The 55,745-nt window shown below is 64.2% G+C and carries 53 protein-coding genes (2 of these 53 only partly in view); 21 read left to right on the top strand and 32 right to left on the bottom strand.

The genetic code is table 11. The features are described from left to right. The 3 genes from FJW10_RS15225 to FJW10_RS15215 all read right to left on the bottom strand — a co-directional run. Positions 1-305 carry the start of a glucose 1-dehydrogenase gene (locus FJW10_RS15225; protein ID WP_140900718.1) on the bottom strand. 478 nt of this gene lie to the left of the window's left edge, so only the first 305 of its 783 coding nucleotides appear in the window; the start codon lies at positions 303-305; its stop codon lies beyond the left edge, outside the window. 101 nt (positions 306-406) lie between these two features. Then, positions 407-2,047 carry an ABC transporter substrate-binding protein gene (locus tag FJW10_RS15220; RefSeq protein ID WP_140900717.1) on the bottom strand — a complete coding sequence of 547 codons (1,641 nt, stop codon included), beginning with the start codon at positions 2,045-2,047 and terminating at the stop codon, positions 407-409. A gap of 27 nt (positions 2,048-2,074) precedes the next feature. Then, a complete protein-coding gene (locus FJW10_RS15215; RefSeq protein WP_140900716.1) occupies positions 2,075-3,115 on the bottom strand; it encodes a 2OG-Fe(II) oxygenase family protein in 1,041 nt (346 codons plus the stop codon). A 448-nt stretch (positions 3,116-3,563) separates the two neighbouring features. Between FJW10_RS15215 and FJW10_RS15210 the strand changes: the two genes are divergently transcribed. Beyond that, positions 3,564-4,982, top strand: coding sequence for an FAD-binding oxidoreductase (locus FJW10_RS15210; protein ID WP_140900715.1), 1,419 nt, complete (start codon positions 3,564-3,566; stop codon positions 4,980-4,982). A gap of 551 nt (positions 4,983-5,533) precedes the next feature. Here FJW10_RS15210 and FJW10_RS15200 read toward each other — a convergent pair. Continuing rightward, complete coding sequence (locus FJW10_RS15200; protein WP_140900714.1) at positions 5,534-6,145, bottom strand: TIGR00730 family Rossman fold protein; 612 nt, start codon at positions 6,143-6,145, stop codon at positions 5,534-5,536. Positions 6,146-6,265: 120 nt separating this feature from the next. On the opposite strand from FJW10_RS15200, the gene FJW10_RS15195 reads away from it, so the two are divergent. The 4 genes from FJW10_RS15195 to FJW10_RS15180 all read left to right on the top strand — a co-directional run bounded on the left by FJW10_RS15195 (position 6,266) and on the right by FJW10_RS15180 (position 10,677). After that, entirely contained in the window at positions 6,266-7,843 is a 1,578-nt protein-coding gene (locus FJW10_RS15195; RefSeq protein ID WP_140900713.1) for a LysM peptidoglycan-binding domain-containing protein, read from the top strand. Between the two features lie 146 nt (positions 7,844-7,989). Then, positions 7,990-8,325, top strand: a complete 336-nt coding sequence (locus FJW10_RS15190) for a metalloregulator ArsR/SmtB family transcription factor (protein WP_140900712.1) — start codon at positions 7,990-7,992, stop codon at positions 8,323-8,325. Continuing rightward, entirely contained in the window at positions 8,325-10,208 is a 1,884-nt protein-coding gene (locus tag FJW10_RS15185) for an ABC transporter ATP-binding protein/permease (RefSeq protein WP_140900711.1), read from the top strand. The genes FJW10_RS15190 and FJW10_RS15185 overlap by 1 nt, the downstream gene beginning before the upstream one ends. A gap of 127 nt (positions 10,209-10,335) precedes the next feature. Beyond that, entirely contained in the window at positions 10,336-10,677 is a 342-nt protein-coding gene (locus FJW10_RS15180; RefSeq protein ID WP_140831204.1) for an antibiotic biosynthesis monooxygenase, read from the top strand. Here the strand turns inward: FJW10_RS15180 and FJW10_RS15175 are convergent. After that, positions 10,653-11,546 carry an SMP-30/gluconolactonase/LRE family protein gene (locus tag FJW10_RS15175; RefSeq protein ID WP_140900710.1) on the bottom strand — a complete coding sequence of 298 codons (894 nt, stop codon included), beginning with the start codon at positions 11,544-11,546 and terminating at the stop codon, positions 10,653-10,655. The two genes, FJW10_RS15180 and FJW10_RS15175, sit on opposite strands and share 25 nt — an antisense overlap. Positions 11,547-11,697: 151 nt before the next feature. Between FJW10_RS15175 and FJW10_RS15170 the strand changes: the two genes are divergently transcribed. The 3 genes from FJW10_RS15170 (at position 11,698) to FJW10_RS15160 (ending at position 14,635) form a co-directional block, all read left to right on the top strand. After that, positions 11,698-13,014, top strand: coding sequence for a DUF4375 domain-containing protein (locus tag FJW10_RS15170; protein WP_140900709.1), 1,317 nt, complete (start codon positions 11,698-11,700; stop codon positions 13,012-13,014). 64 nt (positions 13,015-13,078) lie between these two features. Beyond that, entirely contained in the window at positions 13,079-13,816 is a 738-nt protein-coding gene (locus FJW10_RS15165; RefSeq protein ID WP_281405128.1) for a phosphatidylserine decarboxylase, read from the top strand. A 75-nt stretch (positions 13,817-13,891) separates the two neighbouring features. After that, the gene (locus tag FJW10_RS15160; protein ID WP_246672372.1) at positions 13,892-14,635 is read left to right on the top strand and encodes a phosphatidylcholine/phosphatidylserine synthase; all 744 of its coding nucleotides are present in this window, start codon (positions 13,892-13,894) and stop codon (positions 14,633-14,635) included. Between the two features lie 28 nt (positions 14,636-14,663). On the opposite strand, the gene FJW10_RS15155 is transcribed toward FJW10_RS15160, so the two are convergent. Further along, positions 14,664-16,886 carry an AMP-binding protein gene (locus FJW10_RS15155; protein WP_140900707.1) on the bottom strand — a complete coding sequence of 741 codons (2,223 nt, stop codon included), beginning with the start codon at positions 16,884-16,886 and terminating at the stop codon, positions 14,664-14,666. 169 nt (positions 16,887-17,055) lie between these two features. Here FJW10_RS15155 and FJW10_RS15150 point away from each other — a divergent pair, with 169 nt between their 5' ends. Together FJW10_RS15150 and FJW10_RS15145 are read left to right on the top strand one after the other, a co-directional pair. Beyond that, positions 17,056-17,541 (top strand): antitoxin Xre/MbcA/ParS toxin-binding domain-containing protein, encoded by a 486-nt coding sequence (locus tag FJW10_RS15150; protein WP_140783713.1) that lies wholly within the window; start codon positions 17,056-17,058, stop codon positions 17,539-17,541. Then, entirely contained in the window at positions 17,495-18,040 is a 546-nt protein-coding gene (locus tag FJW10_RS15145; protein ID WP_246674272.1) for an RES domain-containing protein, read from the top strand. Before FJW10_RS15150 ends, FJW10_RS15145 begins: the two co-directional genes overlap by 47 nt. A 34-nt stretch (positions 18,041-18,074) precedes the next feature. On the opposite strand, the gene FJW10_RS15140 is transcribed toward FJW10_RS15145, so the two are convergent. Next, on the bottom strand, positions 18,075-18,482 hold the full coding sequence (locus FJW10_RS15140; protein WP_140900705.1) for a 4-oxalocrotonate tautomerase family protein: 408 nt from the start codon (positions 18,480-18,482) through the stop codon (positions 18,075-18,077). Positions 18,483-18,594: 112 nt separating this feature from the next. Between FJW10_RS15140 and FJW10_RS15135 the strand changes: the two genes are divergently transcribed. Next, entirely contained in the window at positions 18,595-19,446 is an 852-nt protein-coding gene (locus tag FJW10_RS15135) for a LysR substrate-binding domain-containing protein (protein ID WP_140900704.1), read from the top strand. 178 nt (positions 19,447-19,624) lie between these two features. On the opposite strand, the gene FJW10_RS15130 is transcribed toward FJW10_RS15135, so the two are convergent. From FJW10_RS15130 to FJW10_RS15120, 3 genes are all read right to left on the bottom strand, one after another. After that, positions 19,625-20,545, bottom strand: a complete 921-nt coding sequence (locus tag FJW10_RS15130) for a DMT family transporter (protein WP_246674271.1) — start codon at positions 20,543-20,545, stop codon at positions 19,625-19,627. A gap of 40 nt (positions 20,546-20,585) precedes the next feature. Beyond that, positions 20,586-21,479: a DMT family transporter gene (locus FJW10_RS15125; RefSeq protein ID WP_140900703.1), complete on the bottom strand. Its 894-nt coding sequence runs from the start codon at positions 21,477-21,479 to the stop codon at positions 20,586-20,588. A gap of 141 nt (positions 21,480-21,620) precedes the next feature. Further along, positions 21,621-23,123, bottom strand: a complete 1,503-nt coding sequence (locus FJW10_RS15120) for a peptidase S10 (protein WP_140900702.1) — start codon at positions 23,121-23,123, stop codon at positions 21,621-21,623. Between the two features lie 280 nt (positions 23,124-23,403). Between FJW10_RS15120 and FJW10_RS15115 the strand changes: the two genes are divergently transcribed. Beyond that, positions 23,404-24,045: a LuxR family transcriptional regulator gene (locus FJW10_RS15115; RefSeq protein ID WP_246674270.1), complete on the top strand. Its 642-nt coding sequence runs from the start codon at positions 23,404-23,406 to the stop codon at positions 24,043-24,045. A gap of 15 nt (positions 24,046-24,060) precedes the next feature. Here the strand turns inward: FJW10_RS15115 and FJW10_RS15110 are convergent, their stop codons facing one another. Together FJW10_RS15110 and aguA are read right to left on the bottom strand one after the other, a co-directional pair. Then, positions 24,061-25,161 carry a polyamine ABC transporter substrate-binding protein gene (locus tag FJW10_RS15110; protein WP_140900700.1) on the bottom strand — a complete coding sequence of 367 codons (1,101 nt, stop codon included), beginning with the start codon at positions 25,159-25,161 and terminating at the stop codon, positions 24,061-24,063. Between the two features lie 90 nt (positions 25,162-25,251). Then, positions 25,252-26,358, bottom strand: a complete 1,107-nt coding sequence (gene aguA / locus FJW10_RS15105; RefSeq protein ID WP_140900699.1) for an agmatine deiminase — start codon at positions 26,356-26,358, stop codon at positions 25,252-25,254. Between the two features lie 300 nt (positions 26,359-26,658). Between aguA and FJW10_RS15100 the strand changes: the two genes are divergently transcribed. Further along, on the top strand, positions 26,659-27,165 hold the full coding sequence (locus FJW10_RS15100; RefSeq protein WP_140831232.1) for an OsmC family protein: 507 nt from the start codon (positions 26,659-26,661) through the stop codon (positions 27,163-27,165). A gap of 300 nt (positions 27,166-27,465) precedes the next feature. Here the strand turns inward: FJW10_RS15100 and FJW10_RS15095 are convergent, their stop codons facing one another. From FJW10_RS15095 to rpsF, 14 genes are all read right to left on the bottom strand, one after another. Beyond that, positions 27,466-27,690, bottom strand: coding sequence for a hypothetical protein (locus FJW10_RS15095; RefSeq protein WP_041008353.1), 225 nt, complete (start codon positions 27,688-27,690; stop codon positions 27,466-27,468). A 135-nt stretch (positions 27,691-27,825) separates the two neighbouring features. Then, on the bottom strand, positions 27,826-28,467 hold the full coding sequence (locus tag FJW10_RS15090; RefSeq protein WP_140900698.1) for a hypothetical protein: 642 nt from the start codon (positions 28,465-28,467) through the stop codon (positions 27,826-27,828). A 77-nt stretch (positions 28,468-28,544) separates the two neighbouring features. Next, positions 28,545-29,288 (bottom strand): SDR family NAD(P)-dependent oxidoreductase, encoded by a 744-nt coding sequence (locus FJW10_RS15085; RefSeq protein WP_140900697.1) that lies wholly within the window; start codon positions 29,286-29,288, stop codon positions 28,545-28,547. Between the two features lie 27 nt (positions 29,289-29,315). Further along, positions 29,316-30,797 carry an amidophosphoribosyltransferase gene (purF, locus tag FJW10_RS15080; protein WP_140900696.1) on the bottom strand — a complete coding sequence of 494 codons (1,482 nt, stop codon included), beginning with the start codon at positions 30,795-30,797 and terminating at the stop codon, positions 29,316-29,318. Positions 30,798-30,898: 101 nt separating this feature from the next. Beyond that, on the bottom strand, positions 30,899-31,576 hold the full coding sequence (locus FJW10_RS15075) for a CvpA family protein (protein ID WP_140831240.1): 678 nt from the start codon (positions 31,574-31,576) through the stop codon (positions 30,899-30,901). A gap of 42 nt (positions 31,577-31,618) precedes the next feature. Beyond that, complete coding sequence (gene radA / locus FJW10_RS15070) at positions 31,619-33,022, bottom strand: DNA repair protein RadA (protein WP_140900695.1); 1,404 nt, start codon at positions 33,020-33,022, stop codon at positions 31,619-31,621. A gap of 80 nt (positions 33,023-33,102) precedes the next feature. Then, positions 33,103-33,621 (bottom strand): hypothetical protein, encoded by a 519-nt coding sequence (locus FJW10_RS15065; protein ID WP_140900694.1) that lies wholly within the window; start codon positions 33,619-33,621, stop codon positions 33,103-33,105. Beyond that, a complete protein-coding gene (locus FJW10_RS15060; RefSeq protein WP_140831246.1) occupies positions 33,618-35,108 on the bottom strand; it encodes a replicative DNA helicase in 1,491 nt (496 codons plus the stop codon). Before FJW10_RS15060 ends, FJW10_RS15065 begins: the two co-directional genes overlap by 4 nt. Before the next feature lie 292 nt (positions 35,109-35,400). Continuing rightward, positions 35,401-36,366, bottom strand: coding sequence for a small ribosomal subunit Rsm22 family protein (locus tag FJW10_RS15055; protein ID WP_140900693.1), 966 nt, complete (start codon positions 36,364-36,366; stop codon positions 35,401-35,403). Position 36,367: 1 nt separating this feature from the next. After that, a complete protein-coding gene (locus FJW10_RS15050) occupies positions 36,368-36,691 on the bottom strand; it encodes a YnfA family protein (RefSeq protein WP_140831250.1) in 324 nt (107 codons plus the stop codon). 67 nt (positions 36,692-36,758) lie between these two features. Further along, entirely contained in the window at positions 36,759-38,045 is a 1,287-nt protein-coding gene (locus tag FJW10_RS15045) for a cyclopropane-fatty-acyl-phospholipid synthase family protein (RefSeq protein WP_140900692.1), read from the bottom strand. 244 nt (positions 38,046-38,289) lie between these two features. Then, a complete protein-coding gene (rplI, locus tag FJW10_RS15040; protein ID WP_140651782.1) occupies positions 38,290-38,874 on the bottom strand; it encodes a 50S ribosomal protein L9 in 585 nt (194 codons plus the stop codon). 210 nt (positions 38,875-39,084) lie between these two features. Further along, a complete protein-coding gene (gene rpsR / locus FJW10_RS15035) occupies positions 39,085-39,333 on the bottom strand; it encodes a 30S ribosomal protein S18 (protein ID WP_006203718.1) in 249 nt (82 codons plus the stop codon). Beyond that, complete coding sequence (rpsF, locus tag FJW10_RS15030) at positions 39,333-39,824, bottom strand: 30S ribosomal protein S6 (RefSeq protein WP_140900691.1); 492 nt, start codon at positions 39,822-39,824, stop codon at positions 39,333-39,335. The genes rpsR and rpsF overlap by 1 nt, the downstream gene beginning before the upstream one ends. Positions 39,825-40,859: 1,035 nt before the next feature. Here rpsF and FJW10_RS15025 point away from each other — a divergent pair. Next, the gene (locus tag FJW10_RS15025) at positions 40,860-42,488 is read left to right on the top strand and encodes a pilus assembly protein (RefSeq protein WP_140900690.1); all 1,629 of its coding nucleotides are present in this window, start codon (positions 40,860-40,862) and stop codon (positions 42,486-42,488) included. 153 nt (positions 42,489-42,641) lie between these two features. Here the strand turns inward: FJW10_RS15025 and FJW10_RS15020 are convergent, their stop codons facing one another. The 5 genes from FJW10_RS15020 to FJW10_RS15000 are packed head-to-tail and all read right to left on the bottom strand — an operon-like array spanning position 42,642 to position 47,408. Further along, positions 42,642-43,763, bottom strand: coding sequence for an ABC transporter permease (locus tag FJW10_RS15020; RefSeq protein ID WP_140900689.1), 1,122 nt, complete (start codon positions 43,761-43,763; stop codon positions 42,642-42,644). Positions 43,764-43,766: 3 nt separating this feature from the next. Beyond that, a complete protein-coding gene (locus FJW10_RS15015) occupies positions 43,767-44,480 on the bottom strand; it encodes an ABC transporter ATP-binding protein (RefSeq protein ID WP_140900775.1) in 714 nt (237 codons plus the stop codon). A 16-nt stretch (positions 44,481-44,496) separates the two neighbouring features. After that, complete coding sequence (locus FJW10_RS15010) at positions 44,497-45,072, bottom strand: ABC transporter substrate-binding protein (protein WP_181177541.1); 576 nt, start codon at positions 45,070-45,072, stop codon at positions 44,497-44,499. A gap of 48 nt (positions 45,073-45,120) precedes the next feature. Further along, positions 45,121-46,338, bottom strand: a complete 1,218-nt coding sequence (locus FJW10_RS15005; RefSeq protein WP_140900687.1) for a sulfotransferase — start codon at positions 46,336-46,338, stop codon at positions 45,121-45,123. Further along, the gene (locus FJW10_RS15000) at positions 46,338-47,408 is read right to left on the bottom strand and encodes a type III polyketide synthase (RefSeq protein WP_140900686.1); all 1,071 of its coding nucleotides are present in this window, start codon (positions 47,406-47,408) and stop codon (positions 46,338-46,340) included. The genes FJW10_RS15005 and FJW10_RS15000 overlap by 1 nt, the downstream gene beginning before the upstream one ends. Before the next feature lie 289 nt (positions 47,409-47,697). On the opposite strand from FJW10_RS15000, the gene FJW10_RS14995 reads away from it, so the two are divergent. Further along, positions 47,698-48,402 (top strand): class I SAM-dependent methyltransferase, encoded by a 705-nt coding sequence (locus FJW10_RS14995; RefSeq protein WP_140900685.1) that lies wholly within the window; start codon positions 47,698-47,700, stop codon positions 48,400-48,402. After that, positions 48,399-49,571, top strand: a complete 1,173-nt coding sequence (locus FJW10_RS14990) for an NAD(P)/FAD-dependent oxidoreductase (protein WP_140900684.1) — start codon at positions 48,399-48,401, stop codon at positions 49,569-49,571. Before FJW10_RS14995 ends, FJW10_RS14990 begins: the two co-directional genes overlap by 4 nt. Before the next feature lie 100 nt (positions 49,572-49,671). Here the strand turns inward: FJW10_RS14990 and FJW10_RS14985 are convergent, their stop codons facing one another. Continuing rightward, the gene (locus FJW10_RS14985) at positions 49,672-51,600 is read right to left on the bottom strand and encodes an LTA synthase family protein (protein WP_140900683.1); all 1,929 of its coding nucleotides are present in this window, start codon (positions 51,598-51,600) and stop codon (positions 49,672-49,674) included. Positions 51,601-51,877: 277 nt separating this feature from the next. Between FJW10_RS14985 and fabD the strand changes: the two genes are divergently transcribed. From fabD to mltG, 5 genes are all read left to right on the top strand, one after another. After that, a complete protein-coding gene (fabD, locus tag FJW10_RS14980; RefSeq protein ID WP_140900682.1) occupies positions 51,878-52,819 on the top strand; it encodes an ACP S-malonyltransferase in 942 nt (313 codons plus the stop codon). 228 nt (positions 52,820-53,047) lie between these two features. Further along, complete coding sequence (gene fabG, locus FJW10_RS14975; protein WP_140900681.1) at positions 53,048-53,785, top strand: 3-oxoacyl-[acyl-carrier-protein] reductase; 738 nt, start codon at positions 53,048-53,050, stop codon at positions 53,783-53,785. Positions 53,786-53,983: 198 nt separating this feature from the next. Then, a complete protein-coding gene (locus tag FJW10_RS14970) occupies positions 53,984-54,220 on the top strand; it encodes an acyl carrier protein (protein ID WP_006203723.1) in 237 nt (78 codons plus the stop codon). 34 nt (positions 54,221-54,254) lie between these two features. Next, positions 54,255-55,517 carry a beta-ketoacyl-ACP synthase II gene (fabF, locus tag FJW10_RS14965; RefSeq protein WP_140831269.1) on the top strand — a complete coding sequence of 421 codons (1,263 nt, stop codon included), beginning with the start codon at positions 54,255-54,257 and terminating at the stop codon, positions 55,515-55,517. Between the two features lie 168 nt (positions 55,518-55,685). Then, positions 55,686-55,745, top strand: partial view of an endolytic transglycosylase MltG gene (gene mltG, locus FJW10_RS14960; RefSeq protein ID WP_140900680.1) — the start only. Its footprint extends 1,206 nt past the window's final position; the window shows 60 of its 1,266 coding nt (coding positions 1-60); its start codon is at positions 55,686-55,688; its stop codon lies off the right edge, out of view.

Genomic DNA, 55,745 nt, shown 5'->3' with positions numbered 1-55,745 from the left:
ATGCCGGCATTGTTGACCAGGATGTCGATCGGCCCGGTGCCGGCTTCGCTCGCCGCAATCGCCGCATCGACCGACTGCGTGTCGGTGACGTCGATCAATGACTCCGCGACCGTGTAGCCGCTGCCGCGCAGGCGGTCGCCGGCGGCCTTGAGCTCAGCGGCCTTGCGGCCGCCTATGGTGACGCGCGCGCCGGCGGCGGCCAGCGCCTCCGCGAAGGCGAGGCCCAGCCCACGGCTGGCGCCGGTGATGAAGGCATGCCTGCCTTCGAGGCCGAAGAGACGGCCGAGATAATCAGTCGAACGCAATTTGCACCTTCATCGATGTGTCGACGGGCATTGTCAGCCTGCCCAACAGCTCAAGCAAGCGCAAGGCGTCGGCCAGCACGGTCACGCCTTTGCGGCCTGCCTTAAGCGGCGAGCCACACGTCGGTGAAGTCCAATTCGTATGTCGGATGTGCGTGGCGGTTCATCACCTGCTTGGCCGAATGGCAATAAAGCTTCATCCAATAGGGCTGGATGATCACGCCGGACCGCTGCAGGATCGTCTCGACGTCCTTCATCACCGCCTTGCGCTTCTCGACATCGGCGGTCTTCAGCGCCTCGTCGAGCTTGGCGTCGAATTCCTTCGAGGCGAAGCCGCTCTCGTTCCATGCCTCGCCCGTGCGGTAGGCGAGGGCCAGCACCTGCACGCCCAGCGGCCGCATCGCCCAGTTGGTGGTCGAATAGGCGAATTTCGCCCAGCCGTTCCAGTAGGTCGAGGCCGGCAGCACCGTGCGCTTCACCTTGAAGCCGGCTTCGCGCAACTGCGAAGCGATCGCGTCGGCGGTGTTCTTGCGGTAGTCGTCGTCGATCGAGAACAGCTCGTGCTCGTAGCCCATCTGGCCGGCCTCGGTCATCAGGCGCCTGGCCTCGTCGAGATCGCGCTTGATCGGCGGCAGCTCGGCATATTCGGGATGGATGCGGCAGACATGGTGGTTCTCGCCCACTTCGCCGGCGCCGGCGAGGCCGAGCTTCAGCACCACCGAATTGTCGACGGCAAGCTGCAGCGCGCGCCGCACGCGTTCATCGCTATAGGGCGCGGTCGTCGCATTGGCGCGGGCGACCACCGTCGAGGCCGAAAGGATCTCGCTCTTGGTCAGGCCCATGCCGTCGAACACCGAGATGAAGTCGCCATTGCTGTCGAGATTGGTATGCACCTCGCCGGCCTCGAAGGCGCTGACCAGCGCGTTGGGATCGACGCCGTAATCGATCATCTCGATGCCGTCGAGCAGCGCTTCGCCGCCCCACCATTTGCCGTTCGCGCGGCGCTTGAACACCGCGCGCTGGCCGACATCGAGCGAGACCAGTTCGAAGGCGCCGGTGCCGATCGGATGCTTGGCGAGATCGCCGCCGCTGGCGTCGAAATCGCGATGCACGAGCAGCGCCGGATAATCGGCGAGATTGGGGATCACCGTCACGTCCGGCGCCGAGAGGTTGAGCACGACCGTATGGTCGTCGACCTTCTCGATGGCGTCGGCGCGCAGCCTGCCGCTGTCGCCCTCGGTGAGGCCGGCAAAGCGCCGCGCCATCGAATTGCCCGCGGCCACGGTATCGCACCAGCGGGTGAAGTTGAAGATCACGTCGTCGGCGCTGAAGGCATCGCCATTGTTCCAGGTCGCGTCCTTGCGCAGATAGAGCGTGTAGCGGGTGGCGTCGTCATTCACCTCCCAGCGCTCGGCAAGCATCGGCTTGAAGGTGAAGCTTTCCGTGTAGCGCACCAGTGGCTCGAGGAACTGCCGGCCGATATTGCCGAGATCGGAGGAATCGAACGTGCGCGGATCCTTCAGCCCCGGCACCAGCATCGCCACTTTCAGCACGCCGCCGCGCTTCGGCTCGTCGGCTCGTGCCTCGGTCGGAGCGGCGAGGCCCGCCATCGCATAGGCCGCTGTGGTGGAGGCGCCGAGCGCGCTGGCCACCGCCAGGAACTCGCGACGATCGACCCTGCCTTGTCTCACCGCAGCCTCCCATCCGCCGAGGATGGATGGCAATTTGCGCGTTTCGGTACTCATTGTTTGGTCCCCTGTTGGTTGGTGCGCTCAGGCGGCCGCCGCCCGCCTTGGCTTCCGCAAAGTCTTGACGCCGGCCATCTCGACGAAGTTGGTCGCCGACTCCCACAGATAGTCGCCATAGAGGAATGGCGCGAAATCGCTGGCGCCCTTGATCGGCAGCGGCGCGATCTCGGCGTCGACGCGCGGCTCGTAGAAGAAGGGGATGGAGTAGCGCGCCGTCTTCGGCGCGATCACCCGGTGGCGCGTCGCCTGCACCACACCGCCCGTCCAGCGCTCCAGCAACTGCCCGAAATTCACCGCCAGCGTGCCGTCTGCGGGCGGCACGTCGATCCACTCGCCGGCATGGTTCCTGGCCTGCAGGCCTTCGACGCCGTCCTGCGCCAGCAGCGTGACGAAGCCGGAATCGGCATGCTCGCGGCCGATGACCAGCCGCCGCTCGCCCTTGTGCATGACCGAATATTCAGGCTTCGACAGGTCGACCGCGCCATCCTCGGTGCGCAGCGGATAACGGATCAGCCTGAGCGTCGAGATGCCGCCCTGGAAATGGCCGTCGAAAATGTCGTCCTCGAGCCTGAGGCTGCGCGCGATCGAGGCCATCAGCGCCGCGCCGACCTTTTCCATCGAGCGGTAGTAATGCGCTGCCGCCGCCTTCCATCCTGGAACATCGTTCTCAGCCGGCAGCGGCGTGAGTTCGAGCAGCGGATCGTCGGCCGCGAATTCGGCGTCGGCATGCGCGATGTCCGGCCCCATGTCGATGCCTTCCTTGTAGGACACCGCGGTCGGCTGCAGCGGGAACCAGCCGCGATAATAGTTCGATTTCGATGGATCGAAATTCCAGCGCAGCAGCTTCTGCTTTTCCGCGTCCGGCAAGTCGAAGATCTTCAGCAACTCGCCGCGCCGCTCGCGCGTCAAAAGCTCCGCGCCCGGAAAGCCGCGCGCGGTCATGAAGCCGATGCCGGAGGCAGCAGCGAAGATCTGGCGGTCTGCCTCGTCGCGGGCAGGCGACGGCGGGCCGAACAGCGGCGCGATGTCGATAGCGGGGATGCCCCCGGTGGTGTCGTCGCTCATCTCATGATCCTTGCGATGCTTGGGACCGGGCGTGCCGCAGTCGAATTCGCCGACAGGCGCGAGCACGCCATGAGGCGCGGCCCTTGCTCATTGTCTGGAAGGATTTCTGGATTGCCTGGCATCGCGATCCGTTTCGTTCCGACGCCTTGCCGGTCGGAGAAAAGCGGCTCGAACCCGGTGCCATGGTGGGAAGAAACGTCCAACAGGCAGGCAGCTTTGTCAAGCGTGGGCTGGCGGTTGACAGACCGTCCGGCCTGAACGACAGTCGCGCCACCCCATGGCACAGGGCTTTCAAGGGAACGAGCCGCAATTCGACAGGTCGCAGCGCGACCAGCGGAGAAGCGAGATGCTCGACGAAAGCCGTATCGATCCAACCAACTGTGATTTTCGCGGACGCCCATTGGCACGTGTTCGCTTCGCTGCGAACCAACGTTAGGCGAGGGCGTTCATGTCCATCTCAGGCAAGAACGGCATCGACTGGAAGGCCTTTGCCCGAGCGCTGGGCGGCATCGAGACGTTCGACACGCCCTCGATCGTGAAGAAGCGCTCGCGCGATTTCTTCTGGTACAGCCCGATCCTTAGCCGTGAATTGTCGTCCTGTTTCGGCGATCTCGTCGCCGCGCCGATTACGCTGGACGAACTGGCTTGCTGCCTGGCGGTCGCGGTGGAGTGGCGGGTGCCCATCGTCATCCGTGGCGGCGGCACCGGCAATTACGGCCAGGCGGTGCCGATGGACGGCGGGCTGATCGTCGACATGACCGGCATCTCGCGCGTACTGGAAATCGGTTCCGACACGGTGCGCGCCGAGGCCGGCGCCCGCATCGGCGATATCAACGCCGCGCTCGGGCGCCAAGGTCGCGAACTGCCGATCGTGCCCTCGACCGAAGCGGTCGCCACCATCGGCGGTTTCATCGCCGGCGGCTCGGGCGGCATCGGTTCGATCCGCCACGGCATGCTGCGCGATGGCAAGAACATCCAGGCGATCGCAGTGCTGTCGATGGAGAGGCAACCGGAACGCCACGTCTTCACCGGCCCTGAAATCCTCGCCATCCATCACGCCTGGGGACTGAACGGCGTCATCACCGAGGTGACGCTCGGCACCGTCGCGTCGCCGCGCCGGCGCAACATCATCGCCTCGTTCGACACTTACCGGCACGCCTTCGAGGCCGGCATCGCGCTCGGCAACGCGCGCTCGCTGAGCCTCAAGCTGCTGACAACGATAGACGGCCGCATCGCCGCTTCGATCACCAAGCTCGGGGAGCTCGCAAGGCGCCGGCGCGACCTCGCCATCGTCATCGTCGCCGAGCCGGATGCGGCGGCGGTTCGCGATGTGCTGCGCGACCATGGGGGCACGGTCGAGATCGACCTCGACGCCGATGGCATCGCGGCCTCAGGCCTGCCGGCGCTCTCCGAATTTTCCTACAACCACACCACGCTGCAGATGCTGAAGCAGGACCGCACCGTTACCAACCTGCAGATCACGTTCCCGGCACCGCTCGACAGCGGCCTGATAGAGCCGCTGCAGGAAATCCTCGGCGACGAGGTGCTGATGCATCACGAATTCGCGCTGCTCGACGATCGGCTGGTCGCCTTCGACCTGCCGATCGTGCGCTACACCGACGACGCGCGCCTGACGGAAATCACAGCCATCTACGAAGCGCATGGACTGGGCACTTCAAACCCGCATGTGCCCTATGTCGAAGGCGGCAGCATGAAGCCGGATTTCAAACATCTGGCGTGGAAGAAGCGGCTCGACCCGGACGGTCTGCTCAACTCGGCGAAATCGCGTTTCTGGAACGAGGTGAAGCATTTGTCGGCCGAAGAGATCGAGGCCTTGCCTCGCCGCCGGATGAAGGATCGCAAATAAGCACATAAACTGGTTTTGGCGCCTGCGCGACTTGTGCCGCGCAGGCAGGGTACGCCGCTAGTGCAAGTAACCGAGCAGCCAAAGAACAAGGATGATGGGCAAAGGAATCCCGATAAGCCAAAGCAATCCGCCTCGCAGCATGACGATCTCCAAAATGTTGCTATGTGAGGCAACGCTAATGCGTGATCTTGGTTCCCCGCCCGCGTTCGTACGCTCGCGGCTGGCAGATATTCGCACCTTCGCGAGAATCGTCTCGGCGAATCCGGAGTTGGTCGTGAAGCCGCTGCGCCGCAGCAGCGCGCCGCCGTTAGCCGTTCGAGGGCGCGGTGCATTCCGGACTGGTCGCCGCGATGCTGCGGGATTTTCGCAGAGAACGGCCGGATTTCCATCTGCAATTGCGCAGCCGGCGGACAGCGGCGCGGTTCGAGGATCTGGGCCTCGCCTGGCGCAGGAATGATCGGCGAGCGGTTCTAACAGACCTGAGGAAGCAGATGAGCAGGGAAAATGAGCCACGCGACGCTGCTTCAGGTCAGGCCGGCCTCACCTGAAGCCTACATCTTGTCTATCACCGACCGAACGCCTTCCGTCGGCGCGTCGACCGACGATCCGGCCACCATGATGGCGGCGACGATCGCCTCCGGGTCGTCGACGACTAGCGGCTTCACCCTATGCGCGGTGTGGATGAAGCCTTCCTCGGACATATGCTCGATCAGCGCCAGCATCGGGTCCCAGAAACCCTTGACGTTGGCAAAGACGATCGGCTTGCGGTGATGGCCGAGTTGCGCCCAGGTCATGATCTCGACGATTTCCTCGACCGTGCCGATGCCGCCGGGCAGCGCCACAAAGGCGTCGGATTTCTCGAACATGCTGTGCTTGCGCTCGTGCATGTTATCGGTGATCAAGAGTTCGTCGAGCTTGTCGAGCGCGGTCTCGGTCGCTTCCTTGTTGATCAGGAAGCGCGGGATGATGCCGGTGACCTTGCCGCCGGCCTTGAGCGCGCCATCGGCGACGGCGCCCATGATACCTTTGGTGCCGCCGCCATAGATCAGGCGCAACCCGGATTTGGCAAGCGAGCGGCCGAGCGTGTGGCCGGCCTTGATATAGGCCTCGTCGCGGCCCGGAGACGAGCCGCAATAGACACAGACGGATCGAATCGTGTTCATGGCGATGATTGGTGATGGGGACGGTTGGCGCGGTCAAGCCCGCGGGCGGGCTTTTTCTTGTGAGCATGGAGAAAACACGCTAGACCGGGCGTTAGGTGGCTAAGGGGGCAATAAAGAGTTATGGCTGTCAATCCATTGAAGGCGTTTCTGTTCGCGGCAGGCGGCTCGGTAGCCGTGGCCGGGACCGCCTACGTATCGGGCGCGCTCGATCCGTATCTGAACCAGAAGCCGGCGCAGATCGCAGCGCTGCCGCAGACCGATGCGAAACCGGCTGAATCCTCGAGCACGAGCACAGAGGCGCGCGTCCCCCAGGCTCCGGCGAACACAATGGCGCCAGCCAATACCATGGCGCCCGCCAATAAGATGGCCTCGGCCAACAATGCCACCGCCCCCGCCGCCGCGGCCGGTCCGACACTTCCGACATTCGATGTCGTGCGCGTCGAGGGCAATGGCGCGATCGTCGTCGCCGGCAGCGCCGCGCCCAACGCCAAGGTCGAGATTTTGAATGGGGGCACGGTACTCGGCTCGACCGATTCCGGTCCCGACGGGGCCTTCGCCATCGTGCTCGACGATCCGCTGAAGCCGGGCGACTATACGATCATGCTGCGCCAGACGGTTGGCGGCACGACCGTCGCCTCGGCCCAGACCGCTGTCGTCTCGGTGCCGCAGAGCCCGACCGGCCAGGTGCTGGCCATGGTCGAGGAGCCGGGCAAGGCCTCGCAGTTGATCACCGTTCCTGAGGCCGAGACCAAGCCGGCCGCGACCGACCAGGCCGCACCGGCGGCCCAAGCTCCGGCGACGACCGCTCCGGCTACGACTGCGCCGATCGCGTCCAGCACGGCGCCGGCCGCGACCGCGCCTGCCGCCACCGACCAGGCGTCTGCTCCGGCGGCCGCGCCGGCCGCGGCTGCTGCTTCGGAACCCAAGATCGCCGTCGAAGCGGTCGAGATCGACGGCAGCAAGATCTTCGTCGCCGGCACCGCCGATCCCGGCCGCAAGGTGCGTGCCTATGCCGACGCCATCCTGCTCGGCGATGCAAAAACCTCGCCCGACGGCCATTTCCTGATCGAGGCGACACGCGACATTCCGGTCGGCAACTACACCATCCATGTCGATGGCCTGGACGATGATGGCGTCAAGGTCGTCGCCCGCGCCGCCGTGCCGTTCGAGCGCGAGCCCGGCGAGTCGATCGCCGCCGTCGCCCCGACCGAAACAAAGACCGGCGAGGCCAAGCCGGTCGAGACCAGGCTTGCGCAGGTCCAGGGCGCGGGGTCCCAGTCGGCGGAGGCCAAGCCCACGATGCCTGCGGCAGGCACGGAGACCAAGCTCGCCGAGACGTCGGCAACGGCCACGGCGGAAGCCAACAAGCCCGCTGCGCCTGCCGAGGCGCCTGCAAAGGTTGCTGAAGCGACGCCCTCGACGGACGTGCCCGAGACGGTCGCGCCGAAGCTCGAGCATGCCGGCGGCGCCGTCATCATCCGCCGCAACGACACGCTCTGGCGAATCTCGCGCCGCGTCTACGGCCATGGCGTGCGCTACTCGACCATCTATCTCGCCAACAAGGACCAGATCCGCGATCCCGATCGCATCTGGCCCGGCCAGGTGTTCAAGGTGCCGTCCAAGTCGAAGGAAGGCGAGGACGCCGACATGAAGGCGATCGGCGAGCAGGCGACAGCGGCGCCGGCGAAGACGGAGTAGGGCGGCAGCGTAGACGCCATCGTCGCGTTCCCTTCACATACCCCTCTCTGTCCGGCAGGGCAGAGGGGGCTGTCCCGCCAGAACCTCAAATCTACCCATCCGCCTAGCTTGCCCTCTCACTATCCATCGTCTATCGCCGATGGACGATGGCCGAATCCTCCGAAATCCGCTGCAGCGACAGCCACGCCATGGCGCTCCGCCTGGCAGCGCTCTCGCATCCGGCGCGCATCGAGATCCTGAAGCGCCTTTCGGCCAGCCACTGCTGCTCGTGCCGTGAGGTGGTCGACCATCTCGACCTCGCGCAGTCGACCGTCTCGCAGCATCTTAAGATCCTGGTCGAGGCCGGGCTCGTCAGGCTCGAGGCCGACCGCCAGCGCTCGCGCTATGCCGTCGACCACGCCGCGCTTGAAGGCGTCTCGGCCTCGCTCACCCGACTCGTCAACTTCTGCTGCCCCAGCGGTTTACCCAAAAGGCAAGACTAGTGGCCGAAAAGACCGTATCCGCCGAAGCCGGCACCCTCACCACGCTGCGTAATCTGTGGCCCTATATGTGGCCGGCCGAGCGCGCCGATCTCAGAGCCCGCGTCACTTGGGCGACGCTGCTTCTGATCGTCGCCAAGCTGACGCTGGTCGCCGGCCCCTATTTCTTCAAATGGGCGACCGACGCGCTGGCCCACGCCTCGAAGACGCCACCGCCGCTGCCGTCCTTTTTGCTGGCGCCGGTGGCGCTGGTCATTGCGTACAACGTCCTGCGCCTGATCCAGCTCGGCTTCAACCAGCTGCGCGACGCGCTCTTTGCCCGGGTCGGCCAGTATGCGGTGCGCCAGCTCGCCTTCCGCACCTTCGTCCACATGCACCAGCTGTCGCTGCGCTTCCATCTCGAGCGCCGCACCGGCGGCCTGTCGCGCATCATCGAGCGCGGCACCAAGGGCATCGAGACGATCGTGCGCTTCATCATGCTGAACACGGCGCCGACGATCCTCGAATTCGCGCTGACCGCCGGCATCTTCGCCTTCACCTATGGCTGGAAATATGTGGCCGTGGTGGCGCTTACCGTCAGCCTCTATGTCTGGTTCACCGTCAAGGCCAGCGACTGGCGCATCTCGATCCGCCGCGACATGAACGACAGCGACACCGACGCCAACACCAAGGCGATCGACTCGCTCTTGAACTTCGAGACGGTCAAATATTTCACCAATGAGCGCATGGAGGCCGAGCGTTTCGACCGCTCGATGGCGCGCTACGAGATCGCCGCGACGAAAACCTGGACCTCGCTCGGCTGGCTGAACTTCGGCCAGGGCCTCATCTTCGGTCTGGGCACCGTCATCGTCATGTGCATGTCGGCGCTGGAGGTGCAGGCCGGCAGGCAGACGGTCGGCGATTTCGTCTTCATCAACGCCATGCTGATCCAGCTTTCGGTGCCGCTCAACTTCATCGGCTTCATCTACCGCGAGATCCGGCAAGGGTTGACCGACATCGAGCACATGTTCGACCTGCTCGACGTGCCGCAGGAGATCGTCGACAAACCGGACGCGAAGCCTTTGAAGGTCGGGCCCGGCAAAGTTGAGTTCCGCGACGTGCATTTCTCCTATGATCCCAACCGCAAGATCCTGAAGGGCGTCTCCTTCGACGTGCCGGCCGGCAAGACGGTGGCGATCGTCGGCCCATCCGGGGCCGGCAAGTCGACCATTTCCAGGCTTTTGTTCCGTTTCTACGACGTGCAGGGCGGCCAGGTGCTGATCGACGGCCAGGACATCCGCGACGTCACGCAGGAGAGCCTGCGCGCGGTGCTCGGCATGGTGCCGCAGGACACGGTGCTCTTCAACGACACCATCGCCTACAACATCCGCTACGGTCGTGTCGGCGCCAGCGAGGAGGACGTGCGCAAGGCGGCCGAGCTCGCCCAGATCGGACCGTTCATCGACAAGCTGCCCGAAGGCTACCGCGCGATGGTCGGCGAGCGTGGGCTTAAACTGTCGGGCGGCGAGAAGCAGCGCGTCGCGATCGCCCGCACCATCCTCAAGGCGCCGCCGATCCTGATGCTGGACGAGGCGACCTCGGCGCTGGACAGTCACACCGAGCAGGAAATCCAGGCAGCGTTGGACCAGGTCAGCAAGGGCCGCACCACCATCGTCATCGCGCATCGGCTGTCGACGGTGGTCTCGGCCGACGAGATCATCGTGCTCAAGGACGGCCAGATCGCCGAGCGCGGCACGCATGTGGCGCTGCTGGCCAGGCACGGCCTCTACGCCTCCATGTGGGACCGCCAGCGGGAAGCGACCGAAGCCGAGGAGCGCCTGCGCATCGCCCGCGAGAGCGACGAGCTTGGGGTGGTCGTGCGCAGGAGGACTTCGGAGGTGAGCTGAGGTCTTTTCCTTCTCCCGCAAGGAGAAGGAAAGGGCCAAATCCCCTTGACCTCAACTTACCTTGAGCTTGCAAACCCGTCTCCGAGCCCCTGCGAAGCAACTCGTCCAAGAACGGAGACAGATCGAAATGAGCACCAGAAATCACCGCACCGGCAGCGTGTTCCGCGTCGACAAATTCGTCGTGCCGGCGGAGGCACGCGAGGAAATCCTCAGCAAGGCCAGGATGACGCATGAACTGCTGCGCCAGCAGGATGGCTTCGTGCAGGATTTCCTGCTCGAACAGTTCTCCGGTCCCGGCGAGTTCAACTTCGTCACCGTGGTCGAATGGGAAAGTCAGGCCGCCGTCGACAAGGTGGTGCCGATCGTCAAGGCCGCACATGAGCGCATCGCCTTCAGCGCGCAGGAAACCATCGCGCGCCTCGGCGTCAAGGCCGACATCGCCAACTACCAGCGCGTGCCGGAAATGTAGGACGGCCATCCGGCTCCAGGCACGGGGACAGCGGCGCTCAGCACCTGACCGGTGCGGGTGTCGCTCACCATATTTTCGAACCCACGCCATTCGGCGGCGGCGATGAACAATGTCCTGCCGTCGACGCCGCCCAGCATGCAGGCAAAGCAGCCGCGATCGACCTCGACCCTGTCGATTTTCTCGCCGCCTTCGCGCACCCTGACACAGTGCCGGTTCGGGACGTCGGCGTACCAGACGCAGCCTTCGGCATCGATGCAGATCCCGTCGGGATAGTCGTTGCCGAGATCGGCCCAGACGCGCCGCCTGGAAAAGCTCCCGTCTTCGCCAATATCGAAGGCGGTCAGCCGCCTGGCGTGGGACTCGGCGATGATCAGTGTCCGATTGTCCGGCGTCACCGCCATGCCGTTGGCGAAGGCGATGTCCTCGGCGACCTGTCGCACGCCGCCGTCCGCTGCGACCAGCACGATCGTGCCCGACCCGAAATGCTCGCCCGGCGCCGGTGCCGGCCCGCCGCCATTGACATAGATGTTGCCGCGCCCATCGACGACGATCTCGTTCCATGGGTTCTTCGACAGATGCCTCAGATCGGCATGGGTGGCGAGCGTCCCGCCTGCTTCCTGCCTGAGCAGCAGGCCTTCCCGGCCCGAGACGATAAGCAGCCGGCCATCCGGCAACCAGTCGATCGAATAGGGCAGGACAGCCGGGACGGTAAGCATCACCTCGCCTCGGCCGTTTTCGTCCACCGCGATGATCTCGCCGGTGCCCCAGTTGCAGAGCCAGAGCCGGCCATCATGCCAGCGCGGTGACTCGCCGAAGGCAAGGCTTGTTGTGATGATATTGGCTTTCCTGACGCTGCTCGATGACGACATTGGCTGGCTTCTTGGGCGCGTTGTTCAGCCTAGGACGGATGAGCGTATGGTGCGCCGACATAGTCCTTCAATAATCCGAGCGCGACTATCGCGCGGCCGTCAGCGCCAACAAACCTGATCATATCCTGGTGCCTTTCAAATCCATGGCCTGATGATATTGTCGCGTCACAACAATCCCTTCTCCATTATTGGTTTCATGAAAGCATTTTCGATGTTCGGATTTTTCTCACGCAAATCCAACAGGGCCTCTGAGCAGAAATCGCTAGCTTCCGAACATAAGGGAGGCAGCCCGCTCGTGCCTCTGATTATCGTGTCTCGTTCGAAGGTCGAGAAGGCAAGTGAGAAGTCTTTTGATCTAGTCTTCGCGGTCATGCAATTCGCCGTGACAATCGTTTCCAAGGGACTCTATCGCTACCCCGAGATCAACCCTAAGGCGATGCAGGTCTTTCATGCGGACTGGTATTCCTCGGAGGTAAAGAACGGCGGCCATAGTCAATTCATCCACAATGCGGGCAGCGAAATCGACACCACGATTGCCAACGCTAGAGCCGGGCTCAGCGCGTGTGGTGCAAAAGGACAACTGGCAACTTTGGAAAAGATGTCAGCTTGGGTTGCGAAGCATCCCGACAAAGCAGCGGCGCAAACAGGCTTCGACGGTGGCCGCGACGATTTCCTGGATACGCTCGATGACGCATTCTACGAAGCGGATGAAGCCGCGGCGATTGAGGATTTGCTCGCGCGCTGGATCACGTCTTGGCCCGATCTGCAGATTGTCGATGATGACGATTACGATAATGCGATCGACAAACTCGTTATGGCCAACCCACAACGTGAACGTAGGCTTCTTCATGAGTCGGTCAGCAAACTGGTGAGCCAGATGTTGAGCCAGCGCCACGTAGGCGCCGGGCTCGCCTGCGCCCAGGCGTCGCCATCGGAGATCAAGCTGGCGCTGGGGATGGCAAGGATCCTGGATGTCGAAGGCGAAAAGCAAATGGTCTTCCATCTGCGTACCAGTGCAGAAGAGCTCCGGTTGTGCGCCCCGACAAAGACACACGTCACGGTTTACGAATATATTCCCCCCGACGATCCTCCGGTAATCCGCCCAGGTGAGAACCCATTGGGAGCTAATGCACCGAGGGTCGGGAAACGGCTTGGACGAGCGGAACAGTCGGAGATTGAGACGGTCATCCAACTGTCTGAACAAAATCATGTTCCCGTCGCCGTCGACCTTCTGCTGCGCAAGGCCGGGTTCGATCCGCTGGGTGCCATCGTCTCAGCCAACTCGGCGGTGGAAACGGCGGAAGGGCCAGTGGTGAATTGGGTGGTGCTCGCGTCTGACCGGACCTTCCTCGTCCTGTCTTCGCCGAATAGCAGTGTGCTGTTAAGTGGCGAGAATTACGAAAAGCTCGCCGAGGCTGCCATGTTCGAGCTTGGCGAGCACTTCCATCGCTCCGCCGCCGCTGGATAGATGTCTGTTCGCGTTGCCCATCCTATCCCCCATTGTTGCGTTGCGGGGAGGGGGGCTTTCCGCTATTGAGGCGCAACCTGAAACAGGGACCGCCCCAAGCCCTATGACGCTTCTCGACTCGGTCAAGAATACGTTCGTTCCGATCCATCGCGAAGGCTACCCCTTTATCGCCGCCTTCGCCGCGGCAACGCTGTTTCTCGGCTATTTCTCCTCGATCCTGTTCTGGATCGGGCTGATCCTCACCGCCTGGTGCGTCTATTTCTACCGCGATCCCGAGCGGGTCACGCCGGTCGACGACCGGCTGGTGGTGAGCCCGGCCGATGGCGTGATCTCGGCGGTCGGCTCCGCCGTGCCGCCGAGCGAGCTTGGTCTCGGCTCCGGCGAAATGACCCGGATCTCGGTGTTCATGAACGTGTTTTCCTGTCACATCAACCGCGCCCCGGTGCGCGGTCGGATCACGCGCATCGAGCACAAGCCCGGCAAATTCCTCAATGCCGAACTCGACAAGGCAAGCGCCGAGAACGAGCGCAACGGCCTGGTCATCGACAGCCCGAACGGAACGATCGCCGCCGTGCAGATCGCCGGCCTTGTGGCGCGCCGCATCGTCTGCTGGGCCGAAGCCGGCGGCTCGATCGCGATCGGCGAGCGTTTCGGCCTGATCCGCTTCGGCTCGCGCGTCGACGTCTTCCTGCCGTCGGGCGCCGTGCCGCGCGTCGCGGTCGGCCAGACGGCGGTCGGCGGCGAGACCGTGCTTGCCGAATTCGGCGGCACCGCGGTCACGCCCTTGGTCAGGATTTCCTGAGCGTTGGGCGCGCCGTTCAAAAAATTCGAAGCCCATGCCAGCGGCGGTCCACGCATCCGCGAGATCCCGATGCGCATGGTGCTGCCCAACCTGGTCACCGTGCTCGCCATCTGCGCCGGCCTTTCCGGCATCCGCTTCGCCTTCGAGAACCGCTTCGAGATCGCGGTGGTCATGGTGCTGCTCGCCGCCTTCCTCGACGGCATCGACGGGCGGCTGGCGCGCATGCTGAAGGCGACTTCGAAATTCGGCGCGCAGATGGATTCGCTGGCCGACATCGTCAATTTCGGCGTGGCGCCGGCCCTGGTGCTCTATGCTTTCCTGCTCGATCGCGCCGGCTCGCCAGGGTGGATCGCGGCACTTCTCTTCACCATCGCCTGCGGCATGCGGCTTGCCCGCTTCAACGTGCTGGCCGACGATACCGACCAGCCCGCATGGCAGACCGAATATTTCGTCGGCGTGCCGGCCCCGGCGGGTGCTGTGCTGGTCATGCTGCCGCTCTATCTCTATTTCCTGCGGCTCGGGCTGGAGCCCACCCGACCGGCGGCCTTCGTCGCCTCGGGCTTCACCGTATTGGTGGCATTCCTGCTGGTCAGCCGCCTGCCGGTCTATTCGGGCAAGAGCGTCAAGATACCGGGCGACCGGGTGCTGCCGGTCATCCTCGGCGTCGTGCTCTACATCCTCTTGTTGATGGCCTATCCCTGGTACACGCTGACGGCTTCCGTCGCCGGCTATCTGCTTTTCCTGCCACTCTCGGTGCGCGCCTATTCGAAGCGGGCCATGCGCGAAGGCGAGAAGGTGCCGCCGTCGGATATCGGGTAGCAGGTAGTCTCCCTCTCAAACGGGGAGATCAGGCGGCCGCGCTCAGCCCCAGCCGGTCGATCGCCAGCTTGCGCGCCGAAATGTAATCCGTCTTGCCCGAGCCCAGCACCGGGATCTCGTCGACCTTGATGATGTCGTTCGGCACCATCAACTCGGCCGCGCCTGCCTTCTTGCCGAACTGACGCAGTTCCTCGGCGCTGGCGTCGTCGGCGGTGGTGACCAGCACGATGCGCTCGCCGCGCCTCTTGTCGGGCACGGCGACCGCCGCGTGACGCTCTTCCGGCCATAGCGACTGCACCAGCATCTCGACGGCGCCCAGCGACACCATCTCGCCGGCGATCTTGGCGAAGCGTTTTGCCCGCCCGCGGATGGTGATGAAGCCCTCGCGGTCAACCGAGACGATGTCGCCTGTGTCGTGCCAGCCTTCCAGCCGCTGCAATTCGCCGGGACGATCGGCGGTCATGTAGCCCATCATCATGTTCGGTCCGTCGAGCCACAGCCGGCCGCCCTCGGCGATGCCCTCGACCGGCTCCAGCTTTACGCGGATGGCCGGCAGCGGCCGCCCGACCGTGCCGTCGCGGCCGTGAATGGCTGTGTTCACCGCCACCACAGGTGCGGCTTCGGTCAGCCCGAAACCTTCGACGATCGAGGCCTGGAAACGGTCGCGATAGGTGCGCCGCGTCTCCGGCTTCACCGCTTCGGCGCCGGCCACGACGAAGCGCAGGCTGGAGAAGTCGCCGTCCTTGGCGGTTCGGGCATAGTTGGCCAGAAAAGTGTCGGTGCCGAACATCACGGTCGGCTTCACCTTGCGGGCGATCTCGGGGATGATCTTGTAGTGCAGCGGCGAGGGGTAGAGGAACAGCTTTATGCCCAGCACCAGCGGCAGGATGGTGCCGCCGGTCAGTCCGAAGGAATGGAACACCGGCAGCACGTTGAGCAGGATGTCGGCCGGCGAGACGGAGACGCGTGCCTCGGCCTGCATGACATTGGCAAGCAGGTTGCGGTTCGACAGCACCACTGCCTTCGGCGTGCCTTCCGAGCCGGAGGTGAACAGGATGACCGCTGGTTTGCCCGCCTGCTGCCGCTGCAAAGGCAGGCGCCACAAAAGCGCGGCCGCGACCTTGTCCAGGGTCGTCACGCCGGCGCGCACATCCTCCAGCCACAGCATCTTGGCCCCGCCCGCTTCGACCGCGGCGACGATGTCGTCGATGCTGGCCTTTTCGATGAAGGCGCGGGACGAGACCACGGTGCGGATCACCCCGGTGCGGACCGCCGCGGTCACGCTCGCCGGGCCGGCGGTGTAGTTGATCATCGCCGCGACGCGGCCCGCTGAGATCAGGCCGACGAAGGTGAGCACCACGCCATTGGCGTTGGGTAGGAGCACGCCGACCGCTTCGCCGGGCGCTGTCACCGCCTCGAAATGGCGGCCGAGGACGCGCGCGCCGATGAACAGATTGCGATAGCTGAGCGAGCCGGAAATCACGTCCTCGATGATTGGATGCGAAGGGCCGACGCGATCGGCGGCATCGCGCATGGCAAGGAACAGCCCGCGGTCGAGATTGGTGCCGTAGAGCCGCGCTTCGGCGAGCCGGTCGAACAGCGCGTTGGTGTTGGAGGCCATGTCCGGGTTGCGCGCCACCAACTCGGCGATGGTCATCGGCTCCAGCACGCTCACCGAAAGCCGCGGGAACCAGTGGCGCGGCGCTTTCTCCTTCGGCGTCAGCGACACCGGCAGGTCGCGCGTGCCGGCGACGAAGACCGGCACGATGCGGGCGTCGGCCTGCATGGCGATGCGGGTGATGGCGCGAAATAGCCGGAAGGATTTGACGTCCGGCTCGACATCGTCGGGCAGGTAGACGGCGAGCCGCCCCTTACCCTTCAGCACGCGCACCAGTCGCCGGCTGACGAAGACATGCTCGGCGTTGAAGGCGATGGTGCGGGCAAGCTCGCGCCACGGCTCCAGCCATGGTGAGCGCGCCGAGGCCTCGTCCAGGATATGCAGCGTGTCGTCGGGAAGCAGCGACAGCATCAGCGCCGGCTCGATGCGCGACTGGTGCGAGACCACATAGATCACCGGCGTCTTGGCGCTGCGGGCAATGCGGATGCGGTTGTCGGCGATGCGGTAGGCGAGCTTGAACGGCACGTAGAGCAGCGCCTGGGTGAAGCGCAGGTCGAGCCGGAACCGTTCGATCACCGCGATCAGCAGCCAGGCAAAGACAAGGCCCGCCAGCAGCGCCAGGGTCAGGATCATGCCGCTCTCTCCCAGTCTCCTCCATCGCGGCTCTTGAGCGGCCGCTTCGATGGCAGAGGGTAGCGGAAGTGGGGGCAAGGTCAATGTGGGCTGAAGCAGTGCCTCGATCTCCACTTGAAAGGCTCTGACACATGTCGTAAATAAAATGACACGTGACGGAGAGGTAAAGATGGCCAGTTTCCCGACGGGGTTTGCCGAAGCACCACACATGGAGCCGGAATTCGAACGGCTGATCGACCTGTTCGGCGGGCCGAAGGTTCTTGGATCCTCGGTATCCAGCCCGCTCGAGGCGCATGAAATGATCCTGCATGGAATTCCAAGCCAGGCTCTGGAAAGCCTCGTCAGGCAACTGACCGTCATCGAAGCAGATGCCTTCGAGGCGGCATTCGGCATGAGCGAGCGGACATTTCAGCGGCACAAATCGGATCACTCCCGGACGCTCAATCGGGAGCAAGGCTCAAGGACCTGGAATTTCGCCAGGGTTCTCACCAAGGCCACGTCTGTTTTCGGAAACCAGGAAGCGGCCGAGAAATGGATGATTGAGCCCGCCATGGGGTTGGACAACAGGCGACCGATCGATCTCTTGGCCACAGCGGCGGGTACCATACTTGTCCAGGAATTTCTCGAACGGCTCGACTACGGTGTCTACGCGTGACGCCTTTGGTTCTCTCGGAACGGGCGATGTCCTCGGCTGGAGACTTGATCACAAACGCTTCCAGGCAAGCTGGGACAGCGGCGAGGGAGCCTTCAAACTCGGGGGAAGGTGGAACAGCAAAGGCGTCAGGGCCGTATATGCGTCCGTTGACCCTTCGACCGCCATTCTCGAGGTGGCGGTCCACAAGGGATTTCGCACGCTCGATACAGTCCGCCACGTGCTGACGGCGTTCGAGATCGCCGATCCTTCGAAAATTCATGTGGTGGAAATCGGCGATATTCCAAACGCAAACTGGCTTCGGCCAGGCATTCCAAGCGCAGGGCAGCAACAGTTTGGCGACGGTCTCTTAGCGGAGCACCCCTTATTTCTGATTCCGAGCGCCGTGTCTCAGTATAGCTGGAACCTGGTGTTCGATCCCGGCCGCGCGAGCGGCCTCTACAAGCCGCGCCTGCAGGAGGATTTCGCGCTGGATACCAGGCTTCATCCTCCCGCGAGATAGCGTACCGTCCAGACAGGCGGCGGAGCGAAACACCCTATACTGCCTTCAGCCTCCCGCTGATGAACCGGAACTCCTGGCTCTTGCCGCCATAGCCATAGGCCGCCGCCGGCACTTCGTGCACGAAGGCGTAGCTTTCCTCATGCACGCCGCCAAGCAAGCGGCTGAAGGCTTCGAAAATGGCCTTGAGATAGGCCTCCAATTCGAGCTTGGTGTTGGTGCCGTCGACGATCTTGATGTCGAGCCAGAACGTGTTGGTGCCGTGCTTCGCCAGCGACTTGCCGCCAGCGAACCAGTGCTGCGGCTCGACGTAGTTGACGGCCACGGCGGTGATGGTCGGATCCTTGCGCAGTAGCGACGCCGTGATTTCGGTCGCCTCCTTGGCGATTGCCGCGGACAGCTTGGCGTCGGGCTTGCCGGTGACGCTGATGTTGATGATCGGCATTTTTCTCTCCTTCGGGTTTGGCGCCTCGCGCCTCCGATAGGAGGACCATGTCACCGTCATACCATCAAAAAAATCGAATTGTTTTTGATAATTACTTCGATAACATCGAAGTATGGAAACGCTCGATCCCGATCTTCTGAAGACCTTCCTCGCCTTCGTCGATGGCGGCTCGCTGGCCAGGGCCGCGTCCACTGTCGGGCGCACGCCGTCGGCGGTGACCGCGCAGATGCAGCGGCTCGAAGAGATCGTCGGCGAGCCGCTGCTCACCCCTCAGGGCAGGGGACGCGGGCTGACCCCGGCCGGCGAGGACCTCGTCGGCCATGCGCGGCGCATCCTTGCCGTACACACCGAGGCCTGGCTGGCGCTGAAGGGCGCGCGCGCCGGCGGCCGCATCGCCATCGGCACGACGCAGGATTTCGCCGATCAGGGCCTGCCGGACCTGCTCAGGGCCTTCGCCGTCAGCCATCCGCGCGTCAGGATCGAGCTGCGCGTCGGCCGCTCGCTGGAACTCGGATCGGCGCTGCAGGCGGGCCAGTTGGACCTCGCGATCACGATGCGCCATGCCCCGTCGCCGGATGAAACGGCCGTGATCAGCGAGCCGATGCTGTGGCTCTGCTCGGAAAAAGGCCTAGCAGCGCGGCCCGAAGCGGTGCCGCTGGCGCTGCTCGATCCCTATTGCGGCTTTCGCGAAGCCGCGCTCAATGCGCTCGACGCGGCCGGCCGCCGCTATCGCATCGCCGCCGGCAGCGCCAGCCTTGCCGGCCTGCGCAGCGCGGTCAATGCCGGCATCGCGCTGACGCCGCGCACCCGGCGTTTCGCCCATTCCGGCATCGTCGAGGCATCCGCCGATCTCGACCTCCCGCCGCTGCCGATGGCCGATTTCGCCATCCGGCTCGGCCGCGAGGCTCATCGCCCGGCGCGGGATTTGGCGCAGCTTCTCGGCGACGGCCTGGCCTTGTCCTGAATGGAAACCGTGCCGCCTTGTCCCGGGAGTTCCCGAAGCAATTCCCAAAGAAAAAGCCGACCTTTTTGCGGGTCGGCTTCTAGTCGGACGGGTCGAGGGGTTTGGGGGGACTTGGGGGGTGACCCGTCGAGCTAACAATGCCTGAGTCGGATGATGGTTCCGTGACTGCGAAAATAATTTACGAGCGCGCCGATTTCGCCTTCATCCAATCGCGTCCGGCATGCGCGAAAACCGCGCAAAGCACGATGGCGCCGCCGATGATGCTGGCCATCGGTGGGGCTTCGCCGAGAAACAGCAGGGCAAACAGGATGGCGAACGGCACCTCGGCCGAGCCCAGCAGCCCGGCTTCCGCCGACGGGATGAGCCGCGACCCTTCCGTCCACAGGATCGAAGCCAGCGCGAAAGAGCAGCCGAAGGCGGCGAGCAGCACCACGTCGCGGGCCGACACGGCCAGCGGATCGGTAACGAACCAGCCGAGCACGAAAAGCAGGAAGGCCGAGACAGCGCCCGCCCAGACGACCGGCGAATCGCGAAAAGCGCGCACCATGATCATGTAGAGCGCGCTGCCGGCGGTCATCAGCAGCGCCAGGGCGTCGCCGAACAGGTGCCCGTTGCCGAGGCCGGCGCCCACCATGATGGCGACGCCGCACAGCGACACCGCCGCCGCAACCATCGTCTGCAGCCGGAATTTCTCCCGCACCAACAGGAAAGCGAGCAGCGCCGCGATGAAGGGCGAGGTCGCGTAGATGACGGCGACATTGGCGACATAGGTGAATTTGAAGGCCGAGATGAAGGCGATGCTGGCGGCGGCGCCTTCGACCGCAAGCAGCCAGCCGCGCCAGCCGAGTTTCAGGCTTTCGCGCCCGCCCGAGCGGCGCCGGCGCCGGCGCCACAGCACGTAGAAGCTGATCAGGATCGAGCCGAAAAAACCGCGCCAGCAGGTGATGGTGAGCGGATCGGCCTGGATCGACTTGGTCAGCACGCCGGTGAGCGCGAAGGCGATCGCCGAGGCCGACACCAGGACGATGCCGAGCGTGCGCTCGGCGGCCACGTCGGCGACGGGCGCAAGCTTTTCCGGCATGTCGAGCGTGTCTGTCATGGCGCCAGCTTACCCCGTTGCTCCTGACAGCCTTCTGTCATCAGGCCTGCTCCCGTCTGCGGAAACGCTCGTTGCCGACGATGAGCAGGCCGGCGCCGATGATCAGCGCCGCGCCCGTGAACACTTCCGTGCGCGGCAGGTCGCCCCAGATGGCGTAACCCAGCGCGAAGGCCCAGACCAGCGATGTGTACTCGAACGGCGCCACGATCGACACCGGTGCCCGCTTCATGCCCTCGAACAGCATGTATTGCGCTACGCCGCCGAGCGCGCCGACGCTGACGAGCAAAAGGAACTGCGTTCCGTCGGGCATATGCCACCAGATCAGCGCCGGCACGGCTGAAAAGAGCAGGAAATAGAAATTGTTGAGCACGAGCTGGATCATGGTGCGCTCCTGCATGGCGGTCTTGCGCAACAGCACAACGGCGATCCCCCAAAGGACGGCCGCCGCCAGCACCAGGAGCACAGGCAGCGAGAGGCCGAGCCGGGTTGGATCGCAGGCGATGAAGACGCCGACGAAACCGATGAACACCGCCAGCCAGCGCAGCAGCGGCACCGTCTCGCCCAGGATCAGCACCGAAAGCACGGTGACGATGATGGGTGCTGCGTAATAGATGGTGGTGAGCTCGGCGAGCTGCAGCGAGCGCGCGGCGTTGTAATAGCAAAGCCAGGCGGCCAGCGTGAAGGCGCTGCGCACCAGCATCGGCCTGACGATCGGCGAATCCATCGTGTCGGCGAACAGTCGCCTGCCACCAATGGCGCCGCAAGCGAGGAGCACCGTGATCGAGCGGACGAACATGATCTGCCAGACCGTCATGCCGACGACCAGGAGCTTGATCGAGGCGTCCTGCGTCGAAAACAGGAAATAGGCGGCGGCCGTGAACAGGATGCCGGCCAGCACCCTTTCGCGGCTTTCGAGGACGACGACATCGGCCATGCGGTTTCAGCGTGATTGCGTGAGGCGGTTCCGCCCCAGTCGGGACCGTTGCTCCAGCTATACGGGCGAAAGCTTGCACGGCGCTGCTCCACCGCAGCACTTGCGTTGGCGCAGGTCGTTCGCCGAGGGCCGGTCGGGGGACTACTGCGTCGCCTGATAGAGCTCCGATGCCGCGTCCTTCAGCGCGCGTCGCCCGTCCGGCCGCAGATACATCATGTGGCCGCCCTCGACGACGTCGAGGCGGATCGGCTTGGCGTCGGCGAGCGAGGGAAGCTGGTTCACCAGGTAGCGCGAGGCGAGATAGGGTGTGACGAGGTCGGTGTAGCCGTTGACGATGACGACGCCGAGGGCAGGGTTGAGCGAGCGGGCGCGTTGCAGGTCGTTCATCACGCCGGCATAGCCCTGGCCCGATGTGCCGTAATCCCAGTTCCGGCTGATCTCGCCGTTGAGCAGCCGGTAGCTGACATCGGTGCGGTAGTTGAGCTCGTCGCGGGCATAGGCGACGAAGGCGGAGGTCAACACCGGAACGCTGCGGTCGAGCACCGGGTCGGGGCCGGCGTCACGCGCGCTTTGCGGTGCGATGTCCGCGGTGCCGATGGTGGCGTCGTAGGGGCTGAGCACCTTGCCGGTGGCGCGCTGGAATTCCTTGGCGAAAAGCCCGGTGGGGATGCGGGCGAAATTGCGTTGGACGAGATCGAGCGGCAGGCCGGTGATCTCCGAAACGCGACCGCTGGCGAGCTTGCCGCCTTGCTCCAGCCCGCTGTTCAGCGCCGCCAGGTAATCGCCGAGCGCGTAGCGCTCGACCTCGGCCAGCCTGTCGCGCAACGCATCGCCGTTGACGCCGTCGCCCTTCAGGCGTGTCGCCGCCAGCGAAGGCAATTCCAGCGCCCAATGCAACTGGTCGAACTGGTCTGGGCGCACCAGCATGAATTCCAGCGCTGGCGAGATCAGCACGATGCCGCTGGGGCTCAGGCCGACATCCTCCTGCAGCGTGCGGGCGAGCAGCGCCGCGCGAAAACCGCCATAGCTCTCGCCGGCCAGGAACAGCGGCGATCCGGTGCGGCCGTACTGCGCCAGATAGAGGCGGATGAAGGCGCCGACCGAGCTGGCGTCCGCGTCGACGTTCCAGAATTCCTTCGGCTCATGTCCCGGCGCCTCGCGGCTGTAGCCGGTGCCGACCGGGTCGACGAAGACGAGATCGCTCATGTCGAGCCAGCTGTCGGGATTGTCGATGAGCTTTTGCGGCGGCCGCAGGAATTCGCCGTCGGCGGCGGTCTCGACGATGCGCGGCCCGATCGCGCCGAGATGCAGGTAAGCCGACGCAGCACCCGGTCCGCCGTTGAAGACGAAGGTGATCGGCCGCTCCTTCGCTGGGGCCGGCGACTGCTGCGTGTAGGCGACATAGAAAATCTCGGCCGTGACGTCGCCCTTGCCGGACAAGAGCGACAGCGTGCCGGCCTTGGCCTGGTAATCCAGCTTGCGCCCGGCGAGCGTGATCGAATGCTCGGTCACTTGCGGCGGCGGCAGGAGAGAAAGCACGCCACCGGCCGGCGCGGGTCGTTCCGGCGTTTCGGCGAGGGCCGATGGCGCGAAGGCGGCGAACGCCAGCAGGATGAAGGGGACGAGTCTCAGCTTGGACCTCATGATGCCTCCGCAAAGGGGTTTCGCAATAGGTATGGCCTGGGCCTGTGAAGTCAAAGCAACTACTCGCTCTCGCGATCCGTCACGGTGCCTGAGGCAGCCATACCGGTCCGCCTTGCCGCCATTCGCCAGGTTGAACTTGCGGCGGCATGCGCTACGCTAGGCGCGAATGCTGGCGAATTTTTCCCTCGACCGATTTGCAAGCTGGAGCGGCGGCGTCGCCGCCGCGGCCGGCGCCGCGACGCCCGAGGAATTGTCGGCTCGCTTCACCGCGGCGGCGAGCGTGCTGCTCGGCTCCGATCGCGTCTATGTCGGCTTCTATCGCCGTGACATCACCTCCCTGACGATCGATGACGCCGGCCCTGATCGCTGGAATCGCGACTACGACGCACGCGTCTACCGGCTGGATCCCTTCTTCCAGCGGTTCGCCAGCAGCCGGCAGGATTTCCTGTTGCCGTTATCGGCTCTCCGCAGCGGCGATTTTCAGCGCTCGCCCTATTATCGCGAATTCTATGGCCCCTCGGACAGCTTCGACGAGATAACCGGCGTGTTCAATCTCGACAGGCTGACCGCTGGTTATGTCACCTTTCTGCGACGCAACGGCGCGCCGCCCTTTGGCGAGCAGGACCTGGCGCTCGCCTGCGCCGCGGGCGGCGCAACGAAGCTGGTTCTGGAAAGATTGTTTCACTTGTGCCGCCTCCGGGACAAGGGCGGGGCAGTCGAGGCCGCGCGGTCCCTGCTCAGCGCGCGCGAGAGCGAGATCGCGCGGCACCTGATCGACGGCGGCAATGCCAAGACCATCGCGCGGAGCCTTTCCATTTCGCCGGGCACAGCCCGCAACCACATCAAGCAGGTCTACCGCAAGCTCGGTGTGCATTCCCAGGTGGAGTTGCTGGCAGCCGTTCGCGAAGCCGCGCCCAACTGATGTTGCGCGCCGGCCCTACTGCCCCGTCACCACGCGCGTCCACATACGATTTTGAGACCGCAGCAGCTTCGCGTCGCTGTTGTTGACCACGAACAGCTTGGCCTTCACGTCGTCGGGAGGAAAGACGCCGGGGTCGCTGGCGATCGCCTTGTCCATCAGCGGCAGGGAATCCGGTATCGCGTTGGCATAGGAGACATAGCTGGAGTTGGCAGCGGCGATATCGGGCCGCAAGTTGAAGTTGATCCAGGCCATGGCGTTGTCGGGGTGCGGCGCATCCTTCGGCACCGCCATCGTATCGAAGTTGATGAGCGTGCCTTCCTTCGGAATGGAATAGGCGATCTCCAGCTTCTTGGCGGATTCGGCGGCACGCGTCCTTGCCTGAAGTATGTCGCCCGACCAGCCAAGCACGACACAGATGTCGCCGTTCGCCAGGTCGTTTATGTATTTCGAGGAGTGGAAATAGCGGATGTAGGGCCGCACCTTGGCCATCAGTTCCTCGACCTTGGCGAGGTCGTCGGGACTAGTCGACCGCGGGTCGACATGAAGATAGTTCAGCGCCATCGGGATGACTTCAGCCGGCGCGTCGATCATCGCCACGCCGCAATCGGAGAGCTTCTTGACGACGTCGACGTCGAAGACCATGGCGAAGGAATTCACCGGCGCGTCCGGCAGCCGCTGCTTGACCGCGGCGACGTTGTAGCCGATGCCGTCGGTGACGGCCATATAGGGCACGGCATGCTTGTTTTGCGGGTCCGCGCCGGCGATGAGCGAAAGAGCCTGCGGATCGATCTTCGCGTGGTTTGCAAGCTTGGACGTGTCGAGCTCCAGGAAGGCCCCCGCCTTCACCTGGTTCTTCAGGAACGGATAGGCCGAAGGATAGACCACGTCATATCCGGAGCCGCCAGTGAGCAGCTTTGTCTCGAGCACCTCGTTGCCGTCATAGACATCGTAGCGAACCTTGATGCCCGTCTCCTTCTCGAACTTCTCGGCGGTGTCCGGCGCGATGTAGTCCGACCAGTTGTAGACGTTGACGACTTTTTCCTCGTCCGCCGAAGCCGTGCTGGCGATGCCGCAGGCGAGCCCGGCAAGCAGCGTTGACAGGATCAGGGTGCGCATGAAACTCCTCCTTTTTCGCCTGGGCTGGCACCGATGGATCGCTCAGCCTCAGTTCCGTTTCGAGGCCGGTTAGCCGGCGTTCGCCTTCGCTCAGCGTCGTTGTGGGGCATAGACCGGCAAGGTGATGCAGGCGATATTGCCGCCACCCAGCAAAATCTCGCGGGAGTTCTCGATGCCGACTATTCTGTGGTCGGGGAACAGCTCGGCCAGCTTTGCCTTTGCCTTCACGTCGAGGCCGGAGCCGAACTCTGGCACGACCACGACGCCGTTGCCCGGATAGTAGTTGATGTAGCTCGCCGCGATCCGGTTGCCGGCCGGTCGCGCCCAGGTCGAATCGAGCCGGTCCAAGCTCTCGCTTTCTTCCGGCGTCATCTCGATCGGCATGGGATGAGGCAGACGATGCACCTCGAGGGCATGGCCACGCGCGTCGCGGGCCGAGCGCAGCACTTCCTCGGCTTCCCGCACGATCTCATATTGCGGATCGTCGCGATCGTCGGTCCAGCTCAACGCGACCACGCCGGGGCGCACGAAGCAGCAGACATCGTCGACATGGCCGTCCGTCTCGTCGAACGCAAAGCCGCGGGGCAGCCAGATGATGGTGTCGACGCCGAGATAGTCGCCCAGTTGCCGTTCCACCTCGGCCTTGCCGAGATGGGCGTTGCGATTTCGATTGAGCAGGCATTGCTCCGTCGTGATGAGCGTGCCCTGTCCGTCGCATTGCAGGCCTCCGCCCTCGGCGATCAGCGGCGCGCGATAACGATCCATCCTCTCGATTTCGAGCACCTTTTGCGCCGCCAGGTCGTCCAGGTCCCATGGCGCGTAGAGCCCGCCATCGAAACCGCCATAGGCGTTGAAGGTCCAATCGACGCCGCGCACGGAGCCTTGATCGTTGACGACGAAATTCGGGCCGCTGTCGCGCAGCCAGGAATCGTTGGTGGACATCTCCACCACGCGCACATGCTCCGGCAACCGGGTCCTGGCGTTCTGCCACTGCCGGCTGGATGCCGCCACCGTCACCGGCTCGCTTTGCGCGATCGCCGCAGCGACATTGGCGAACAGCTTCTGCGCCGGCTTGGCGCCGAGGCGCCAGGTGTCCGGCCGCTCCGGCCAGATCAGCCAACACCCCGATTTGGGCTCGAACTCGCCGGGCGCGCGAAATCCGTCCTGTTTCGGCTTCGTCGAAAGGGTACGTGGCATGTGGGGGCACCGGAAAATGGCGGACGACACTCGCCCGGATCAGACTTTTTCGGGGCGTCGTCCGTCAATGTCCCATTTGGGATACCCGGATGCCGGCTGGAGCAAGTCCGGCAGAGGGATTGGGGTGTTTTCGCGGATGGCCACGGACCAAGGAAGCAGGGCCGCTCGCCGTTCCCTTCAACGGCGAAGACCTGGGCCGAGGCGGCAGGGATAAATGCATTGCCTTGCCGATCGATCGGAGCAAATCTCGATCGGACGGCGAATGCCGATGCAGCAACAAGCCGACGAAAAGGACAGGCAATGGACGCGACCGCACTCAAGGCCATGCAGGCTCCGCTGAAGGACGCCTATCGCGACGATGCCGCCAGGGCGCTGATCACGCTCAAGGCGCGCGGAACGCTCGACGACCAGTCGATCGCCTGCAAGGTGGAGACGGGCAGGGCGCTCGCTGTCGCCGGGCTTCATCCGGCCACCGGCGGCTCGGGCCTCGAACTGTGCTCGGGCGACATGTTGCTGGAAGCGCTGGTCGCCTGCGCCGGCGTGACGCTGAAAGCTGTGGCCACAGCGTTGGAGTTCAAGCTCGGCAACGCCACCGTCGAGGCCGAGGGCGACCTCGATTTTCGCGGCACGCTCGGCGTCGCCCGGGACGCGCCGGTCGGCTTCCGCGAGATAAGGCTGAAATTCGATCTCGATACCGATGAGCCGCAGGAGCGCATCGATTCGCTCCTGAAGCTCACCGAGCGCTATTGCGTGGTGTTCCAGACGATCAACAACAAGCCGGCGTTGACGGTGAGCGCGGAGCGCTGAGGCCGCCAATCTCCCCCCGAGTGGGGGAGATGCTCGGCAGGGCAGATAAGGGCGCTGTCCCGCCGACGTCAGGCGTCTAGCCCTACGGCGCGGCCCATGCCTTCGTCATACTCGGGCTTGACCCGAGTATCCATGCCGTGACCCTTGCCGTGAGGCGCGGCAGTGCAGAATTCTATAACCGCAGCAACGCATTAGCGTAACACACGGATCTAGGGTCTGCGCGCGTCGCTTCGCTCCTTGCTCCGCCCTAAAATGACGAAGCAAAAGGTCGCGCCCTCAAAGAAAGAGAGATCAGCCCCGCTACTGCGCCGACGGCGTCTCCGCATCCCCTTCATCGGTGAAAGGCGAAGCGCTCGGAACGCACTGCACGGCCCAGCCCTGAGGGGTCGGCTGCTTCTGATATTCGGTGATCGCGTTGGTGCACTGTTCGCGGGTGTCGAAGGTGCTGGGCAGCACCACCATGCCGCCTTGCGGGCCGGCAATCACCAGATACCAGACCAACGCTACGCTGGGAGTAGCAGCCATGGGAATTCCTCGCTTTGCTGAAATGTCGGAGTCGGACCGATCCTAGCAACTCCCTCGGGGCGGCGAAAGCGGGGCGGCGGCACACGCTTTCGCCGCCCCGGTCACAGACCCGTGAATAAAGGGTCGCGACCCGGCTCACTCGGTCGCGAAGCAGTAGAACAGGCCGTCGCCGCCGGTGCCCTTGAGCGCCTCCTGGCTGCAGCCGCCGCGCGAGGCGTGCGAGGAATTCCACGACCTCGCCGCCGCCGTATCGTCGAGCCCGGTGCGATCGTGATGGCCCATCATGGCGGCGCCCTCGGCGCCGCTCATCGTCCAGTCGCCGCAGGTCTGGTCGGCGATCCTGGTGCCGTCGGGCCTGGTGCCGGTCAGCATGTCGTGGCGGTTCGGCATATCGCCGCGGCCGTTGATCGTCTCGCCCTTTTCGGTCAGCGCCGTCTGCTTGGTGATGCCGTTGGCGTCGCTGTGCAGCGAGGCGACATCGTCGGCGATCTTCTCCCCCTTGGCGTTGAACCATGGCCCCCTGCCGATGCGGTCGCGCGCGTCCTCCGTGCTGCTCGACAGATAGGCATGCCAGGTCTTGCCGGTAACGCCGGCCGCTTCCGCCAGCGACGCGCAATGGGCATCGGCGCCTTTCAGCCCGCCGAGATCGGCGCCATTGCCGGAGCCGACGCTGGTGACGAAGAAACTCATCTTGGCATCTTGCGACAGCGCCACGCCGGCTGTTGCCGCAAGAGCGGCGGCCATGGCGGTGGCGGCAACGAGAAGAAGTCTGCGCATGTCGGTCCTCCGGTTTCGAATGTCCCACATTCGAAGAACGTAGCCGCAGCGCTACTTCATCCGCCTAAAACTCAAGTCTATTCCGGCTGCCGGTAGGCGACGAAGCGGTTGTGCTTGGCCTGGAAGATCAGCCCGGTTTCCTTCAGTTCCGGGCTTGCCAGGGGCACGATGCGCCTGGCGATTTCGGACGGATGCGGCAGCGTCTCCGGGTCTTCGCCGGGCATGGCCTGCGCGCGCATCGCGGTCCGGGTCGCGCCCGGGTCGGCGGCGTTCACCCGCAGCGCCAGGGTCTCGGTCTCATGCGCCCAGGAACGCATCATCGTTTCGACCGCCGCCTTGGAAGCCGCATAGGGCGCCCAGAAGGCGCGCGCCGAATGCGCCGCGTTGGAGGAGAGAATGATGGCGCGGCCGGCATCGGAGAGTCTGAGCAGCGGGTCGAGCGAACGGATCAGCCGCCAGGTCGAGGTGACGTTGATGGTCATCACCTTCTCGAAGGTCTTGGCTTCGACATGGCCGATCGGCGAGATCACGCCAAGCACACCGGCATTGGCAACCAGGATATCCAGCTTGCCCCAGCGCTCGTGGATGGCGCCGCCCAGACGGTCGATGCCGGCCATGTCGGCAAGATCGAGCGGCACCAGCGTCGCCTGGCCGCGGCCATCGGCCTTGATCTGGTCGTCCAGTTCTTCCAGCCCGCCGACCGTGCGCGCCACCGCGATCACATGCGCGCCGGCTGCCGCCATCTCCCTGGCGATGAAATAGCCGATGCCGCGCGAGGCGCCGGTTACGACCGCGACGCGGCCGGAAAGGTCGAGGGTCATGCAGTCAGTTCCGTAAGGTGATGCGGCCTACGCCCCGCTATTCGCCAGCAGCGACAACGTGCGCACATTGTCGTGGCCTTCGAAGTCGAGCAGGCGGGTGGGGTATTGTCCGGTGAAGCAGGCATCGCAGAATTGCGGCTGCTCATGGTCGCGGCCGGCCTCGCCGACGGCGCGATAGAGCCCGTCGATCGACAGGAAGCCGAGCGAATCGACGCGGATGAATTCGGCCATCTCCTCGACCGACATGCGCGATGCCAAGAGCTTCGACTTCTCCGGCGTGTCGACGCCATAAAAGCAGGACGCGCTGGTCGGTGGCGAGGCGATGCGCATATGCACTTCCCTGGCGCCGGCATCGCGCACCATCTGCACGATCTTCTGGCTGGTGGTGCCGCGCACGATGGAATCGTCGACGAGCACCACCCGCTTGCCCTCGATCATGCGGCGGTTGGCGTTGTGCTTCAGCTTCACGCCCATGTGGCGGATGGAATCGCCCGGCTGGATGAAGGTGCGCCCGACATAATGGTTGCGGATGATGCCGAGCTCGAAGGGAATGCCCGCGGCCTGGGAAAAGCCGATCGCGGCCGGCGTGCCGGAATCCGGCACCGGCACGACGATGTCGGCCTCGACCGGGTTTTCCTGCGCCAGTTCCGCCCCGATGCGTTTGCGCACTTCGTAGACATTGCGGCCTTCGACCGAGGAGTCCGGCCGCGCGAAATAGACATATTCGAAGATGCAGAAGCGGGTCTTCTGCGGCTCGAACGGGAACAGGCTTTCGATGCCCTTGGCGGTGATGACCACCATTTCGCCCGGCTTGATGTCGCGCACGAAGCGGGCGCCGATGATGTCGAGCGCGCAGGTTTCGGAGGCGAGGATCCAGGCGCCGTCGAGGTCGCCCAGCACCAGCGGCCGGATGCCGAGCGGATCGCGGCAGCCGATCATCTTCTTGGCGGTCATCGCCACCAGCGAGAAGGCGCCTTCGACCTGCCGCACCGCGTCGATGAAGCGCGAGTTGAGGTCGCGCTCCTTGCTGGTGGCGACCAGATGAAGCAGCGTCTCGGTGTCGGAGGTCGAGGAGAAGATAGCGCCTTGCTTCTGCAGCGCGCGCTGCACGGTCATGGCGTTGGTCAGATTGCCGTTATGGGCGACGGCAAAGCCGCCGTCGGCAAGCTCGGCGAAGAAGGGCTGGATGTTGCGCAGGCCGGCGCCGCCCGTGGTGGCGTAGCGCGTGTGGCCGATGGCGCGGTTGCCTTGCAGGCTGTCGATGACGCGCTGTTTGGTGAAGGTATCGCCGATCAGGCCGACATGGCGTTCGACATGGAACTGGGTGCCGTCATAGGAGACGATGCCGGCGGCTTCCTGGCCGCGGTGCTGCAGGGCGTGCAGCCCGAGCGTGACGATGGCCGCCGCGTCCTGCCGGCCGAAGATGCCGAACACGCCGCATTCGTCGTGGAAATGATCGTCGGCCTCGGCGGAAAGGACCTTGCCTTCATCTGCCGTTGAGTCTGCCATCTGGTGCTCAAGCTCCGCTAAAGCCGCCATATAAGGCGATCGCTCGCCGAACGCAACGCACGCTTTCTTGCATTCACAACCGGCACCAGGCCGGCTTGCGATCAGTTTGCCGGGGCTGGAGCCGGGGCAGGGGCTGGCGTGGCTGGCGCCGGCTCGTTGTCGGCAGGCGCCTCGCCCTCGCTGTCGTCTGGCGCCGGCGCGTTGTCGTCGCCTGGCGGCGGCTCGGCCGCGGGCTGGTCGGTCGTGGCCGGCGCGCCGGCCTGTGGCGTGCCCTTATGCGTGTATTTGTTGACCAGTTCCTCGGTGTTTTCCGGCAGCACGCTTTCGAGCTTGGCGCCGATCGTCTCGAGCAGCGGCCGCGACTTGGCGTTGGCGATCCAGGCAGGCGCCTTGGCGCCGGCCAGCCAGTTGAAGAACAACAGCGCCACCGCGACCACCAGGATGCCGCGCGCCGCGCCGTAGAGGAAGCCGAGGGTGCGGTCGAGCGCGCCGATGCGCGAATCGATGATCCAGTCGGCGAGCTTCATGGTGATGACGGAGACGACGATCAGCGCGATGAGGAAGACGACGCCCGCCGATGCCGCCATCGCGATCTTGTCGTTGTCGACATAGGGCTGAACATAGGGCAGGACAGGCTTGTAGAAGAAGAAAGCCGCGGCCGCCGCCGCCGCCCAGGAAACCACGGAGAGCACTTCGCGGGAGAAGCCGCGCACCATGGCGAGCATTGCTGAGACCAGGGTGAAGCCGACGAGGATTCCGTCAAGCAGCGTAATCGGCATGGTTCTCGCCCCACTTCCTGTCTTACGGCCCGACGAGCCGCATCACTCCGCGTCGTCGGCACGGCCGCGCCGTGAGCCGGCTATGCGCGCCACAAGGTCGGCAAGCTCGGTGGGCTGAAACGCGCCGGCCCCGATCCCCCCGGCAAGTTCCTCGCTGCCGAGCGGCAGCACCGCGCTTCCAAAACCCAGCTTTTCGGCTTCCTTGAGGCGCTGTTGCGCATGCGCAACCGGCCTCACGGCGCCCGAAAGGCTGATTTCGCCGAAATAGACGCAATCGGCGGGAAGGGCAAGACCGGTGAGCGACGAAACCAGTGCGGCGGCGACCGCGAGATCGGCCGCTGGTTCCGAGATCCGGTAGCCGCCGGCGACATTGAGATAGACGTCGTGCTGGCCGAAGCGGACGCCGCAATGCGCCTCGAGCACGGCGAGCACCATCGACAGCCGCGCGCCGTCCCAGCCGACAACGGCGCGGCGCGGCGTGCCGAGCGAGGAGGGCGCGACCAGCGCCTGGATCTCGACCAGCACCGGCCTGGTGCCCTCCATGCCGGCGAAAACCGCGGCGCCCGGCGATTTCGAGTGCCGTTCGCCTAGAAACAGCTCGGATGGATTGGAGACCTCGCGCAGGCCCCTGTCCGACATTTCGAAGACGCCGATTTCGTCGGTCGGTCCGAAACGGTTCTTCACCGTGCGCAGGATGCGGAAGTGATGATTGCCTTCGCCCTCGAAATAGAGCACGGCGTCGACCATGTGCTCGACGACGCGAGGGCCCGCGATCTGGCCTTCCTTGGTGACATGGCCGACGAGCACGATCGCCGCGCCCGTGGATTTCGCGTAGCGGATCATCGCCTGGGCGGCGGCGCGCACCTGGGTGACGGTGCCCGGCGCCGAATCGGCAAGGTCCGTCCACAGCGTCTGGATCGAATCGAGGATGACGAGGTCCGGCCGCTTGCCGTCGGCGATGGTGGCGAGGATGTCCTCGACATTGGTCTCGGCGGCAAGCTCGACCGGCGTCGAGGCGACGCCGAGGCGTTGCGCTCTCAGCCTGATCTGCGCCACCGCTTCCTCGCCCGAGACATAGACGATGCGATGGCCCTTCGAGGCAAGTGCCGCGGCCGCCTGCGTCAAGAGCGTCGACTTGCCGATGCCGGGATCGCCGCCGACCAGAAGCGCCGAGCCGCGCACGAAGCCGCCGCCGGTCGCTCGGTCGAGTTCGCCGATGCCGGAAACGATGCGCGGCGCGTCCTCGATGTCGCCCGACAGGCTGGTCAGCACCACGGCGCGGCCCTTGCGGGCGTTGCGCGTGTTGGCCGGCCCCGAGCCGATCCCGCCGGCGGTGCCTTCCTCGACCAGCGTGTTCCACTCGCCGCAGGCGTCGCACTTGCCGGCCCAGCGCTGATGCACCGATCCGCAATTCTGGCAGATGAACTGGACGCGCGATTTAGCCATGGATTCGAGTCTGCCCGTCAGAGGAGGCGAAGCGTGACCATCCACATTTCCGAGCGTGATTTGGACGACCTGAATGCAATTCAATGCTTCTTGGCGAAAGCCCGAACTTCGGCGAGCGCCTCGTCGAGCAACTGCGGATTGGGCGGTAGCATCTGGCTATCATAGATGGAGATCATGCCCTGGGTCTGCTTCGCAAACTCCGGCTCCGCTTTCTGCGCCTCTTCATCGAGCGCATCGACGTAAAACAGGAAACTCTGCCCGGCCAGAACGGGCACGCCGCATCCTCCCATGATCAATGTGGTCGTGGAGATTACACCGTTAGCCTCCGGCTTGCCCTTGAACACCTCCGCTATCTCATAACGTACATTGACGAGTATTCGGCCATCGTTTGTATCAGCCGGGCCGGTTGCAAGTTTTGTCGGACTGATCTCCGTAGCCGTCACCAAGCCTCGGAATACCAAGGCTGCCTTCGTAAACCCCTGCTGCGACGTCCAACCCACCGGCATGAAACAAGCTGAAGCAGACCCAGGCACACAGATTGCGGTGAAGAGGGCTATGGCAAAAAAGGCTGGAAGCCTGGAACACGCGCCCATGCTCACTCAAACCTCTCCGGCAGATGATGCTCTTCCGCCAGATCGGAGAACCGCGTGAACTCGCCGTGGAAGGCGAGGCTGACAGTGCCGGTCGGTCCGTGGCGCTGCTTGGCAACGATGCACTCGGCCTTACCGCGCGCCTCGTTCATCTCGTTTTCCCACTTGACGTATTCCTCGGTGCCGATCTTCGGTTCGCGGTTCTTGAGGTAATATTCCTCGCGATAGACGAACAGCACCACGTCGGCGTCCTGCTCGATGGAGCCGGATTCGCGCAGGTCCGACAGCTGCGGGCGCTTGTCGTCGCGGCTTTCGACCTGGCGCGACAGCTGCGACAGCGCGATGATCGGTACGCCGAGCTCCTTGGCCAAGGCCTTCAGGCCCGTGGTGATCTCGGTGATTTCCTGCACGCGGTTCTGCGAGGCGCGGGCGGAGGAGCCCTGCATCAGCTGGATATAATCGATGACGATGAGGTCGAGTCCGCGCTGGCGTTTCAGGCGCCGCGCGCGGGCGGAAAGCTGCGCGATCGAGATACCGCCGGTCTGGTCGATGAACAGCGGGATCTTCTGCATCGTCTGCGAGCAGGCGACGAGCTTCTCGAAATCCATCTCGGTGATCTCGCCGCGGCGGATTTTTGACGACGAGATCTCGGTCTGCTCGGAGATGATGCGGGTGGCGAGCTGCTCCGACGACATTTCGAGCGAGAAGAAGCCGACGACGCCGCCATTGGCGGCCTTGAAGCTGCCATCGGCCTGCTGCGCCGGAACGTAAGCCTCGGCGATGTTGAAGGCGATGTTGGTGGCCAGGGAGGTCTTGCCCATGCCCGGACGTCCGGCGAGCACGATCAGGTCGGAGGGCTGCAGGCCGCCCATGCGGCGGTCAAGATCGCGCAGGCCGGTGGCGATGCCGGACAGATGGCCGTCACGCATATAGGCGGCGTTGGCCATGTCGACGGCGGTCTTGACCGCGTCGTTGAAGCTTTCGAAGCCGCCGTCATAGCGGCCGGTCTCGGCGAGTTCGAACAACCGCCGCTCGGCGTCCTCGATCTGGTCGGAGGGCGACATGTCGACCGGCGCGTCGTAGGCGATGTTGACCATGTCCTCGCCGACGGTGATCAGCGCACGGCGCGTCGCAAGATCGTAGATGGCGCGTCCATAGTCAGTGGCGTTGACGACGGTGACGGCCTCGACAGCCAGCCGCACGACATATTGCGCCACCGTCATGTCGCCGACCTTCTCATCGGCCGGCAGGAAGGTCTTCAACGTGATCGGCGTCGCGATCTTGCCCATGCGGATGAGCTCGGCGGCAACCTCGAAGATCTTGCGGTGCAGCGGCTCGTAGAAATGCGCCGGCTTCAGGAAATCCGAGACGCGGTAGAACGCGTCGTTGTTGACGAGGATGGCGCCGAGCAGCGCCTGCTCGGCCTCGATGTTGTTCGGTGCCTCGCGATAAAGCGGCGTTTCCGCCGCGCCGAATTTCAGTGCCGCCTCTGCCATGATATCCCCGATTTCGATCCCGCTTTCCTCGATACCAGAACGGGAAGATTCGGTGCTGACCTTTCTGCAACACTCCTCGGTCCAACCAGCTTGATGCCCAATGTTCACAGGATCAGCAAACCATCCACAGGACAGTATTCCGGTGGCCCGATTCCATTTGACTCGGCAAGCCGTGATTCCTATCGGCGGTCGCCGAACAAAGCAAGAACATTTTCGTCGAGCAAGATCGCATGGGGGCGCGCCTGCCAGGCGTTCAGTGGTTCGACGACGCGGTGCCGTCGGCCTCCGCAGCTCAGTCCAGCGTGTCGCCCCAGTCAGCCCGCCGCGCCGTCTTGAAGACATCGCCGTCGCGCTTGCTGAACAGGCGCTCGCCGGCGCTGCCGTCAGGCCGACACAGTTTCAGCATCACCTTGCCGGAGCCGCCTTTAGGCGGCGCGATCACCCGTGCGGCGCGCGCCGGCGCCGGCTGCCGGGAAGCGGCGAGGTAAATGAATTTCTCGTCTTCCCACGGCACTTCGGCTTCCTTGACGAGACGATGCAGGCGCGAACGCGCGACGCGGCGTGCGAAATGGCACCAGTCGGGCGGCGTGAGCGGGCAGGGCACCGCATGCGGGCATGGCGCCAGCAGGTGCGCTCCCGCCTCGATCAGCTGTTGCCGTGCCTCAAGGATGCGCCGCCAGCCGGCGGGCGTGCCGGGCTCGACGAAGATGAGCGTGTCGGCCGTGAGCCGCCAGAGGCGGTCGATGAGCTTCGGCAGCGACAGAGGCACGATCTCGTCCAGCATATAGGCGGCGCTGACGAGATCGGCGGGCATGATGCCGTCGAGACCGATCGTCGCGTCACCGGCGATCCAGTCCGCGCGGGCGGTAATTGCGCCTTCCGCGAGCGACTGGCCGACCTTGCGCACGGCAGCGCTTGCCTCGACCAGCACCGCCCGTTCCAGCGTAGGCCAGGCGTCAGTCGTGGCCCAAAGCATGGTGCCAGGTCCGGCGCCGATGTCGAGCAGGCTCGCCGGCCGAAAGTCGGGGCGGGCCTCGCTCAACGCCTCGAGGCTGGCGCGCACGGCGGCATAGGTGGCGGGCAGCCGAGTCGCCAGATAGGCCTTGACCGCCATCTCCTCGCCCATGTGCAGGCGGCCGTCGCGCAGCTCGGCGCGGTAGCGTTCGGAAAGCGTCTTTGCGGCCTGTTTCAGCGCCGGCAGCGGCACCCCCTCGAGCAAGCTGTCGACGCCTTGCCGGAACGGGGCGGGCAGTTCCATCTCAGGCTCCCCGCGGCGCAAGAAGGATGACCGAGGCCCCGGCGATGCAGAGCGCAGCGCCGGCCAGATCCCAGCGGTCGGGGCGCACGCCTTCGACCAGCCACAGCCAGCCGAGCGAAGCGGCGATGTAGATGCCGCCATAGGCGGCGTAGGCGCGGCCCGCCGCATCCGTGTCGGCCAGCGACAGCAGCAAGGCGAACAGTGTCAGCGAGACGAGGCCGGGGAGAAGCCAGAGCGCCGACTTTTCCAGCCGCCACCACGCCCAGAAGGAAAAGCAGCCGGCGATTTCGGCAAGCGCGGCTGCGACGTAGATGAGATAGGTCATGAAAAAGGTCTCGCGAACGAGACCTTTTTCATGGCGTCAGGCCGCGATGGCAAGCGGCAATGCGTGTCTATTCCACCTTCTTGCGGCGGGCCGGCTTGGAGGGGGCCGGCGTCGCCGGCTCCTGATGGCCGATATCGCGCAGCTCCAGGGCTTTCTCGCATTTGGCCATGTAGTCGCGCGTCACCGGCAGCGTGTCGTTCACCTTGGCGAGCTGGAACTGGAAGATCACCAGGTCCTGCCAGCGGAAGGCGGCCTCCGACGCGGCGAGATAGAATTCCCACATGCGACAGAAGCGTTCGTCATAGATCGCCTTGGCCTTGTCGCGGTTGGCGGCGAAGCGCTCGCCCCAGTGCTTGAGCGTGTCGGCATAGTGCAGCCGCAGGATTTCGATGTCGGTGACGACGAGGCCCGATTTCTCGATCGCCGGCATCACCTCCGACATCGCCGGGATGTAGCCGCCTGGGAAGATGTATTTGCGGACGAAGGCGCTGGTCGCCCACGGCACGCCGGAACGGCCGATCGTGTGCAGCAGCATCACCCCGTCCGGCTTGAGCAGAGTTGAGGCCTTGTCGAAGAAGGTGCGGTAGTGGTTGACGCCGACATGCTCGAACATGCCGACCGAGACGATCCGGTCGAAGCGTTCGTTCAGCGCGCGGTAGTCTTTGAGCTCGAAATGCACCCGGTCCTGGAGGCCCAGCGCGTGGGCGCGGTCGGTGGCGACACCATGCTGTTCGGTGGACAGCGTGACGCCCTGCACGTCGACGTCGAAAGCTTTGGCGAGATAGAGGCCGAGGCCGCCCCAGCCGGAGCCGATGTCGAGCACGGTCTGGCCTGCCTTGAGCCGGAGCTTGGCGGCGATATGGCGTTTCTTGGCGGCCTGCGCTTCGTCCAGCGTCATGTCCGGCTGCTCGAAATAGGCGCAGGAATATTGCATGTCCTCGTCGAGGAAGAGCTTGTAGAGCTCGCCGGAGAGATCGTAATGGCGCTGCACGTTGCGGCGCGAGCGCGTTGCCGTATTGATCTGCTGCAGCCGGCGGAAGGCGTGGCGCAGCCCCTCGATCGCCTTCGACCACGACACGTCGATGCCGCTCGAGCCCATGTTCTGGAAAGCGATGCGCATCAGCCCAAGAACGCCGCCCTCGGGAATATCCAGCTCGCCGTCCATATAGGCTTCAGGCACGGCCAGCATCGGGTCGAAACTTATGGCACGCTCGGCATGTGTGGTCTTGATGTGGATCCGCACCGGCTCGCCGCTGCCGTCACCGAATTTGTGCGTCGTGCCCTTTGGGCCGGTCACCTTGAGGTCGCCGACCCGAACCAGGCGTTCGAGAACGTGTTTCAACAGGATATTCATGACCAAATGTCCCCTCAGTCGGATCACCCGGTAATCGGACTGGAATGCCAGATCGAAATGCCTCAGCGCGTCGCCCGCGTCCAATCGACGCGCCACGCTGTAATGTGCACAAGATATAGGGTGTCGAAAAGTTCCTTTTGGCACAAAAAAGCCCGGGTCGGAGACCCGGGCGTTGGTCCAGAAATCCTGGACGCCTGCGAACCGAAGCGACGCTTCGGAGGATGTGCCGGTCAGACCCCGAAAATCAGGCGTTCTCTTCGCCGCCTTCGAATTCGGCGTTCGGGTCGAAGAAATTCTCCGGCCGGGCGTTGTCGTTGATGTCGTCGCCATAGATGGCTTCGGCTGTGGTCAGCATCTCGCCCTTGGACTGGCGCTCCGCCTCGTCGGCCGAACGGGCGACGTTGAGGGTCACCGTGACCTCGACTTCCGGATGCAGCGCGATCGCCACATTGGAGAGGCCGATGGTCTTGATCGGCTGGTTGAGCTCGATCTGGTTGCGGTTGACGGTGAAGCCTTCGGCGATCAGCAGATCGGCGATGTCGCGCGTCGACACCGAGCCGTAGAGCTGGCCGGTCTCGCCGGCCGAGCGCACGACGATGAAGCTCTTGCCGTCGAGCTTCTCGGCGACCTGCGTGGCTTCCGACTTACGCTCCAGGTTGCGGGCTTCGAGCTGGGCGCGCTGGCCCTCGAACTTCTTCTTGTTGGCTTCGTTGGCGCGCAGCGCCTTGCCTTGCGGCAGCAGGAAATTGCGGGCGAACCCGTCCTTGACCTTGACGGTCTCGCCCATCTGGCCGAGGCGGGAAATGCGCTCGAGGAGAATGACTTCCATGGTTTCGTTCCTTCGGTTGGCGCCGGCCGAAAGACTGGCGCGATGATCTGGAACAGGTCAGGAAGCTTGGTGCGGCATAGCCGCTCTTGTCGCTGTCCTGCCTGTCTGGGCAGTTAGAGGCAATTGGCCCCAACTCGGGATTTGATGCTCAATCCGACACGCCCGTCGCGCCGGTGAAAAGAGCGGGCGGCGAACCGCCCGCTCGAAATATCAGCGAACCACGTAGGGCAGCAGGCCGAGGAAGCGGGCGCGCTTGATCGCCTTGGCGAGTTCGCGCTGCTTCTTCTGGCTGACGGCGGTGATGCGCGAGGGCACGATCTTGCCGCGCTCGGAAATATAGCGCTGAAGGAGACGCACGTCCTTGTAGTCGATCTTGGGCGCGTTGGCGCCGGAGAACGGGCAGGTCTTGCGGCGGCGATGGAACGGACGCCGGGTCGGGATCTGGTTGATGTCGACCATTATTCTGCAGCTCCTTCAAAGCCTTCGCGCGGACGGCGCGGACCACGATCGCCACCGCCATCGCGGTCGCCACCGAAGCTGCGCGGCGGACGATCGCCGCGATCACGGTCGCCGAAGGAACGCGGCCCACGGTCGCGGTCGCCGAAGCCGCCGCGCTCGGAGCGCTCTTCGCGCTTCTGCATCATCGCCGAGACGCCTTCCTCATGCGCTTCCACCTTGACGGTGAGGAAGCGAAGGACGTCTTCCGACAGGCCCATCTGGCGCTCCATTTCGTTGAGCGCGGCCGGCGGGCAGGTGATGTCCATCAGCGTGTAGTAAGCCTTCCGGTTCTTCTTGACCCGGTAGGTGAGGGACTTCAGTCCCCAGTTCTCGATCCGGCCGACCGATCCGCCATTCGCCGTGATGACGCCCTTGTACTGTTCGACAAGCGCGTCAACCTGCTGCTGCGACAGGTCCTGCCGGGCAAGAAACACATGTTCGTAAAGAGCCATTATGTCTTTCTGCCTTTCTTCGTTTCTCTCACCGGCCCTCGCGGCTAAGCCTCTGCAACTTGTCTGACCCGGTCGCCAAGGCGCGGGGAAGAAAGGAGCATCACGAGACGGTCGAGAGCGGAGACACGGGAGGCTGGAAGCGCTTCTGGCTTCGTGTCGGGGTCTTTGATGACCACGGCCCTCCGTTCAGCCCCCAGCAAGGACCGGCAGATTGCGGGGGTCTATATAGTAATTTCCAGCGAAGGCAAGGCCACGTAATGCCTCAGCCTTAAGCGGGGGCTGTTGCCGAAGCCGGGAACGCGCGGTCCTGCAAAAGCGAGTTGCCGAGTGACGGCAGCCGATCGGACCTATGCGCCCATCAATGCGACCTCAGTAAAAACGTTAGCCATCCGTAATATGCTATAGGCAAAATGTGAGGGTCTGAATTCTATGGGGCGGCTGCAACGGCGTATCGCCTTTACATGTCTTATCTTGGTGGGCGACGCCAACGCCCATAGCTGGTATTCGGGCAAGACTGATCCTGTTCTTAATCTCAAATGCTGCGACGATCATGATTGCCGTCCTGTCGCGTCAAGCGATGTCAGATATGCCAGGCAGGGCTATTACGTTAAGCAACCCGAGCCTTACTCTCGGAACGATCCGCCTACAGGCGAGTGGTTCATTCCATGGAACCGCGTGCAGGCAGCGCCGGATGACCAGTATTATATCTGCGAAAATCTCTACCCGACATTTCGCGTAGGCAGATATCGAATGAGATGGACGTGCTTCTTTGCACCGCGAGCGACGGGTTCAATTTCAGACTGAGGCACTGGCCAAAGTCTGGAGTTCCCTGCATGGCGGGAGAAGGCGCCGCAGTTTCGGAAGACGCCGGCCGTTGCCCGATTAGATCGATTTCCAGTAATCGGGCTTTAACCACCCCATCAGGTTGTGGCGGGTTGTAACGACCCGTTTATCATGAAAGGCGCATGAGAAGCACCCGGGCCGCATCGCGGCGGAAAATCCGGCAATTCCATCGGGCAATTCCAGGGGTCGGGAATGCTTCTCAGGCAGTTTTGGCGCTCAAGGCGCGGCAATTTCTCGTTGATGCTGGCGGTGGGCGTGCCCGCCATGCTGGGCGCGGTGGCGTTTGCCACCGACGTCTCCACCCTGATGCGGGCAAAAAGCAATCTGCAGAACGCGCTGGACGCCGCGAACCTCGCCTCCTCGCATCTGGGCGACGCCGAGACGACGCGCAATGATGCCTTCAACAGCTATTTCCAGGCCAATGTCGCCAGCCACGGCGAACTCTCCAACCCCAAGGCCACGCTCACCGTCGACAGGGGCGTCAACTTCGTCAAGACCAGGGCCACGGCCTCGGCCGACGTCAATCTCAACTTCGCGTTCCTGTTTGGCGCCGAAAAGCATATCAGCGTCGACGCTTCGGCGGTTGAATCGAACAATCAGCTCGAAGTGGTGCTGGTGCTCGACAACACCGGCTCAATGGCCGGCGCGCGTATCACCGCGCTCCGGACCGCGTCCAAGTCGCTGCTCGATTATCTCGAGGCGGTCAAGTCGCCGACCCGGTCCGTGCGGGCCTCGCTGGTTCCCTTCGTCACCGCCGTCAACGTCAATGGCCCCGAATTCGATCCGTCCTGGATCGATATGGACGGCAAGTCGTCCACCAACGGCGTCAACTTTCCGGTCATCGACGGCAAGCGGCCGAACCATATGGCGCTGTTCAAGCAGCTCGGCCAGAAGAGCGGATGGAGCAACACGGGCTGGAAGGGCTGCGTCGAGGCGCGGCCCGGCGCCTTGAACATTTCCGATACGCCGCCGGACCCGACGAAACCCGACACGCTGTTCGTGCCCTACTTCGCACCGGACGATCCCGACATCGCCAAGAGGCCGTCGTCCTCCTATGGCAATTCGTCGACCGGCTACAACAATTCCTATCTCGACGACGCGATCGACAACAGCAAACTCAATCAGAACATTCTGGGCATCGACCTCAGTGGCCTCGTTACCGGCCTGGTCAACGCGCTGCTCAGCGCCGATCTGAAGATCATCGGAAAATATGTCGCCTCGACCACCAAGCTGATCACCGAGACCGGCAGCACGATCACCATCGGCCCCAACCGCGCCTGCCCGACGCCGATCATTCCCCTGACCGACGACTTCGACAAGCTGCGCTTAGCGGCAAGCCAGATGAGCGAATGGAACGGCTCCGGCACCAACGTGTCGGAGGGCTTGAGCTGGGGCCAGCGGGTGCTGTCGCCGCAGCCACCCTACACCGACGCCGCCCCCTATAAGACGGCGGGCGTCACAAAGGTGGTGATGCTTTTGACCGATGGCGAGAACGTCGTCTACGGCGCCTCAAACACGCCGCAGAAATCGGACTACACTTCCTATGGCTACCTCGCCAGCGGCCGTTTCGGTTCGAGCAACCAGACGACGGCGGCGCGCAATGTCGACGGCTGGACCAAGGATGTCTGCACACAGCTGAAGAGCCAGGGCGTGCAGATCTACACCATGGTGCTGCAGGCCGACACGGCGGCTAATCGTTCGCTCTACAGCGCCTGCGCTTCCGACCCGAGCGACTATTACGCCGTCGAGGACCCGGCCAAGCTGCCCAACGTCTTCCGGACCATCGCCAACAAGTTCTCCAGGCTGCAGCTTACCAACTGACGAGGGTGGGCGGCGCGGCACGGGAACGCTCGTATACCGGTCGCTTCTGTGCGCCTGTCCGGCGAACAGAGCCAGGCTTCCGCCGGATAGGTCGATGCTCTTGCCGGCGCCATCGGCACCGGAACGCCCTCCCGACCGACAAGGCAAGTCGCGTCAGAGCCTGCGGAGCGCTTCAGCGGGGAGAAGGCGCGTGGCGCGCCAAGCAGGGTAGAGCGCGCCGAGCGGCCCGGCGATGAAGACGAAGATCAGCGCCTGCGCGATCGACCAGCCTGAAAAATAAGGGACGATCAGGCCCGCCGCGAACTTTGTCTTCGCCGCCAATTCCATGGCAAGGGCGCCGAGAATAATACCGATGACGCCGCCGGCTGCGCTCATGAAAACGCCTTCGATGAGAATGAGCCGAAGAATCCGCCCCGGTGACCAGCCCAGTGCTGCGAGCACCCCAATCTCGAACGTCCGTTCGTTCACGGCCATCAGAAGTGTGTTGGCAACGGCGACAGAGGCCATCATCATGACAACCAGTGAAATAGTCCGGGCAATCGCCTGAAGCAGATCGAAGATGCGAATGCTGTTGGCAAACTGCTCGGTGTCGCCCACCTCGAACCCCGGTGCGGCTGCGACAAGCCGGGTGCGGGCAACAGCGATGTCGTTGTTGTCGAGCGGGCGCTTCAATCTCACCTCGAACAGAGTGAACACATCCTCCCGCGACAGGAGTTGCTGCAGCCCTTCGAGCGGAACGATGGCGCTGTTCTGGTTCAGCATGGACGAGAACGACGCGATGCCGACGATCTGATAGAGTTGGAACTGCAGCTCGACGGTTTCGCCGACCCGCTTGCCCAATGCGCTGGCAATGGATTGGCCAAGGACCACCGGCCACTGGTCTCCCGGCGCGGGGATTCGCCCCGCCACGAGGGGCACGCCTTTCCATAGGAAGCTGCCGCTCGGCCAGCCGGCCATCACGATATTCGCGTCCTCGTCGGCGGTGGTGATGTTGAGGAGAACGCCCGACACGGCCTCGACGTCAGGCACAGCGGAAAGCGCCGGGCCTAGCGACCTGGGCACGGTGCTGCTCACCAGGTTGAACGAGCTGCGCTGGCTTACCACCAGGTCCGCGCCGTTCTCATCGATTCCCGATGCAAACGATCGCTGGACGCCGGCGGTCAGGCCGGTAAGTGCGACAAAACCCGCGACCGCCAAAGCGATGCCGAGCACCGTGAGCAGGGTGCGAAGCGGACGCGCAATGAGACCGCGCAGGGGAAGTGTCAGCTCTGTCATGGCTTAGCGGATCCGCGAAGCCGGCGCAGACGCCGACATCGCCGCCATTCGGCTGTCCGAACGGATGCGTCCGTCCGAGATCTCGACGCGCCGGCCGCACAATGCGGCCACGTCCTCGTCATGGGTCACCACAATCACTGCGGTGCCGAACTCGCGATGCGCATCGCCGATGATGCCCATGACCGATTGGCCCGTCTGCACGTCGAGGCTTCCTGTCGGCTCGTCCGCAAGGAGAAGCTTCGGACGGTTGCCAAGCGCCCGCGCAATTGCAAGCCGCTGGCGTTCGCCGCCGGAAAGCTCGGCCGGCCGCAGCGTAGCGCGATCGGCAAGACCGAAATGCGCCAGCAGTTCCAGCGCGCGAACGCTGCGCTGCCGCGCTCCGCCGAGGTTTCCCAACAGCGCCACCTCGATGTTCTCGCGCGCCGACAAGGACTGGAGCAGGGAGAAATTCTGGAAAACGATACCGATCCTGCTGGCCCGGACGGCTGCCCAGGCAGCCCTTCCATTGACGGCCCGTCCTTCGAACCGGACTTCGCCGCGGGTCGGCCGGTCGAGCCCGCAGATAAGGTTCAGGATTGTGGACTTGCCGCTGCCACTGCGGCCGACAATGGCGACGGTCTCGTTGGTCCCGATCGCCAGCGACACATCCTCAACGGCGACAATGCGGCCGCCGTCGAAGTCGCGACCGACATTGCTCAATTCGACGAGGGCGGACATAAGCACCGGCGAGGAATCATACTCGGCCTTTCCTGAGATCGGCGACAAGCGCGGGGATCGAGCCGCCATTGCCGGCGAGCAGCTGGCCAATGCGATCCCGCTGCTGCACGGTCACCGAGCCGCCGTCGACAAAGACATCGCCGATGCACAATTGTCCGCGGCAGTGGCGCACACGCCAGTCCACGGAGGTCGGGCCGTGGAGCGGCCGGCGGAATTCGCTACGCACGAGGATGTCGCCGTTGGCCAGGGCCTTTGTGCCGAGCACGGTGAAACTCTTGTCCTGCGTCCGCTCGAGCTTGTCGGCCAGCCTGTGGGCGATGGCATAAAGCAGCGCATCGACCACGGCGGCGCGGTCGTCCGCACTGGCGCTGCGCCAATGCGCCCCGAGCACGGCCTGGGCGATCCCCTTTCCGTCGAAGGCAGCGGAGATCGAATGCAGCTGCGCCTTGGCGGGTCCACCGTGCCCAAGCACAATCGCCGCCTGGCGCACGGTCTCAACCAGCTTGGCAGCATCGCTCTGCTCATCGGCAGATGCCGATAGCGGTGAGGCGCAGATGGCGAGCAACAAAGGGACAACGAGCAGCCGCGCCAAAGCTGCCCAACTTGTCTGCGACCATAGGCCTGCCGTCATCATCCCATGTCACCCAATGCGCGGTTGACTGTCAATATTGAGCGTCTCGCGAGCCAGCGCAGGCGCATCCCCGAAGCTGGAAGCGAGCGGTTCGAGGCGGGCTACGCGCGCTTTCTGCCCTTCCGTCAGGTCGGGATGGCGGTTGCGCAGCTGTTTGCCAAATGTCGCGGCGACCTGCAGCATGCGCTCCTCGCAGCCGCGGGAAAATGGCAGGTCCAGTTCGCGGTAGATCCGCTTCATCTCGCCCATCGGGTCGGCAATGAGATCCTGTAGTCGTACCTCTGCGAAGTCGGCGGCTGGAATCCGGGCTCTATCTGCCAGATAGTGCATCTCCGTCGCGAGATAATCGCGCGTGATGATCTCCTCCTGCTCGTCCTCGGGCAGCGGCGACTGCAGGGCGAATGCCCGTTGCAATTCTCGCACCAGAAAGATGTTGGACCGGAATACCGCTTCCGGCGAACGGGAGATGTGGACAAACTTGGCGCCCGGGAACAGTTCCAGCAGGGTGCGGACGCGAGCCGTATGGCTCGGCGACTTGAGCAGAAGTCGCCGCCCGCCTGCGACGAGAGTGAGCTTCTGGACGAATGCGAATTGATGTGAGCGCCAGCGGCTCAGCTCGTCCGCCGAAAGCGCGTCGAGATCGTGATATCGATTGAAGAAGGCTTGCCGGCCGGGAAGCACGGCGCGTCCAGCCAGGATCGACATCCCACCCAGATTGTTCAATGCGAAGTCGTCCTCGGCCGGCAGCCTGGCGCCCACCGGCACGACCGCGTCGAGGCGCGTCAACGGCAGCAAGGGCACGAAAAGGGTGCGCAGGAGAGCCCAGCCAAGGACGAATGTCTGAGGCGCTAGGACCTGCGGCCAGCTCGGCGATCTCAAACTTGGGTCTGCTGCCAGCAGGTTCTGCAAAAACGTCGTCCCGGATCGGAAGTAACCAAGGACGAACACGGGCGCGTTGTCCCGCTCCATCCGGGGAGGCCGCAGCCGCAGCCATGCTGCGAGGATCAGGCGCTCCGGCAGGGAGGCGATCGTGTTGATGCCGGAAAGCAGGAGCAGGAGCACCAGGCGTGGCCAGTAAGCGGGAGGGAACTGGCCTTCCGCGCGCCACAAGACCCGCAATACGGCGTCAAGCGGCGCCACGCACATGAAGTGCGGATACGGCAAGTAGGGCACCAGCCAGCGGGCTGCGAAAGCACGGACCCGGTGCCGGATAATGTTCGACTTCATCAGGCAGTCCGGAACATCATGGTCTCTGTCGTCAATCCGGGCCCGAACGCCATGCCGCAGCCGAGCAGGCCCGACGGCTCCTTCAGCATTTCGGCCATCACGAACATCACGGTTGCTGACGACATGTTGCCGTATCGCCGGAGCACTTCGCGCGATGCTGCTAGCGCGGTCGGCTCCAGTTTGAATGCCCGCTCGACTGCGTCGAGCACCGAGCGGCCGCCAGGATGCACCGCCCACAAATCGATCTCCTTGGCGGGCCTGCCGCCGAGGATGGCCGGATGCTCGTTGCGCAGCGTCTCCCGGACGGCGCCGGGAACCTGGCCGGACAGCACCATGTCGAACCCGTCGTCGCGGATGTGCCAGCTCATCAGCTCCTTGCGCTCCGCCGCCACGATGGCGTGGAAGCTTTCGAGCAGGATGCCATGCGGTTCGGCCGTCACCAGCGAGGCCGCGCAACCGTCGCCCCATAGGCAGAACGAGATCAGCTTCTCGAGCTTCGTGGCTTCCTTGAGATGCAGCGTGCACAATTCGATGTTGACGACCAGCACGCGTGCGCTCGGATCCGAGCGCACGATGTGGCGTGAAAGCTTCAGGGCATTGATGGCGGCATGGCATCCCATGAAGCCGACGATGGTACGCTCGACCGACGTCGACAGGCCGCATCGCTGCACCAGCTCCAGGTCGATGCCAGGCGCTGAAAAGCCGGTGCAACTTGTCACGATCAAATGCGTGATCAGCGAGCGGTCGTCGTTGGTCAGAAGTTTGTCGACGGCCTTTTGCGCGAGCTCCGGCGCGGCGGCTTCGTACATCCGCATACGGATTGCGGTGCTGGCGAACGAGCCTTTGACCGAGGTGCCGTCGCGGTCTATTGCCCCGCCGTGCGGATCGTCGGCAGGCGCAAAGCAGGAATAGCGATGTTCGATCCCGGCCAGAGCGACCATCCGCTCGAAGAGCGCAAGGCTTTGCGCATCGTTTTCAAGCAGCGAGGCTCCATAGCCGAGGAAGAAGTGATGCACGTCGTGTTCGGGAACACACGTGGCAATGCCATTCAGATACGCTTGAGGGGACAAGATAGCTCCGAGAATGAGCCCAATCGGGTCTCATAAGAGGTCTGCGTATTGGGGAAGCGTTCATAAGGTAAACGCCTGCATAGGGCATTTTATTGCGCGGCGCCGATATTTCTCATTAGCAAACTGTGATATCAGCCTCCGATCTTGCATGAAGGGACCGACCTTCGCTTCGCCATCCGGGTTGAGTTCACATGCGAGTTCCGCGATGAACAGTGCGCGCGGCCATGAAGGTACGACCGAATTCTATTGCCGGATTGCCCGCCGAGGCCCTAGATTTCCGATCCAGCGCATGACCGACATAAACATCCGGCATCTAGAGCCAGAACTCCTTGACGGCCTCCCGGCCGATGATTCCCGTGCGATTGCATCCCGTCGCGACCTCGTTCGCATCAATGCGTTGATGTTCCAGGCCAGGATCATGGCATCGCTGATGCGAGCGAATGTGCAAAAGCCACCGCTGCGCATCCTCGAAATAGGCGCCGGCGACGGAAAGTTCATGCTGACGGTGGCGCGGCTGATGGCGCGCTATTGGCCCGACGTCGAGATCGTCATGGTCGACAGGATCGGCCTGATAGGCGAGGACTTGCGCAACTCTTTCGCTGAACTGGGTTGGCGGGCGCAACCCGTAACTGCAGATCTGTTCGATTGGACACAGGACAGGCCCTTCGACCTTGTTTGCGCCAACCTTATCCTCCATCACTTCGATGACATGCGCCTGCTGGAGCTATTTTCTCGGATCATGACGATGGCCCCGACACTCGTCGCGACGGAGCCATTGAGAGCCAAGGTGCCACTTGTGGCGACACGGTTCCTGCGATTGATCGGCGCTTGCGCAGTAACGCTGAACGATGCGGCGCAAAGTGTCCGCGCCGGTTTTCGCGGCACGGAACTTTCACAATTGTGGCAACTGTCAGGTGGAACGCCTGTGATTGAGGGCCGCAGAGGCCTGTTCACGCAAGGTTTTGTCGGTGGCAGCATGCCCGACACGAAATGATGCATGACGCAATTGTCATCGGCGCCGGCCCTGCCGGCAGCTCCACCGCCATTGCGCTCGCCCAACGGGGTTGGTCGGTGGCAATGGTGGAGAAGGTGCCATTTCCTCGCCGAAAGGTCTGCGGCGAGTTTATGTCAGGCACCAGCCTTGCCTTGCTCGATCAGTTGGGCGTTGGCGAAAGCTGGCGCGCGGAAGCCGGGCCCGAAATACGTCGGGTCGGGTTCTTTTCGGGCGATGTCTCTGCGCAGGCCCGAATGCCGACCGCCAGGACGGGTCTTGGCCGCGCGCTCGGCCGCGATCGTTTGGATACCATCCTGCTGCAGGTCGCCGAACGTGCGGGCGTCGAAATTCTCCAGCCTTGCAAGGCGATCGCGATTCGTCGGCGCGATGACTTGCAATTTGTGACTGTGGAGTCGGGTCAGCAACAGAAGGTCCTCAGCGCACCTGTCATCATTGCCGCGCACGGATCCTGGGAAAGCGGGAAACTCCCGAGCCAGCTTGAAAGAACGAGCCAACCTTCCGACCTTTTCGGGTTCAAGGCGCATTTTACCGGCGCCGCGCTGGCGCCCGACCTGATGCCGCTGCTCGTATTCCCAGGCGGATATGGTGGAATGGTGACGGCGGACCATGGCCGGGTTTCAATCTCCTGCTGCATCCGCCGCGATGTTCTATCCGGGCTTCGCCAGCACTTTGGAAATCTTGCGGCGGCGGATGCGGTATCGCGCCATGTCCTGGCCTCGTGCCGAGGCGTAGCAACTGTGCTGGCCGGTGCCGAATTGGATGGCCCCTGGCTGGCTGCGGGACCGATTCATCCCGGTATCCGGGCCGGCTACGATCAGGGCATCTTCCGCGTCGGCAACATCGCAGGTGAGTCGCATCCCGTCATCGCCGAGGGGATTTCGATGGCGCTGCAATCGGGCTGGCTGCTTGCACGAGAACTGATCGCAACGGGCAAAGGTCACGAGGGCCGCGACGCCGCCGGTCATCGCTACGAACGCGAATGGCGTCGGCAATTCTCGACGCGTCTGCGTGCCGCGGCCTTGATTGCCCGGATAGCGCTTGGGCCAGGTGGCGCGACAGCCATGCGCGCCGTGATCAAGAGTTTTCCGGCGGCTTTGACGATTGGCGCGCGACTGAGTGGAAAGACCCAGCCCCTTCCAGGCTTTTGACGTCCAGATTGCGGCGACGAAACCTTCCGAGGCTCCGGAATTGGAGCATCGCTTCCCGCCATGGCCGGGATGGCTGTGATCAGCTTTGACTGCCGCCGCCTCAGCTCGTATGCGCGACGAGCTTGTCCACCGTTTCGGGAAAGAAGTCGGGCGCCGAGCGGCGCTTGCCGAACATTATGTCGTATTGGATGAGCCGGAAATCGTTGATCTTCGGGTCGATCTGCTTCTGCCTCGCCCAGTCCGGCGTCGCTTCGCCCGAGGGCGACAGGAGCAGGTTGCGGTCGACCACCCGGTAGTGTTCGCGCAGCGCGCCGAGGAAACCGGTGTAATAGGGGTGGGTGATGCCCGCGGTGGTCAGGATATGGTAGGGCAGGAAGGCCGGGCTTACCGAGCCCAGGTTCTGCACCGGACCGGAGCGGTTCGACCAGATGACCAGCGGCGTGTCGTGATGCTCGATCGCGGCGCCGGCGTTAGGCTCCCTGCGCGGCGCGACATTGTCCTTGAGATAGCCCGTCTCGACATAGACCGGTCCCAGCGGCGGCAGATGGTCGCCGAAGAAGGCGATGATCGTCGGCCGCCGGCGCGCCTTCGCCCAGTCGATCAGGCGCTTAAGGCCATGGTCGGCGTCGGCCGAGCCTTCGGCATAGGAGAGCAGCGATTCCCGCGCCCAGGAGCTGATCGGCGCATCGACCGAATGCGTCGGGTTGCTGTAGCGGTAAGGCTCGTAAGGCCCATGGTTCTGCAGGCTGACCGCAAAAAAGAACACCGGGTCGTCGCTGGCATCGGCCTCGCGGATGATCTCGTCGGTCATTGCCGCGTCGGAGGCAAGCGGGCCGCGCTTTTCCATCGGCGGCAGCGTCTCTTCAGACTTGAAGTCCTTGAAGCCGAAATCGGCATAGACCGCGCCGCGGTTCCAGAACCAGTTGGTGCCAGGATGGATGGCACGCGCATAGTAACCTTCGCTCTTCAGGAAGGTCGCCAGCGACGGGGTCGGGGTGCGCACATATTGCTGATAGGGGATCGAGCCCGCCGGCAGGAAGGCGTTGGAAAAGCCGGTCAGCGCCTCGAACTCGATATTGGCGGTCATGCCGCCGAATTCGGGAGAGAACATCGAGCCGGAGCGCAAGGCGCGCACTGTCGGGATCGGGTCGGGCTTGATGGTGACGCCGGGCAACTGCGTCGGATCCCAGAAGGATTCGCTCATCACCACCACGATATCCGGCTTCTCGTCCGGCACCGAAGCGGCGACGTCGGGACGCTGGATCGCGGCCATCGCCTTTTCGGTGTAGCCGGGCGGCGCCGAGACATGCGCCATCGGCACGTTCATCGCGAAAGCCAGCGCAAAGCCGTTGGAGGCGTAGTTTTCCTTCTGGTCCCACATGATCGGGATGATCTGCAGCCGGTCGCGCGTCCACGAGAAGGTGGCATAGTCCATGATCGAGACGAAGAAGGCGAGCAGCGGCACGGCAAGCGCCAGCCGCGCCAGGCGGCCTTTGCGGCTGAGGATCGGCACCCGCCTGCGCCAGGTCCGCCAGCCGTAGACAAGCAGCGTCAGCCCGCCGACGATGCCAACCGCCAGCATGACGGCCGTCCATGGCCGCTCGCGCACCAGAAGCGGCATCAGCGCCACGATCTGGCGGGCGAACAGGAAATCCGTCGGATAGAGCGGATCGCCGAGATAGTGCGATTTCTGGTGGCCGACAAAGGCCAGCGCCAGCGTCAGCGGCGCCACGATCATCAGGCTCTGGTGGCTGCGCCCGAATATGGCGTCCAGCCCGACCAGCACCAGGGCAAAGACGATGATGGTGGTCCAGCCCGGCTTGAACGGCTGCAGGAAGAAATCGACCGTGCCGAAGAAATCGCCGCGCACGATCAACTCGATCGCGAATACGAGCAGGGCGGAGACGAGAAGCGTCGTCAGGCCGTAGCGCACGGTCGGCCAGGCCCGTCCCGGCAGGTAGCCGGTGGACGGATCGTCTTCCAAAAACTGCGGCACGGGCTTGGCCGCGCCTTTTCTGATCCTTGCCACTCTACTTCCCCCGGCCAACGCGACACGCCTTCCAGGCCCGTCACGCTTCTGTCATCGAAATGTCACGCAAAGCTAGCGCCTGTGGCGGAAATAAGAAGAGCCAGCAAACTAAACGTGAGCGGTTTTCATCAGGTGTGATCGCCAAAAAGCCTTTCGGAACAGGGAGTCAGCTGGGTTTTCCGGCTGAAATGCTGGCTGAAGAGGCGCCGGCGGGCTTGACTTGGCTGTGCGCCTTGCGCCAGAGGCAGGGAAAAACCAGCCTCTGGAGAGACCCAAAATGGCCGTCGCATTCACCTTTCCGGGACAGGGCAGCCAGGCCGTCGGCATGGGCAAGGACCTCGCCGATGCATTCCCCGAAGCGCGCCGCGTCTTCGAGGAAGTGGACGCCGCACTCGGCGAAAAACTGTCGAAACTCATCTGGGAAGGACCGGAAGAGACGCTGACACTGACCGCCAACGCCCAGCCGGCGCTGATGTCGGTGTCGCTGGCGGCGATGCGGGCGCTTGAAGCGCGCGGCTTCTCGCTGAAGGACAAGGTGGCCTATGTGGCCGGTCATTCGCTCGGCGAATATTCGGCGCTTGCGGCGGCCGGCTTCGTTTCGGTCGGGGACGCCGCGCGGCTGCTTCGGACCCGCGGCAACGCCATGCAGGCGGCGGTGCCGGCCGGCGAGGGCGCCATGGCCGCCATCATCGGTCTCGAGCAGGCCGATGTCGAAGCGGCATGCGCGGAAGCGGCCAAAGGCTCCGTCTGCCAGGTCGCCAACGACAATGGCGGCGGCCAGTTGGTGATTTCAGGCGCCAAGGCGGCGGTCGAGCTGGCGGCGAAGCTGTGCACCGAAAAGGGCGCCAAGCGGGCGCTGATGCTGCAGGTTTCCGCTCCTTTCCACTCGGCGCTGATGGCGCCGGCGGCCGATATCATGCGCGAGGCGCTGGTGGGTGTGGCGAAGCAGGCGCCGGTGGTTCCGGTCGTCTCCAACGTGACGGTGACGCCGACCAGCGACCCTGATGAGATCGTTCGCCGCCTGGTCGCGCAGGTGACCGGCCGCGTGCGCTGGCGCGAGACGGTGGAGTGGTTCGGCGCCAACGGCGTCGCGACGCTTTACGAGGTCGGCGCCGGCAAGGTGCTGTCGGGCCTGGCGCGCCGCATCAACCGCGACATCGCCACCGGCGCCATCGGCACTGCGGCGGAAGTCGAGGCGGCGCTGGCGGCGCTTGGCTGAGGATCGCTCGAACGTTACCGGAGGTGTCGAATGTCTCCTTCGAAGATTGGTCGAAGCAAAACCGAGCACATGGAGGAGCACTATCGCATTGCAGCTGAGATTGTGGAACGCATTCGGCGCGATGACGAGGATGTCCTGAGACCGAAGATTTCTGGCATGGCCTGGATGATTTGACGTATACGGAACCGGGATCGCCCGCGGCGCATTCGGAAAAATGAGGTTGAGAAAATGTTCGAACTGACCGGCCGCAAGGCGCTCGTCACCGGCGCAACAGGGGGCATCGGCGAAGCGATCGCTAGGGTGCTGCACAGCCGGGGCGCTATCGTCGGCCTGCACGGCACCCGTGTGGAGAAGCTGGAAGCCCTGGCTGGCGAGCTCGGCGACCGCGTAAAACTGTTTCCGGCGGACCTGACCAACCGCGACGCGGTCAAGGCGCTCGGACAGAAGGCTGAAGCCGACCTCGAAGGCGTCGATATCCTGGTCAACAATGCCGGCATCACCAGGGACGGCCTGTTCGTGCGCATGTCGGACGCCGACTGGGATTCTGTGATCGAGGTCAACCTCACCGCCGTGTTCAGGCTGACCCGCGAACTCACCCATCCCATGATGCGCCGCCGCCATGGCCGCATCATCAACATCACTTCGGTGGTCGGCGTCACCGGCAATCCCGGGCAGACCAATTACTGCGCATCCAAGGCCGGCATGATCGGCTTTTCCAAGTCGCTTGCGCAGGAAATCGCCACCCGCAACATCACCGTCAACTGCGTCGCCCCGGGCTTCATCGAATCGGCCATGACCGACAAGCTCAACGACAAGCAGAAAGAGACGATCATGGCCGCGATCCCGACAAGGCGCATGGGCACCAGCGTTGAAGTGGCGTCGGCCGTCGCCTATCTCGCCTCCAACGAGGCGGCCTACGTGACCGGCCAGACCATTCACGTCAACGGCGGCATGGCGATGATCTGAGGCAAGGGCGGGCGCCTGTGAAAACAGCCATTTCGGCTTGGACGCCCGCCATTTTTCGTGTAATGCGGCCCGCAACCCGGCGGTTCGGGCAAAAACCGGTCCTGTGGCGTGCGTTGCCCGCGAGACCATCTTTCAGCTTGATTAGCGGCATTCCGCCCGCTAACGAAGATAGACAACTTAAGACGAGGATTGCCCCAAATGAGTGACACCGCAGAGCGCGTCAAGAAGATCGTCATCGAGCATCTCGGCGTCGACGCCGACAAGGTGACGGAGCAGGCGAGCTTCATCGACGATCTGGGCGCGGACAGCCTCGACACGGTCGAACTCGTCATGGCGTTCGAAGAAGAGTTCGGCGTCGAGATTCCGGACGATGCCGCCGAGACCATCCTGACCGTCGGTGATGCCGTGAAGTATATCGACAAGGCCTCGGCCTGAGTTCTTTCGCAGGCATTATCGGGGAGGACCTGCGATGAGGCGTGTCGTCGTCACGGGCCTTGGCCTGCTTTCGCCGTTTGGCATGGGCGTCGAGCACAGCTGGCGGGAATTGCTCTCCGGCCGCAGCGCTTGCCGCCGCGTCACCGAATTCGAGGTGGACGATCTTGCCTGCAAGATCGCCCACATTATCCCGCGCGGCGACGGCTTGAACGGCACCTTCAATCCGGAGGCCGTGCTTGAGCCGAAGGAACTGCGCAAGATCGGCGAGTTCATCCTCTATGGCATCGCCGCCGCCGACGAGGCGCTGGCCGATTCCGGCTGGAAGCCCCAGACGCATGAGGACCAGTGCGCCACCGGCGTGCTTATCGGCTCCGGCATCGGCGGTATCGACGGCATCGCCGAGAACGCGATGATCCTGAAGGAACGCGGCCCGCGCCGTATCAGCCCCTTCTTCATCCCTGGACAGATCATCAACCTGGTCTCGGGCCAGGTCTCCATCCGCCACGGCCTGAAAGGCCCGAACCATGCGGTGGTCACCGCCTGCTCGACCGGCGCGCACGCCATTGGCGACGCCGCCCGGCTGATCATGTGGGGCGATGCCGATGTGATGCTGGCCGGCGGTGCGGAGGCGCCGATCACCCGGCTGTCGATCGCCGGCTTCGCCGCCTGCCGGGCGCTCTCCACCGAGCGCAATGACAGCCCCGAAACAGCTTCGCGTCCCTATGATCGCGACCGCGACGGCTTCGTCATGGGCGAGGGCGCGGGCGTCGTCGTCCTGGAAGAGCTGGAGCATGCCAAGGCGCGCGGCGCCAAGATCTATGCGGAAGTCACCGGCTATGGCCTGACGGGCGACGCCCATCACATCACCGCGCCGGCAGAAGATGGCGATGGCGCCTTCCGCTGCATGACGGCGGCGCTGAACCGGGCGAAGCTCTCGCCGGCCGACATCGACTACATCAACGCGCACGGCACCTCGACCATGGCCGACACGATCGAGCTCGGCGCGGTCGAGCGCCTGGTCGGCAATGCCGCCTCGAAGATCTCGATGTCGTCGACCAAGTCGTCGATCGGTCATCTGCTGGGCGCCGCAGGTGCCGCGGAAGCGATCTTCTCGATCCTGGCCATCCGCGACAACATCGCGCCGGCGACGATCAATCTCGACAATCCGGAACGCGAGACGGCGATCGATCTTGTGCCGAACAAGCCACGCCAGCGCCAGATCGACGTCGCGCTGTCGAATTCCTTCGGCTTCGGCGGCACCAACGCCTCGCTCGTGTTCCAGCGTTACGATGGCTGAAGGGCCAGCCGGAGCAATTCCAGGAAGAGTGCGCAGCGGTTTTCTACCCGGTATTGCTCAGAGACAGACAACCAGCCGGCAGTTCCGCCACCTGCCGTCATTTTTGCCAAATTCTTCCCTAGCTTTTTGCCGGGGGATTCGTTGCAAGATCAGACGGTAGGGCGCGCCATGAGCACAAATCCGGGCAGCACAAATCCGGGCGGCGACGGGGAATTCGGACGGCAAGGC

It is taken from the genome of Mesorhizobium sp. B4-1-1, assembly GCF_006439375.1.
GTDB lineage: Bacteria > Pseudomonadota > Alphaproteobacteria > Rhizobiales > Rhizobiaceae > Mesorhizobium.
The sequence above is the reverse complement of the archived record's forward strand: the minus strand, read 5'-3'. Positions and strand labels throughout refer to the sequence as shown.

What these genes read in the sequence shown, in the direction of transcription:
- fabG (WP_140900681.1), top strand. Translation starts at nt 53,048, where the DNA reads ATGTTCGAACTGACCGGCCGCAAGGCGCTCGTCACCGGCGCAACAGGG.
- FJW10_RS14990 (WP_140900684.1), top strand. Translation starts at nt 48,399, where the DNA reads ATGATGCATGACGCAATTGTCATCGGCGCCGGCCCTGCCGGCAGCTCC.
- FJW10_RS15155 (WP_140900707.1), bottom strand. Translation starts at nt 16,886, where the DNA reads ATGATCCTGACCCTGGCGCTGCTGGCGGGCCTTGTCTTTGCCTGGCTG.
- FJW10_RS15150 (WP_140783713.1), top strand. Translation starts at nt 17,056, where the DNA reads ATGGCCAGTTTCCCGACGGGGTTTGCCGAAGCACCACACATGGAGCCG.
- FJW10_RS15195 (WP_140900713.1), top strand. Translation starts at nt 6,266, where the DNA reads ATGGCTGTCAATCCATTGAAGGCGTTTCTGTTCGCGGCAGGCGGCTCG.
- FJW10_RS15120 (WP_140900702.1), bottom strand. Translation starts at nt 23,123, where the DNA reads ATGAGGTCCAAGCTGAGACTCGTCCCCTTCATCCTGCTGGCGTTCGCC.
- FJW10_RS15055 (WP_140900693.1), bottom strand. Translation starts at nt 36,366, where the DNA reads ATGGAACTGCCCGCCCCGTTCCGGCAAGGCGTCGACAGCTTGCTCGAG.
- FJW10_RS15060 (WP_140831246.1), bottom strand. Translation starts at nt 35,108, where the DNA reads ATGGCAGAGGCGGCACTGAAATTCGGCGCGGCGGAAACGCCGCTTTAT.
- FJW10_RS15025 (WP_140900690.1), top strand. Translation starts at nt 40,860, where the DNA reads ATGCTTCTCAGGCAGTTTTGGCGCTCAAGGCGCGGCAATTTCTCGTTG.
- rpsR (WP_006203718.1), bottom strand. Translation starts at nt 39,333, where the DNA reads ATGGTCGACATCAACCAGATCCCGACCCGGCGTCCGTTCCATCGCCGC.
- FJW10_RS15090 (WP_140900698.1), bottom strand. Translation starts at nt 28,467, where the DNA reads ATGCGCAGACTTCTTCTCGTTGCCGCCACCGCCATGGCCGCCGCTCTT.
- aguA (WP_140900699.1), bottom strand. Translation starts at nt 26,358, where the DNA reads ATGCCACGTACCCTTTCGACGAAGCCGAAACAGGACGGATTTCGCGCG.
- FJW10_RS15215 (WP_140900716.1), bottom strand. Translation starts at nt 3,115, where the DNA reads ATGAGCGACGACACCACCGGGGGCATCCCCGCTATCGACATCGCGCCG.
- FJW10_RS15210 (WP_140900715.1), top strand. Translation starts at nt 3,564, where the DNA reads ATGTCCATCTCAGGCAAGAACGGCATCGACTGGAAGGCCTTTGCCCGA.
- FJW10_RS15095 (WP_041008353.1), bottom strand. Translation starts at nt 27,690, where the DNA reads ATGGCTGCTACTCCCAGCGTAGCGTTGGTCTGGTATCTGGTGATTGCC.
- rpsF (WP_140900691.1), bottom strand. Translation starts at nt 39,824, where the DNA reads ATGGCTCTTTACGAACATGTGTTTCTTGCCCGGCAGGACCTGTCGCAG.
- FJW10_RS15200 (WP_140900714.1), bottom strand. Translation starts at nt 6,145, where the DNA reads ATGAACACGATTCGATCCGTCTGTGTCTATTGCGGCTCGTCTCCGGGC.
- FJW10_RS15085 (WP_140900697.1), bottom strand. Translation starts at nt 29,288, where the DNA reads ATGACCCTCGACCTTTCCGGCCGCGTCGCGGTCGTAACCGGCGCCTCG.
- rplI (WP_140651782.1), bottom strand. Translation starts at nt 38,874, where the DNA reads ATGGAAGTCATTCTCCTCGAGCGCATTTCCCGCCTCGGCCAGATGGGC.
- FJW10_RS14970 (WP_006203723.1), top strand. Translation starts at nt 53,984, where the DNA reads ATGAGTGACACCGCAGAGCGCGTCAAGAAGATCGTCATCGAGCATCTC.
- purF (WP_140900696.1), bottom strand. Translation starts at nt 30,797, where the DNA reads ATGGCAGACTCAACGGCAGATGAAGGCAAGGTCCTTTCCGCCGAGGCC.
- FJW10_RS15220 (WP_140900717.1), bottom strand. Translation starts at nt 2,047, where the DNA reads ATGAGTACCGAAACGCGCAAATTGCCATCCATCCTCGGCGGATGGGAG.
- FJW10_RS15110 (WP_140900700.1), bottom strand. Translation starts at nt 25,161, where the DNA reads ATGCGCACCCTGATCCTGTCAACGCTGCTTGCCGGGCTCGCCTGCGGC.
- FJW10_RS15140 (WP_140900705.1), bottom strand. Translation starts at nt 18,482, where the DNA reads ATGCCGATCATCAACATCAGCGTCACCGGCAAGCCCGACGCCAAGCTG.
- FJW10_RS15175 (WP_140900710.1), bottom strand. Translation starts at nt 11,546, where the DNA reads ATGTCGTCATCGAGCAGCGTCAGGAAAGCCAATATCATCACAACAAGC.
- FJW10_RS15075 (WP_140831240.1), bottom strand. Translation starts at nt 31,576, where the DNA reads ATGCCGATTACGCTGCTTGACGGAATCCTCGTCGGCTTCACCCTGGTC.
- FJW10_RS15170 (WP_140900709.1), top strand. Translation starts at nt 11,698, where the DNA reads ATGATATTGTCGCGTCACAACAATCCCTTCTCCATTATTGGTTTCATG.
- fabF (WP_140831269.1), top strand. Translation starts at nt 54,255, where the DNA reads ATGAGGCGTGTCGTCGTCACGGGCCTTGGCCTGCTTTCGCCGTTTGGC.
- FJW10_RS15130 (WP_246674271.1), bottom strand. Translation starts at nt 20,545, where the DNA reads ATGACAGACACGCTCGACATGCCGGAAAAGCTTGCGCCCGTCGCCGAC.
- radA (WP_140900695.1), bottom strand. Translation starts at nt 33,022, where the DNA reads ATGGCTAAATCGCGCGTCCAGTTCATCTGCCAGAATTGCGGATCGGTG.
- FJW10_RS15045 (WP_140900692.1), bottom strand. Translation starts at nt 38,045, where the DNA reads ATGAATATCCTGTTGAAACACGTTCTCGAACGCCTGGTTCGGGTCGGC.
- FJW10_RS15050 (WP_140831250.1), bottom strand. Translation starts at nt 36,691, where the DNA reads ATGACCTATCTCATCTACGTCGCAGCCGCGCTTGCCGAAATCGCCGGC.
- FJW10_RS15190 (WP_140900712.1), top strand. Translation starts at nt 7,990, where the DNA reads ATGGCCGAATCCTCCGAAATCCGCTGCAGCGACAGCCACGCCATGGCG.
- FJW10_RS14995 (WP_140900685.1), top strand. Translation starts at nt 47,698, where the DNA reads ATGACCGACATAAACATCCGGCATCTAGAGCCAGAACTCCTTGACGGC.
- fabD (WP_140900682.1), top strand. Translation starts at nt 51,878, where the DNA reads ATGGCCGTCGCATTCACCTTTCCGGGACAGGGCAGCCAGGCCGTCGGC.
- FJW10_RS15005 (WP_140900687.1), bottom strand. Translation starts at nt 46,338, where the DNA reads ATGAAGTCGAACATTATCCGGCACCGGGTCCGTGCTTTCGCAGCCCGC.
- FJW10_RS15125 (WP_140900703.1), bottom strand. Translation starts at nt 21,479, where the DNA reads ATGGCCGATGTCGTCGTCCTCGAAAGCCGCGAAAGGGTGCTGGCCGGC.
- FJW10_RS15100 (WP_140831232.1), top strand. Translation starts at nt 26,659, where the DNA reads ATGGACGCGACCGCACTCAAGGCCATGCAGGCTCCGCTGAAGGACGCC.
- FJW10_RS15180 (WP_140831204.1), top strand. Translation starts at nt 10,336, where the DNA reads ATGAGCACCAGAAATCACCGCACCGGCAGCGTGTTCCGCGTCGACAAA.
- FJW10_RS15020 (WP_140900689.1), bottom strand. Translation starts at nt 43,763, where the DNA reads ATGACAGAGCTGACACTTCCCCTGCGCGGTCTCATTGCGCGTCCGCTT.
- FJW10_RS15015 (WP_140900775.1), bottom strand. Translation starts at nt 44,480, where the DNA reads ATGTCCGCCCTCGTCGAATTGAGCAATGTCGGTCGCGACTTCGACGGC.
- FJW10_RS15135 (WP_140900704.1), top strand. Translation starts at nt 18,595, where the DNA reads ATGGAAACGCTCGATCCCGATCTTCTGAAGACCTTCCTCGCCTTCGTC.
- FJW10_RS15160 (WP_246672372.1), top strand. Translation starts at nt 13,892, where the DNA reads ATGGTGCTGCCCAACCTGGTCACCGTGCTCGCCATCTGCGCCGGCCTT.